Origin of the sequence: Rhodococcus sp. MS16 (genome assembly GCF_013277795.1) — a bacterium.
Taxonomy (GTDB): domain Bacteria; phylum Actinomycetota; class Actinomycetes; order Mycobacteriales; family Mycobacteriaceae; genus Rhodococcus_F; species Rhodococcus_F globerula.
Window position 1 is genome coordinate 172,660 of record NZ_VBTM01000001.1, and the last position, 56,538, is coordinate 229,197.

Annotated in this window: 52 protein-coding genes (1 of these 52 only partly in view); 22 read left to right on the top strand and 30 right to left on the bottom strand. The window is 62.1% G+C overall.

Going from position 1 to position 56,538, the window contains the following annotated elements; all coding sequences use genetic code 11:
* Positions 1–48: 48 nt before the first annotated feature.
* The 4 genes from FEZ60_RS00805 to gluA form a co-directional block, all read right to left on the bottom strand.
* Positions 49–945, bottom strand: a complete 897-nt coding sequence (locus tag FEZ60_RS00805) for an amino acid ABC transporter permease (protein ID WP_172935332.1) — start codon at positions 943–945, stop codon at positions 49–51.
* Positions 942–1,622 carry an amino acid ABC transporter permease gene (locus FEZ60_RS00810; protein ID WP_033234831.1) on the bottom strand — a complete coding sequence of 227 codons (681 nt, stop codon included), beginning with the start codon at positions 1,620–1,622 and terminating at the stop codon, positions 942–944. Before FEZ60_RS00810 ends, FEZ60_RS00805 begins: the two co-directional genes overlap by 4 nt.
* A gap of 100 nt (positions 1,623–1,722) precedes the next feature.
* Positions 1,723–2,559, bottom strand: a complete 837-nt coding sequence (locus FEZ60_RS00815) for a glutamate ABC transporter substrate-binding protein (protein WP_172935333.1) — start codon at positions 2,557–2,559, stop codon at positions 1,723–1,725.
* Positions 2,560–2,637: 78 nt separating this feature from the next.
* A complete protein-coding gene (gene gluA / locus FEZ60_RS00820) occupies positions 2,638–3,366 on the bottom strand; it encodes a glutamate ABC transporter ATP-binding protein GluA (RefSeq protein ID WP_080711761.1) in 729 nt (242 codons plus the stop codon).
* Between the two features lie 285 nt (positions 3,367–3,651).
* Between gluA and miaB the strand changes: the two genes are divergently transcribed.
* Both miaB and FEZ60_RS00830 read left to right on the top strand, forming a co-directional pair.
* Positions 3,652–5,154: a tRNA (N6-isopentenyl adenosine(37)-C2)-methylthiotransferase MiaB gene (gene miaB, locus FEZ60_RS00825; protein WP_346343325.1), complete on the top strand. Its 1,503-nt coding sequence runs from the start codon at positions 3,652–3,654 to the stop codon at positions 5,152–5,154.
* The gene (locus FEZ60_RS00830; protein WP_033234997.1) at positions 5,151–5,744 is read left to right on the top strand and encodes a hypothetical protein; all 594 of its coding nucleotides are present in this window, start codon (positions 5,151–5,153) and stop codon (positions 5,742–5,744) included. The genes miaB and FEZ60_RS00830 overlap by 4 nt, the downstream gene beginning before the upstream one ends.
* Before the next feature lie 62 nt (positions 5,745–5,806).
* Here the strand turns inward: FEZ60_RS00830 and FEZ60_RS00835 are convergent, their stop codons facing one another.
* Positions 5,807–7,207: a DUF349 domain-containing protein gene (locus FEZ60_RS00835; protein WP_172935335.1), complete on the bottom strand. Its 1,401-nt coding sequence runs from the start codon at positions 7,205–7,207 to the stop codon at positions 5,807–5,809.
* A 139-nt stretch (positions 7,208–7,346) separates the two neighbouring features.
* Between FEZ60_RS00835 and FEZ60_RS00840 the strand changes: the two genes are divergently transcribed.
* The 6 genes from FEZ60_RS00840 to FEZ60_RS00865 all read left to right on the top strand — a co-directional run bounded on the left by FEZ60_RS00840 (position 7,347) and on the right by FEZ60_RS00865 (position 13,298).
* Positions 7,347–8,078: a class III extradiol dioxygenase subunit B-like domain-containing protein gene (locus FEZ60_RS00840; RefSeq protein ID WP_033234827.1), complete on the top strand. Its 732-nt coding sequence runs from the start codon at positions 7,347–7,349 to the stop codon at positions 8,076–8,078.
* Positions 8,075–9,016, top strand: coding sequence for a tRNA (adenosine(37)-N6)-dimethylallyltransferase MiaA (gene miaA, locus FEZ60_RS00845; protein WP_172935336.1), 942 nt, complete (start codon positions 8,075–8,077; stop codon positions 9,014–9,016). The genes FEZ60_RS00840 and miaA overlap by 4 nt, the downstream gene beginning before the upstream one ends.
* Positions 9,017–9,066: 50 nt before the next feature.
* Entirely contained in the window at positions 9,067–9,783 is a 717-nt protein-coding gene (locus FEZ60_RS00850) for a class F sortase (protein ID WP_242484357.1), read from the top strand.
* Between the two features lie 31 nt (positions 9,784–9,814).
* Positions 9,815–10,684 carry a diaminopimelate epimerase gene (gene dapF, locus FEZ60_RS00855; protein WP_172935337.1) on the top strand — a complete coding sequence of 290 codons (870 nt, stop codon included), beginning with the start codon at positions 9,815–9,817 and terminating at the stop codon, positions 10,682–10,684.
* A 66-nt stretch (positions 10,685–10,750) separates the two neighbouring features.
* Complete coding sequence (hflX, locus tag FEZ60_RS00860; protein WP_045067393.1) at positions 10,751–12,274, top strand: GTPase HflX; 1,524 nt, start codon at positions 10,751–10,753, stop codon at positions 12,272–12,274.
* 19 nt (positions 12,275–12,293) lie between these two features.
* On the top strand, positions 12,294–13,298 hold the full coding sequence (locus FEZ60_RS00865; protein WP_346343313.1) for a hypothetical protein: 1,005 nt from the start codon (positions 12,294–12,296) through the stop codon (positions 13,296–13,298).
* Positions 13,299–13,364: 66 nt separating this feature from the next.
* Here the strand turns inward: FEZ60_RS00865 and FEZ60_RS00870 are convergent, their stop codons facing one another.
* The 4 genes from FEZ60_RS00870 to FEZ60_RS00885 are packed head-to-tail and all read right to left on the bottom strand — an operon-like array spanning position 13,365 to position 17,503.
* Positions 13,365–13,622 (bottom strand): HPr family phosphocarrier protein, encoded by a 258-nt coding sequence (locus FEZ60_RS00870; RefSeq protein ID WP_033234824.1) that lies wholly within the window; start codon positions 13,620–13,622, stop codon positions 13,365–13,367.
* Between the two features lie 36 nt (positions 13,623–13,658).
* Entirely contained in the window at positions 13,659–15,731 is a 2,073-nt protein-coding gene (locus FEZ60_RS00875; protein ID WP_172935338.1) for a fructose-specific PTS transporter subunit EIIC, read from the bottom strand.
* A gap of 18 nt (positions 15,732–15,749) precedes the next feature.
* Positions 15,750–16,739: a 1-phosphofructokinase gene (pfkB, locus tag FEZ60_RS00880; RefSeq protein ID WP_033234822.1), complete on the bottom strand. Its 990-nt coding sequence runs from the start codon at positions 16,737–16,739 to the stop codon at positions 15,750–15,752.
* Positions 16,736–17,503 carry a DeoR/GlpR family DNA-binding transcription regulator gene (locus FEZ60_RS00885; protein ID WP_045067396.1) on the bottom strand — a complete coding sequence of 256 codons (768 nt, stop codon included), beginning with the start codon at positions 17,501–17,503 and terminating at the stop codon, positions 16,736–16,738. Before FEZ60_RS00885 ends, pfkB begins: the two co-directional genes overlap by 4 nt.
* A gap of 205 nt (positions 17,504–17,708) precedes the next feature.
* Here FEZ60_RS00885 and FEZ60_RS00890 point away from each other — a divergent pair, with 205 nt between their 5' ends.
* From FEZ60_RS00890 to FEZ60_RS00900, 3 genes are all read left to right on the top strand, one after another.
* Positions 17,709–19,382, top strand: a complete 1,674-nt coding sequence (locus FEZ60_RS00890) for a putative PEP-binding protein (RefSeq protein ID WP_172935339.1) — start codon at positions 17,709–17,711, stop codon at positions 19,380–19,382.
* A gap of 45 nt (positions 19,383–19,427) precedes the next feature.
* On the top strand, positions 19,428–20,726 hold the full coding sequence (locus tag FEZ60_RS00895; protein WP_045067399.1) for a solute carrier family 23 protein: 1,299 nt from the start codon (positions 19,428–19,430) through the stop codon (positions 20,724–20,726).
* 134 nt (positions 20,727–20,860) lie between these two features.
* A complete protein-coding gene (locus FEZ60_RS00900) occupies positions 20,861–22,003 on the top strand; it encodes an acyl-CoA dehydrogenase family protein (RefSeq protein WP_033234819.1) in 1,143 nt (380 codons plus the stop codon).
* A 66-nt stretch (positions 22,004–22,069) separates the two neighbouring features.
* Here FEZ60_RS00900 and lexA read toward each other — a convergent pair whose 3' ends face one another.
* A complete protein-coding gene (gene lexA, locus FEZ60_RS00905) occupies positions 22,070–22,795 on the bottom strand; it encodes a transcriptional repressor LexA (protein WP_033234818.1) in 726 nt (241 codons plus the stop codon).
* A 389-nt stretch (positions 22,796–23,184) separates the two neighbouring features.
* Here lexA and FEZ60_RS00910 point away from each other — a divergent pair, with 389 nt between their 5' ends.
* Positions 23,185–23,808 (top strand): LysM peptidoglycan-binding domain-containing protein, encoded by a 624-nt coding sequence (locus FEZ60_RS00910; RefSeq protein WP_242484358.1) that lies wholly within the window; start codon positions 23,185–23,187, stop codon positions 23,806–23,808.
* 225 nt (positions 23,809–24,033) lie between these two features.
* A complete protein-coding gene (gene nrdR, locus FEZ60_RS00915; RefSeq protein WP_033234817.1) occupies positions 24,034–24,519 on the top strand; it encodes a transcriptional regulator NrdR in 486 nt (161 codons plus the stop codon).
* 285 nt (positions 24,520–24,804) lie between these two features.
* Here nrdR and hrpA read toward each other — a convergent pair whose 3' ends face one another.
* Positions 24,805–28,710, bottom strand: a complete 3,906-nt coding sequence (gene hrpA, locus FEZ60_RS00920) for an ATP-dependent RNA helicase HrpA (RefSeq protein WP_172935340.1) — start codon at positions 28,708–28,710, stop codon at positions 24,805–24,807.
* Positions 28,711–28,806: 96 nt separating this feature from the next.
* Here hrpA and FEZ60_RS00925 point away from each other — a divergent pair, with 96 nt between their 5' ends.
* On the top strand, positions 28,807–29,427 hold the full coding sequence (locus FEZ60_RS00925; RefSeq protein WP_033234815.1) for a Pr6Pr family membrane protein: 621 nt from the start codon (positions 28,807–28,809) through the stop codon (positions 29,425–29,427).
* 18 nt (positions 29,428–29,445) lie between these two features.
* On the opposite strand, the gene FEZ60_RS00930 is transcribed toward FEZ60_RS00925, so the two are convergent.
* Positions 29,446–29,763 carry a DUF2322 family protein gene (locus tag FEZ60_RS00930; protein WP_033234814.1) on the bottom strand — a complete coding sequence of 106 codons (318 nt, stop codon included), beginning with the start codon at positions 29,761–29,763 and terminating at the stop codon, positions 29,446–29,448.
* Positions 29,764–29,906: 143 nt separating this feature from the next.
* On the opposite strand from FEZ60_RS00930, the gene FEZ60_RS00935 reads away from it, so the two are divergent.
* A complete protein-coding gene (locus FEZ60_RS00935; RefSeq protein WP_172935341.1) occupies positions 29,907–31,130 on the top strand; it encodes an aminotransferase class III-fold pyridoxal phosphate-dependent enzyme in 1,224 nt (407 codons plus the stop codon).
* Positions 31,131–31,139: 9 nt separating this feature from the next.
* On the opposite strand, the gene FEZ60_RS00940 is transcribed toward FEZ60_RS00935, so the two are convergent.
* Positions 31,140–31,394 carry a hypothetical protein gene (locus FEZ60_RS00940; protein ID WP_045067403.1) on the bottom strand — a complete coding sequence of 85 codons (255 nt, stop codon included), beginning with the start codon at positions 31,392–31,394 and terminating at the stop codon, positions 31,140–31,142.
* 18 nt (positions 31,395–31,412) lie between these two features.
* Here FEZ60_RS00940 and FEZ60_RS00945 point away from each other — a divergent pair, with 18 nt between their 5' ends.
* Positions 31,413–32,111 (top strand): hypothetical protein, encoded by a 699-nt coding sequence (locus FEZ60_RS00945; RefSeq protein WP_033234811.1) that lies wholly within the window; start codon positions 31,413–31,415, stop codon positions 32,109–32,111.
* On the opposite strand, the gene FEZ60_RS00950 is transcribed toward FEZ60_RS00945, so the two are convergent.
* The 3 genes from FEZ60_RS00950 to FEZ60_RS00960 form a co-directional block, all read right to left on the bottom strand.
* A complete protein-coding gene (locus FEZ60_RS00950) occupies positions 32,097–32,777 on the bottom strand; it encodes a PhzF family phenazine biosynthesis protein (protein WP_172935342.1) in 681 nt (226 codons plus the stop codon). The two genes, FEZ60_RS00945 and FEZ60_RS00950, sit on opposite strands and share 15 nt — an antisense overlap.
* Before the next feature lie 89 nt (positions 32,778–32,866).
* Positions 32,867–33,406 (bottom strand): carboxymuconolactone decarboxylase family protein, encoded by a 540-nt coding sequence (locus FEZ60_RS00955; RefSeq protein ID WP_172935343.1) that lies wholly within the window; start codon positions 33,404–33,406, stop codon positions 32,867–32,869.
* Between the two features lie 2 nt (positions 33,407–33,408).
* On the bottom strand, positions 33,409–33,996 hold the full coding sequence (locus FEZ60_RS00960; protein ID WP_033234808.1) for a peroxiredoxin: 588 nt from the start codon (positions 33,994–33,996) through the stop codon (positions 33,409–33,411).
* A gap of 197 nt (positions 33,997–34,193) precedes the next feature.
* Here FEZ60_RS00960 and FEZ60_RS00965 point away from each other — a divergent pair, with 197 nt between their 5' ends.
* A complete protein-coding gene (locus FEZ60_RS00965) occupies positions 34,194–35,120 on the top strand; it encodes a LysR substrate-binding domain-containing protein (RefSeq protein WP_033234807.1) in 927 nt (308 codons plus the stop codon).
* A gap of 527 nt (positions 35,121–35,647) precedes the next feature.
* Here the strand turns inward: FEZ60_RS00965 and FEZ60_RS00970 are convergent.
* From FEZ60_RS00970 to FEZ60_RS01000, 7 genes are all read right to left on the bottom strand, one after another.
* Positions 35,648–35,893 carry a hypothetical protein gene (locus tag FEZ60_RS00970; protein ID WP_033234806.1) on the bottom strand — a complete coding sequence of 82 codons (246 nt, stop codon included), beginning with the start codon at positions 35,891–35,893 and terminating at the stop codon, positions 35,648–35,650.
* Between the two features lie 200 nt (positions 35,894–36,093).
* Positions 36,094–36,237: a hypothetical protein gene (locus FEZ60_RS00975; RefSeq protein WP_155276686.1), complete on the bottom strand. Its 144-nt coding sequence runs from the start codon at positions 36,235–36,237 to the stop codon at positions 36,094–36,096.
* A 410-nt stretch (positions 36,238–36,647) separates the two neighbouring features.
* Entirely contained in the window at positions 36,648–37,793 is a 1,146-nt protein-coding gene (locus FEZ60_RS32235) for a colicin E3/pyocin S6 family cytotoxin (protein ID WP_202025568.1), read from the bottom strand.
* On the bottom strand, positions 37,793–38,080 hold the full coding sequence (locus FEZ60_RS00985; RefSeq protein WP_033234803.1) for a WXG100 family type VII secretion target: 288 nt from the start codon (positions 38,078–38,080) through the stop codon (positions 37,793–37,795). Before FEZ60_RS00985 ends, FEZ60_RS32235 begins: the two co-directional genes overlap by 1 nt.
* The gene (locus FEZ60_RS00990) at positions 38,080–38,454 is read right to left on the bottom strand and encodes a WXG100 family type VII secretion target (RefSeq protein ID WP_307718109.1); all 375 of its coding nucleotides are present in this window, start codon (positions 38,452–38,454) and stop codon (positions 38,080–38,082) included. Before FEZ60_RS00990 ends, FEZ60_RS00985 begins: the two co-directional genes overlap by 1 nt.
* 166 nt (positions 38,455–38,620) lie before the next feature.
* On the bottom strand, positions 38,621–40,006 hold the full coding sequence (locus FEZ60_RS00995; protein WP_033234801.1) for an FAD-linked oxidase C-terminal domain-containing protein: 1,386 nt from the start codon (positions 40,004–40,006) through the stop codon (positions 38,621–38,623).
* A gap of 56 nt (positions 40,007–40,062) precedes the next feature.
* Positions 40,063–40,911, bottom strand: coding sequence for a LysR substrate-binding domain-containing protein (locus tag FEZ60_RS01000; RefSeq protein ID WP_033234800.1), 849 nt, complete (start codon positions 40,909–40,911; stop codon positions 40,063–40,065).
* 56 nt (positions 40,912–40,967) lie between these two features.
* On the opposite strand from FEZ60_RS01000, the gene FEZ60_RS01005 reads away from it, so the two are divergent.
* Positions 40,968–41,375, top strand: coding sequence for a DUF5997 family protein (locus FEZ60_RS01005; protein WP_033234799.1), 408 nt, complete (start codon positions 40,968–40,970; stop codon positions 41,373–41,375).
* Positions 41,376–41,428: 53 nt separating this feature from the next.
* Here FEZ60_RS01005 and FEZ60_RS01010 read toward each other — a convergent pair whose 3' ends face one another.
* The 3 genes from FEZ60_RS01010 to FEZ60_RS01020 all read right to left on the bottom strand — a co-directional run bounded on the left by FEZ60_RS01010 (position 41,429) and on the right by FEZ60_RS01020 (position 46,132).
* Positions 41,429–43,933 carry a DEAD/DEAH box helicase gene (locus FEZ60_RS01010; RefSeq protein ID WP_033234798.1) on the bottom strand — a complete coding sequence of 835 codons (2,505 nt, stop codon included), beginning with the start codon at positions 43,931–43,933 and terminating at the stop codon, positions 41,429–41,431.
* Between the two features lie 26 nt (positions 43,934–43,959).
* Positions 43,960–44,997, bottom strand: a complete 1,038-nt coding sequence (locus FEZ60_RS01015) for an alpha/beta hydrolase (RefSeq protein WP_033234797.1) — start codon at positions 44,995–44,997, stop codon at positions 43,960–43,962.
* A 175-nt stretch (positions 44,998–45,172) separates the two neighbouring features.
* Positions 45,173–46,132, bottom strand: coding sequence for a PAC2 family protein (locus FEZ60_RS01020; RefSeq protein WP_033234796.1), 960 nt, complete (start codon positions 46,130–46,132; stop codon positions 45,173–45,175).
* Between the two features lie 352 nt (positions 46,133–46,484).
* Between FEZ60_RS01020 and FEZ60_RS01025 the strand changes: the two genes are divergently transcribed.
* Together FEZ60_RS01025 and FEZ60_RS01030 are read left to right on the top strand one after the other, a co-directional pair.
* The gene (locus tag FEZ60_RS01025; RefSeq protein WP_172935344.1) at positions 46,485–47,252 is read left to right on the top strand and encodes a DUF5642 family protein; all 768 of its coding nucleotides are present in this window, start codon (positions 46,485–46,487) and stop codon (positions 47,250–47,252) included.
* Positions 47,253–47,408: 156 nt separating this feature from the next.
* Positions 47,409–48,530 (top strand): DUF4192 domain-containing protein, encoded by a 1,122-nt coding sequence (locus FEZ60_RS01030; protein WP_172935345.1) that lies wholly within the window; start codon positions 47,409–47,411, stop codon positions 48,528–48,530.
* 31 nt (positions 48,531–48,561) lie between these two features.
* Here FEZ60_RS01030 and galE read toward each other — a convergent pair whose 3' ends face one another.
* Both galE and FEZ60_RS01040 read right to left on the bottom strand, forming a co-directional pair.
* Entirely contained in the window at positions 48,562–49,545 is a 984-nt protein-coding gene (gene galE, locus FEZ60_RS01035; protein WP_045067413.1) for a UDP-glucose 4-epimerase GalE, read from the bottom strand.
* A gap of 8 nt (positions 49,546–49,553) precedes the next feature.
* Entirely contained in the window at positions 49,554–50,240 is a 687-nt protein-coding gene (locus FEZ60_RS01040) for a metal-dependent transcriptional regulator (protein WP_033234793.1), read from the bottom strand.
* A 198-nt stretch (positions 50,241–50,438) separates the two neighbouring features.
* Here FEZ60_RS01040 and FEZ60_RS01045 point away from each other — a divergent pair, with 198 nt between their 5' ends.
* Positions 50,439–51,710 (top strand): acetoin utilization protein AcuC, encoded by a 1,272-nt coding sequence (locus FEZ60_RS01045; RefSeq protein ID WP_045067415.1) that lies wholly within the window; start codon positions 50,439–50,441, stop codon positions 51,708–51,710.
* Positions 51,703–54,423, top strand: a complete 2,721-nt coding sequence (locus tag FEZ60_RS01050; RefSeq protein ID WP_033234791.1) for a bifunctional GNAT family N-acetyltransferase/acetate--CoA ligase family protein — start codon at positions 51,703–51,705, stop codon at positions 54,421–54,423. Before FEZ60_RS01045 ends, FEZ60_RS01050 begins: the two co-directional genes overlap by 8 nt.
* 102 nt (positions 54,424–54,525) lie before the next feature.
* On the opposite strand, the gene FEZ60_RS01055 is transcribed toward FEZ60_RS01050, so the two are convergent.
* On the bottom strand, positions 54,526–55,497 hold the full coding sequence (locus FEZ60_RS01055; protein WP_033234790.1) for a sigma-70 family RNA polymerase sigma factor: 972 nt from the start codon (positions 55,495–55,497) through the stop codon (positions 54,526–54,528).
* Between the two features lie 163 nt (positions 55,498–55,660).
* Positions 55,661–56,538, bottom strand: the 3' portion of a protein-coding gene (locus FEZ60_RS01060; protein WP_045067418.1) for a class I SAM-dependent methyltransferase. It continues 607 nt past the right edge of the window; only the last 878 of its 1,485 coding nucleotides appear in the window; the start codon falls outside the window, past its right edge; it ends in the stop codon at positions 55,661–55,663.

A 56,538-nucleotide genomic window follows, 5' to 3' on the forward strand; every position in this document is an offset into this window, starting at 1 on the left:
GGTGACACACCCCGCTTCTGGTGCCGGTGAAGCAATAGGTCGATCAGTTCACGGCTTGGTCAGATCCATTCCCGGAACCGACACCGCAACATCGGCGACCGGCGGAGCGATCGGGCCCTTGCCCTTTCGCTTTCCGGACCTCAGTCGTTTCTCGACCTTGGTTGCCAGGTAAGTCAGCGAAGAGTTCAAGATGATCATGATGACAGCAGCCACCATGAGCGCCGGCAGGTAGTTCTGGAACGCAGCACCCAGCTGGGTGGACTGTCGAACAAGTTCGGTGTAGCCGATGATGTAACCCAGAGCTGAATCCTTGAGCGCAACAACCATTTGCGATATCAGTGCGGGGAGCATGGTTGTGACTGCTTGGGGTAGCAAGATTGTCACCATGATTTGAGATTTGCGCATACCGAGAGCTTTGGCGGCTTCACTTTGTCCGCGGGGGAGTGAGTTGATTCCCGAGCGAACGATTTCCGCGATCACCGATCCGTTGTAGAGCGTCAAGCTCACCACGACGGCCGTAAGCGCCAAGTAGTCGAGTTTCACGATCTTGTATTCGGCAAGAACGGCGTACATGAAGATGATCAGCAGAAGCACGGGAATCGCTCGGAACAATTCCACGATGACACCACTGATAATTCGCACAACGCGGTGATCGGACAATCTGCCGATTCCGAGAATTGCGCCGAGGATCAGTGCAAGCACGATGGACAGTGCTGCCGCAATCAAGGTGCCCTTGATGCCGGGAAGCAGATACGTCGTCCAGACGTCCGCCTGCACGAACGGATCCCATTTGGCGGAGGTCAGCTGCCCCTTGTCGTCGAGCGCGCGGTACACGACATACGCGATGGCGAGGGCGAGGACGGCTACGACAACCGAAGCGAATCGGTACAGTGCCCGTGCCTTCGGACCGGGTGCGTCGTAGAGAACCGTTGCTTGCTTAGTCATCGTGCGACCTCGAATTTCTTGGCGAGCTTACCGAAGAGCAATCCTGTCGGCAGGGTCAAGATGACAAAGCCGACTGCAAAGATTCCTGCGGTCACGAAGAGTGCGGCTTCGTTTTCGAGAATCTCCTTCATCAATTTCGATGCCTCGGACACGCCGATGACGGCGGCGACGGTGGAGTTCTTGGTCAGAGCGATCAGGACGCTACCGAGCGGTGCGATCACAGCGCGGAAAGCCTGCGGAAGAACGATGAGTCGGAGGTTCTGCAGGAAGGTCAACCCGAGGGACCGTCCTGCTTCTGCCTGTCCGGCATGGACGGTGTTGATTCCGGCGCGGATCGACTCGCACACAAACGACGCGGTGTAGACGCTCAGTCCGAGGACGGCCAAGCGGAAGTTGTTGTCGATCACGAAGGTTGACGAACTGGTCGATGCGAGGCTGATGTCGAGAGTTTGGTACAGACCGAACACACAAAAGAGCAGGATCAGGGTGAGCGGCGTATTGCGGAAGACGGTGACATAGGCGGCGCCGAGGAATCGGGCGACAGGTACGGGAGATACCCGCATCGCGGCAACAATCACTCCGAGTATCAATGCGCCGATTGCCGAGAAGATCGTGAGCTGGATCGTGGTCCAGAACGCTTCGAGGATCTGGCTTCCGTAATCGTCGAGTATTTTCACTTACGGTCTCCCCAGTTCATGGGTCGTTGTTGAAAGTGCTTACCCAGGTGGGGTTTCCGGAAATGGAAACCCCACCTGGAATGGCTACTGCTCAGCTGGATCAGTAACGGTTGACAGTGGGCGGAGCGGGCATCGTGTAACCGGACGGGCCGACCGTCTCGGTGAATGCTTCTGCCCACGCTCCGGAAGAGATCATCTTCTCGATGGCATCGTTGATCTTGCCGCGGCCTTCGGAATCGTCCTTGGCCAAGCCGATTCCGTAATTTTCGGTCGTGAACGGCTCACCGGCGATACGGAATGCACCGGGGGACTGTGCTGCGTAGCCGGCGAGAATGATGTCGTCGGTCGTGACTGCGTCGACCTTGCCGTTGCGCAGCGCTTCGACGCACGCCGAGTAGGTGTCGAATTCCTGGAGCTGGACGTCCTTGGCGTAGGTGTCCTTCACCTTCTGGGCGGGGGTGGACCCAGCCACCGAGCACAGGATCTTGCCACCGTTCAGTGATTCGGGACCGGTGATGTCGGTGTTGTCCGCATTGACGAGCAGCGACTGGCCGGCGACGAAGTACGGTCCGGCGAAGCCGACCTTTTCCTTACGTGCGTCGGTGATGGAGTACGTCGCGACGATGTAGTCGACCTCGCCGTTCTGGATCAACGTCTCACGCTGGGCGGACGGTGACTCCTTGAACGTGATGTTCTCGGGCTTGACGCCCAATTCGTTTGCAACGTACTTCGCGACCTCGACGTCGAAACCGGTGTACGTGCCGTCTGCGTTGCGCAGGCCGAGTCCTGGCTGGTCGAACTTGATGCCGATGGTGAGCTTGCCGTCAGCGGCGTTCTCGCTGACCGTCTTGCTCTCCTCGCCGCCGCCGCAGGCGGTTGCTGCGAATGCAATGGCCATGATTCCGATTCCGAAACGGACGGAACGATTGATCTTCATGGAGATCCTCTCAATTGTGTCGACATTCGAACTGTGCAGTCGAGACGGGTGTCTTGTGGACGTCGGTGCAGGACTTGATCAGTGCGTGAGGATCTTTCCGAGGAAGTCCTTGGCCCGATCCGACTTGGGGTGGGTGAAGAACTCTGTCGGGTTGGTGTCTTCGACGATCTGGCCGTCGGCCATGAACAGCACCCGATCGCCGGCCTTGCGGGCGAATCCCATCTCGTGGGTGACCACAAGCATGGTCATGCCTTCCTTGGCGAGGGAGGTCATGACGTCGAGGACCTCGTTGACCATCTCGGGGTCGAGAGCGGAGGTCGGCTCGTCGAACAGCATCACCTTCGGCTGCATCGCGAGCGCGCGAGCGATGGCGACACGCTGCTGCTGACCACCGGAAAGTTGTGCCGGGTACTTGTCGGCCTGATTGGCGATGCCGACCCGTTCGAGCAACTGCAGTGCCGTCTTCTTGGCGTCTTCCTTCTTCGCCTTGCGGACCTTCATCGGTGCGAGCATGACGTTCTCGAGAATCGTCTTGTGCGCGAACAGGTTGAAGGACTGAAAGACCATGCCGACGTCGGCGCGAAGTGCGGCAAGGGCTTTGCCCTCCTCGGGGAGGGTTTTGCCGTCGACGGCGATGGTGCCTGAATCGATGGGTTCGAGCCGGTTGATGGTTCGGCACAGTGTCGACTTACCGGAGCCCGACGGACCGAGGACGATCACTACTTGGCCCTTGGGTACCTCGAGATTGACCTCTTGCAGGACGTGAAGTTCCCCGAAGTGTTTGTTCACCGAGGTCATCGAAATCATGGATGTGGAATCGCCGGAGGTAGTCGGCGTCGTCGCATCGTCGGCTTGGGTCATAACCGAGAACCTTAGGCGTAGTTTCCGTCTGTGCCCCGCATTTCGTCAGGGTTCCGCGTAACGGTAGTGAAAATTTTACGCCGTTGACGTTTATGTGGCGCTTTGTCGGTTTACCTGGGCGTTATTACACGCCGTAGTGGACGTGAGCTAGGCTGAAGCGTGTCACTGATCGACGAAAAGACCTCTACCGCGCCTGCGGCCACCACCGCTGAAGCCTCGGCAACCACCGCAGTGCCCCCTGCCCGCACGTATGAAGTGCGGACTCACGGATGCCAGATGAACGTTCACGATTCCGAACGTCTGTCGGGACTTCTCGAAGATGCGGGTTATCGCAAGGTGGAGTCCGGTGTCGATCCCGATCTGGTGGTCTTCAACACCTGTGCCGTCCGCGAGAATGCCGACAACAAACTGTACGGAACACTCGGTATGTTGGCGCAGAACAAGAAGGCCAAGCCCGACATGCAGATTGCTGTCGGTGGATGCCTTGCGCAGAAGGATCGCGAGACCGTCGTCAAGCGGGCGCCGATTGTCGACGTGGTCTTCGGAACACACAATATCGGTTCGCTGCCCGCGCTACTCGATCGTGCGCGTCACAATCAACGGGCCGAGGTCGAGATCCTCGACGCGCTGGAGGCATTTCCGTCGACGCTGCCCGCGAAGCGTGAATCTGCCTATGCCGGTTGGGTTTCCATCTCGGTTGGCTGCAACAACACCTGTACCTTCTGTATCGTCCCGGCGCTGCGCGGCAAGGAAGTAGATCGTCGTCCGGGCGACATCCTGGCCGAGGTGCAGGCCCTCGTGAACGAAGGCGTGTCCGAGGTGACTCTGCTCGGTCAGAACGTCAACGCCTACGGCGTGTCGTTTGCCGACCCCGAGCAACCGCGTGATCGCGGGGCTTTTGCGTCCCTGCTGAAGGCCTGCGGAAACATCGAGGGACTCGAGCGCGTCCGATTCACGTCGCCGCACCCCGCCGAATTCACCGACGACGTCATCGACGCTATGGCGACCACTGCCAATGTGTGCCCGCAGTTGCACATGCCGTTGCAGTCCGGGGCCGACAAGGTCCTCAAGGCGATGAAGCGTTCCTACCGCAAGTCCAAGTACCTCGGAATCATCGAGAAGGTGCGTGCCGCGATGCCGCACGCCGCGATCACCACCGACATCATCGTGGGCTTCCCCGGCGAAACCGAAGAGGATTTCCAGGAAACCCTCGATGTCGTACGCAAGGCGCGGTTCTCGAATGCGTACACGTTCCAGTACTCCATCCGCCCGGGCACGCCCGCGGCTGAGATGGAAGACCAGATCCCCAAGGACGTGGTCCAGGAACGCTACGTGAGGCTTCTGGCGGTGCAGGAAGAAGTCAACATCGAAGAGAACCGCAAACTCGTGGGCACCGAAGTGGAGCTCCTTGTTGCGGCAGGTGAGGGCCGTAAGAATGCGGCGACGCACCGAATGAGCGGTCGCGCACGTGATGGGCGTTTGGTGCATTTCCGGCCCGAAGGCAACGTGAACACCTCGATTCGCCCCGGCGACGTCGTGACGGTGGTCATCACGCACGGCGCGCCGCACCACCTCGTTGCCGACGACGGAGTGCTCACCCATCGGCGCACGCGCGCCGGAGATTCTTTCGACCAGGGCATCACGCCCAAGACCGCACCGATCGGTGTCGGTCTCGGACTGCCGAAGATCGGTGCCCCAGCCCCACAACCCGTTCAGATGGGATGCAATTCATGAGTTCAGCACACGACAACAGAACGTCGCCTTCCGGTGACGATGCCTCGTTCGAGGAATACCGTTCCGATCTCGACGCCGTCGAGCGAAAGATTGCCGGCGAAATCGATCCGGGTGTTCGAGCGATGGTTGTTGCGATTGCCGTTCTGGTGCTCGTCGGAACGCTTGCGCTTCCGCACGCCGGGGCAGCCAACGGCTGGGACGTCTTGGCGTTCAACCAGGACGCGGTTTCCGAACGAATCGCACTGTTCTCGCGACTGTATGTCTGGTTTGTTGTGATCTTCGGCATCGGATTCTCGATGCTCGCCTTGGTCACGCGTCGTTGGTCGGTGGCGTGGATCGCGCTGGCCGGTAGTGCCGTCGCAAGTGCGCTCGGCATGATGGCAATTTGGTCGCGTCAGACAATTCCCGAAGCGTTCCACGTAGCCGGACCGTCGATCGGACTTGTCATCGGCTGGTTCACCGTCATATTCCTGACGTTCCACTGGCTCAAGGTCGTCTGGGCGCGCACGACAATCCAGTTGGCTGCCGAGGAACAGCGCCGGATCGCTGCTGCGGAAGCTGAGAAGAATCAGGAGTGGAACGCCGGCTGACCCCGCGTACCGGGGCCGGCCGACGGTAAATCCGCTCAGTCGTTAACTGCGCCTTCGGCTGCTCAGTCGTTCACTGCGCCTTCGGCTGCGTCTGCCCACTCTTGCCACTGCTTGGCCTGAGCGCGCGCCTTCTCCGCATCCTTGGTCTTGCCGGCAGCTTCAGCCTTGGCAGCCTGCTCCTCGAACTGCGTGACCCGTTCCTTGAACTGGGCTACGCGGGCGAGGGCCTCCGGGTCGGTACGACGCCACTGTGCGTCGACGGCGTCACGGACCTTGCTCTCGAGAGCGCGAAGCCGTGCCTCGAGGTCCTGCATGCGATCACGCGGGACCTTGCCGATGGCGTCCCACTTTTCCTGTAGGTCACGCAGTGACGCGCGGGCACTGTCGAGGCCGTGCTCGGGATCGATGTTGGCGTGCGAGGCCAACAGCGCTTCCTTGGCTTTTGCGTTCTCCTCGAACTCTGCGTCACGTTCCGCGGCCGCTGCATTACGCGCTGCAAAGAAGACGTCCTGCGCAGTCTTGAACCGGTCCCACAGAGTGTCGTCAGCCTCGCGAGGGGCGCGGCCTGCGGCTTTCCACTCGGTCAGAAGATCGCGGAACTGCCCCGCTGTCGGTCCCCATTCGGTGGACGTCGACAGCTTTTCGGCGCGCTCGACCAATTCTTCCTTGGTGGAGCGGGCGCTGGCCCGGTCGCGGTCCAATTCAGCGAAGTGGGCGCCGCGTCGTCGATTGAAGGATTCGCGGGCCTTGGAGTATCTCTTCCACAGGGCGTCGTCGACCTTACGATCGATACCCCGGATGGTCTTCCACTCGTCGAGAATTTCGCGGAGACGATCGCCCGCGGTCTTCCACTGGGTGGATTGTGTACCGATCTGCTCAGCCTCGGCGGCAAGGGCTTCCTTGCGTGCAGTATTGGTTGCCCGCGACTGCTCCTTCTCCTCCTTGGCGTGAGCTGCGGCTTCGTCCGACCCGGCAACAATGTGATCGAGGCGTGTGGCAAGAGCGTCGAGATCGCCGATCACGGCTGCCGTGGGAAGGGTTTCCAGGAGCGCAACGGCTGCGGCCTTGGTTTTCTTCGCATCACCGGCACCCGAGGTCAGTCGCACCTCGAGCAGAGTGACCTCGGTGGCGAGGTCGTCGTAGCGGCGACCGAAGTGGGCCAGCCCCTCGGCGGCGTCACCGGCCTGCCAGGATCCGATCTGGCGTTCTCCGTCGGCAGTCTTCACCCAGGCGGTGCCGTCTTCCTCGACGCGGCCGAACTTGCTCGGGTCGCTTGCCGGGGTAGTCGGTACTGCCGGCCGACTGGCAGCCGGTCCTGGCCGTGGCGCGCCTGGTCGCGGTCCACCTGGTTTCGGAGCGCCCGGTTTGGGCGTCGACGCGCTCGGCTTGGCAGCACCGGGGGTTGGTGTGCCGGGTGCCGAGCTGGTCTCTGTTCCGGTGGTGGGTTCGCTGTTCTCGGTCATCGGTCCTCGTCTCTGCCGCGCGTCACGGCTGCCTGATCGCATTCCTGGTTCCATTGAACCCGGTACTCACGTTCTACGACTATTGAATCAGGTAACAGGGTGTCAGGTTGTCACCTCGGGTTGGACTAGCGTGGCATCTGTGTTCACAGCTGCCGCACTGGTCCCGTCACCCCCACTTCTTGTTCCCCAATTGTCGGGCGACTCGGCTCCGGCCGGCGAGGTCAGGGCGGCTGTGCTCCAGGTAGTTCAGGAACTGGCAGCCACGGCGACGCGATGGATCGCCGTGGGCGCCGACACCGAGAAAGTCCTGGAAACGGCTGGAACAGCAGGCGTGGGACGGGGAGAAGTCGGGACCTTTGCCGGCTTCGGAGCTGACGTTCGCACCCGACTCGACGGCGATGCCCGCGGGCCGGTCAATCCGGAGCTGCCGTTGACTGCTCTGGTCGCGGGCTGGCTCCGCGAGCAGGCCGGGCCGGACGTGTCCGTCGATGTACACCTGATTTCAACTAACGCGTCGGTGGACGAATGCCGCACACTCGGCGCGCGGCTGCGTGAACTCCTGGACGCCGGAGACGAGCCGGTCGGCCTGCTGGTCCTCGCTGATGGAGCGTCGACCTTGACCCCCAAGGCGCCGGGCAGCTTCGACGAGCGAGCCGCGCCAGTTCAGGCAGTGATCGACGCTGCGCTCGAGCAGGGTGATCGGGCGGCGCTTCTGGACCTGGATCCTGCGCTGTGCGACGAGATAGGTGCGTCGGGCCGGGCCGCGTGGCAGGTCTTGGCGTCGGTCTTCACCGAGCAACCCGACGCGGTGGTGCACTACAGCAGTGCACCGCTTGGCGTCGGCTATCACGTCGGGATGTGGCGCCGGTGAGCAAAACCGCGGATTCCAAAACTGGAGATTGTCGACCCATCGCCGTGGTCGGTCCTACGGCTGCGGGCAAGTCCGATCTTGCGCTCGATCTGGCGCAGGAGTTCGGCGGCGAGATCATCAACATCGACGCGATGCAGCTCTATCGCGGCATGGACATCGGAACTGCAAAACTCCCGCCCGGTGAACGTCGGGGGATTCCGCATCACCTGCTCGACGTGCTCGATGTCACCGAGACGGCCACTGTGGCGCGGTACCAACAAGACGCCATGACAATCGCGGAGCGGCTGATGGCGGAGGGCAAAGTACCCGTCATCGTCGGTGGTTCCATGATGTACGTGCAGTCACTTCTCGACGAGTGGGCCTTCCCGGCTACGGACCCTGTTGTGCGTGCGCGGTGGGAGGCTGTTCTTGCCGACGAGGGGATTGCGGCGGTGCATGCCGCGCTGGTGGCGGCGGATCCCACCGCGGCTGCGTCGATCCTTCCGACCGACGGTCGCCGCATGGTGCGAGCGCTGGAGGTGGTGGAGTTGACCGGTCAGCCCTTCGCGGCATCAGCTCCGCAGATCGGTGAACCTCGTTGGGGCACAAGGATATTAGGTGTCGATCGGGAGACGGAACAGTTGGATGCGCGTATTCGACTGCGGACGGAGTTGATGTTCGACACCGGTTTGGTCGGTGAGGTAGAGGCGTTGATCGAGCAGGGTCTTCGCGACGGCGTGACCGCGCCGCGAGCGATCGGCTATGCGCAGGTGCTGGCGCATCTCGACGGTGAGTACAACCTCGCTGAGGCGCTCGAACGTACCTTCATCGGGACTCGACGATACGTTCGGCGTCAGCGGTCGTGGTTCCGTCGCGATCCGCGAGTGCACTGGCTCGACGGCGGCGCTGACGATTTGCTGGACGCCGCGCGCGCAGCTGTAGAGGGGGAAATGCGCTAGTTGCACGGCCCGGTGTGTAACGAATCCCCGAATTCAGCTATCTTACAGTTATGGTTATTGGTCATGGTGACCGGCTGACGAAGGGTGAAGAGAACATGGTGCAGACGGCGGCGCACGCTCGAACGCCCCGCAGGCGCAAGACAACTCTGCCCCTGGTTCTTCTCCTCGTCGTGTTTCTCGCGGCGGGTGGCATCCTTGTCTACCTGGCTGTCAGTGCCGCGGGAAAACCGATCAGCGCACCATTGCCCGATGCTCCGTTCGAGGTCGGAACAGCGCCGGACCCCGGCATGATCTGGGCTGCGGCACCGACCGATCTGCCTCCGAACACACTCGCGATCCCGGACCTCGACGTGCGGGCCGACATCGTGACCAGTGGTCTGGGCGCCAATCGCGGCATGATCCTTCCGCACCCCGACAAGGTCTCGCACTTCCTCAACGACGTACATTTCGGTGAGCCGGACGGCACCAATCTTGTTGCCGGGCACGTCGACGACGGCGACCGCACCCACGGCGCGCTCTGGCCGTTGCACCAGATCAAACCGGGAACGCCGATCTACGCCACCGACGACGCGGGCACCATGTACACGTACACCGCGGCGAGTCTGAAGCTCTACGAGAAGGTGGCGTTGCCGGCCGAGTTCTTCGAGGACGCGGGTGCACCGAGGCTGGTTCTGGTTACCTGCGGCGGCCCGACGGTTCCTGATCCGTCGATGCCCTCCGGATTCACTTATGAGCACAACCTGGTGGTCACGGCCTCACCGGCGTAACGGTCTGGTAGGTCCGGATAGGATGGCGCCCATGGATTTCAGCAAGGGCCACGGCACTCAGAACGACTTTGTCGTGCTTCCCGATCTCGATGTCGCGATCGATCTCGAGCCGGCGCGCGTCACAGCGCTCTGTGACCGTCGTCAGGGATTGGGCGCCGACGGGATTCTGCGTGTCGCGCGGGCCGGTGCACTCGCCGATGCCGGTGTCCTGACCGAGATTCCGACGGGAATTGCCGCCGACGACTGGTTCATGGACTACCGCAACGGCGACGGCTCGATCGCCGAGATGTGTGGCAACGGTGTTCGGGTGTTCGCGCATTACCTGACTGCGTCCGGCCTCGAGAACCGTCGCGAGTTCGTGGTCGGCAGCCGGGCCGGAGCGAGGCCGGTGGTAGTTCACGCCACAGGCGCCACCGCGGGTGATGTGACCGTAGGCATGGGAACCGTCACCGAGCTGGGGACCAGCAGCGCCAGCATCGAGGGCAGGGCCTTCACCGGGCTGGGAATCGACGTCGGCAATCCGCACCTGGCCTGCGTCGAGAAAGATCTGCACGCCGAGCAGTTGGCGGCCCTCGATCTGTCTATCGCACCGGCATTCGATCCGGCGTTCTTCCCGCATGGCGTGAACGTTGAATTCGTGACGCCACTCGAACACGGCGGCGTCAGCATGCGGGTGTACGAGCGCGGTGTCGGCGAGACTCGCTCGTGTGGCACCGGAACTGTTGCCGCAGCCGCTGCGGCGCTGCGCCACGACGGTCGCAGCGACGGCACCGTCACCGTCAAGGTTCTCGGCGGCGCGGTTCAGGTTGCGATCGACAAGGGTGTTGCCGAGCTTCGCGGACCGTCGGTTCTGCTCGCAGCCGGATCGATCAGCGATGACTGGTGGCGATCACTTGCGTGAGCTGCGTATGCCGTGCGCGAAAAGCGGATGCGCCGCTGTGAGGTTTCGTGGGAACATGGATCTTGTATGACGAAATCACATGACAATCAAGAATCCACTGCAGACGAGTCTGCAGAATCGTTTGCTGCCGACTCTTCACCGGCAGGCGAGCAGGCCGAGTACACAGCCGACGAGTCCGACTACGCAGCGTCTTCCGGTTCCGGAACGCCGTCGGTTGGTGAAATGCAGCTTTCCGAGCGTGGTGCATTGCGCCGCGTTGCGGGACTGTCCACCGAGTTGGAAGACGTCACCGAGGTCGAGTACCGCCAGCTGCGCCTCGAGCGTGTTGTCCTGGTCGGTGTCTGGACCCAGGGAACTGCTGAGCAGGCAGAGTCCAGCATGGCCGAGTTGGCTGCACTGGCGGACACGGCCGGATCAGAGGTTCTCGACAGCTTGGTACAGCGCCGCGACAAACCCGATACGGCTACGTACATCGGTTCCGGCAAGGCCCAGGAACTACGTGAAATCGTGCTCTCGACCGGCGCCGACACGGTCGTCTGCGACGGTGAATTGACACCTGCGCAGCTCACCGCGCTGGAGAAGATCGTCAAGGTCAAGGTCATCGACCGCACGGCCCTGATTCTCGATATCTTTGCTCAGCACGCCACGTCCCGCGAAGGTAAAGCTCAGGTCGCTTTCGCTCAGATGGAGTACATGCTTCCTCGCCTGCGTGGTTGGGGCGAGTCGATGTCGCGCCAGGCTGGTGGCCGTGCCGGCAGCAACGGCGGTGTGGGCCTGCGTGGTCCCGGTGAGACCAAGATCGAAACCGACCGTCGACGCATTCGTGAGCGCATGGCAAAACTGCGGCGCGAGATCAAGGCCATGAAGGCGGCCCGTGACACCAAGCGGACGCGTCGACTGCGCAGCGACATCCCCGCTGTTGCCATCGTCGGCTACACCAACGCCGGTAAGTCGAGCTTGCTCAATTCGCTCACCGGGGCAGGCGTACTGGTGGAAAACGCACTGTTCGCCACCCTGGATCCGACTACTCGTCGGGCGTCGCTCGAAGACGGCCGCGAGTACGTACTGACCGACACCGTCGGTTTTGTTCGGCACCTTCCTACCCAGTTGATCGAGGCATTCCGCTCGACCCTCGAAGAGGTTGCCGACGCGAATCTGCTGATGCACGTCGTGGACGGTTCCGATGCATTGCCCACCGAACAGATCAAAGCCGTTCGGGAAGTGATCACGGACGTTCTGCGCGAGACCAATTCGCCTGCGCCGCCGGAGTTGATCGTGGTGAACAAGATCGACGCCGCAGATCCGGTGACGCTCACGCAATTGCGTGCGTTGCTTCCCGGCGCTGTGTTCGTCTCCGCCAAGACGGGCGAGGGAATTGCGGAATTGCGGGCCCACCTGGCCGAGGTTCTGGTGCGCCCCGACGTGGAAGTCGACGTTCTGGTTCCGTACCACCGCGGCGATCTGATGGCCAAGATCCATTCCGACGGAACAATTCTGGAGTCGGCTCACGAGGAATCGGGAACCCGGGTTCACGCGCGCGTTCCACAGATGTTGGCGTCGGCTCTGGTCGAGTACGCACCGAGTGCGTAGTTGGTCGAGTACGCACCGAGTGCGTAGTTCTTACTTCGCAACTGCCGCTGCTACCGGCGCACTGGTAGTCCTGCTGTCCGGAAGTGCTGGAGCGCAATCGAATACACCCGTCCCGGAGACGGGTGTATTCGAGCCACTCTGCACACCGACCGATCCCGGACTCGAGGAACTCTCCGGCATGGTGGCCGTCGGCAACCGGATCTACGGGGTCGGCGACAGTGGAAACGACGAAGTTGTCCTGGAACTGGACACCGATTGTGTTGTGCGAAACTGGATTCCCGTGCCGATCGACCCGTACGACATCGAGGATCTCGCGTGGTACGACGGATCGCTGATTCTCGCGGACATCGGCGACAACCTCAGGACCCGCGAGACCGTCGCGTTCATCACGCTCGACCCCGCGTCGGGTAGCGCGTCGTTGCATCGCGCGACCTACCCAGACGGACCGCACGACGCCGAAGCAGTGCTGGTCGATCGAAGTGGCCGCGTATTCGTCGTCACGAAGGAACTTTTCGGAACGAGCAGTATCTACACACCAGCACAGGGCCAGAGTATTTCCGCGCTGGCCGAACCCGGGCCGACACCGCTGACGCGAGTCGGAACACTCAGCACAGGGGACGGGACTGCCGCTTCGATGTTCACCGGCGGCGCGGTGTCCGCAGACGGTTCGGTGGTGGCCCTGCGGAATTATTCGGATGTCTATCTCTACCGGGTCGGCGAGAAGGGGATCGGCGCCGCACTCACCGAGGGGCGGCCGCTACGCATCCCGACGCCGTATCAACCTCAAGGTGAGTCCGTCACCTTCACGGAAGCCGGCGATCTGGTGATCGGTTCCGAGTCGAAGGGTGAAGCGCTTCCGCCTCTGTACGTCTTGCGCGGCGCAGTCGAGATGGCACTCGCGTCGCAAAACGGAGAGTCAGCGGGCGAAGAGTCGAGCAACGCAGCGGTGTGGGGCATTGCCGGCGGTGTTGTTGTGATCGCCATCGGTGGTGGTCTGCTCGTCCGCTTCCGAAGGCGCAGATAGAAACACAGCAGATAGAAACACCAAAGCCGGACACTCATACGAGCGTCCGGCTCTGGTGACGGATATTCAGGCGTCGAGATCGGCAGCAACCAACTCGGCAACCTTCTCGAGGGCGTCGATGTCGTCGGATTCGATGGTGACTTCGGCACCCTTGGCGGCGCCGAGCGTCATGATCATCAGCGCCGAGCCTGCGTCCACGGGTTCTTCGCCGGCAACGGCGAGAGTCACGGTGGCTCCGGAGGCGCCCACCGCTTCGGCGATGAGGGCAGCGGGGCGCGCGTGGAGGCCAACTGCGGAACCTACGGCAACTGTCTTACTTGGCATGAGAACTCCTCAGGGTGGTGGTGGGTGTGATGTCGATCATGCCGCAGCGGGCACGATTTCGGGGTCCAACTCGGCGTCTGTCGGGCCACTGCGGATGAACTGTTTTGCGCCGATGACCGCCAGCGCAGCTACGACGGTTCCGGCGGCGAGAGAAACCAGGAACCAGCCGATTCCGCCGACTGCGAAGAATACGAAGATTCCGCCGTGCGGAGCGCTCAGTGTGACGTCGAATGCCATGATCAGACCGCCGGTGATGGCGCCGCCGGCCATCATCGAGGGAATGACACGCAACGGGTCGGCAGCGGCAAAGGGGATGGCGCCTTCGGAGATGAAGGCAGCGCCGAGCAACCAGGCAGCTTTTCCGTTTTCACGTTCTGCTTCACTGAACAACTGGGGGCGCAGGACGGTGGATGCAAGTGCCATCGCGAGCGGCGGGACCATGCCGGCCGCCATGACGGCGGCCATGATGCGCAGCGATGCGGGGTCGTCGACGTTCAGACCGGCTACGGCGAAGGCGTAAGCAGCTTTGTTGACCGGTCCGCCCAGGTCGAAGCACATCATCAGGCCGAGGATGATGCCGAGGAAGATGGCGGAGCTACCCGAGAGTCCGTTGAGCCAGTCGGTGAGTCCGGTGGTGATCGCGGCCAAGGGGCGACCGAGGACCAGGAACATCAGTGCGCCGACGATCATGGTGGCGAACAGCGGAATGATCACGACGGGCATCAATCCGCGGAGCCACTGCGGTACGGAGATCCGGCCGATGTACAGCGCGACCACACCGGCGATCAGACCGCCGACGAGGCCGCCGATGAATCCGGCACCGACAAAGACGGCTACCGCGCCGGCCGTGAAACCGGGGGCGATACCTGGCCTGTCGGCGATGGCAAAGGCTATGTAACCCGCGAGCGCCGGCACGAGGAAGCTGAAGGCCAGCGAACCGATCTGGAAGAGTACGGCGCCGAGGTAGGTGGCGAGGCCGCCGTCAGGCAGGTTTGTCAGTGAGTTGTTGAGAACGATGTCCCCGGCGGGACCGGAGATTTCGTAACCGCCGAGGAGGAAGCCGAGTGCGATGAGCAACCCACCGGCGGCGACAAACGGAATCATGTAGCTGACACCGGTCAGAAGGACCTGCCGCAGGTGCGTGCCGAACCCGACGTCGCCGGTCTCGCCGTCATCCGCGCCGGCAGCGACAGTCCCGTCCACCGTTGCCGCTGAGGGATTGTCAGCGGCGCGGAGTGCTTCGGCCAGCATCTTGTCCGGTTCGTTGATCGCCCGTTTCACTCCGGACGCCACGACGGGTTTACCGGCGAACCGCTCGCGGCCCTTCACCCCGACATCGGTGGCAAAGATGACGGCCGCGGCACTTGCGATCAGCGACGGAGAGAGCGGTGTGCTGCCGCTCGAACCCTGTGTTTCCACGTGGACCGTGACACCGGCGCGTTCACCGGCGGCAACAAGCGAGTCAGCGGCCATGTACGTGTGGGCGATTCCGGTGGGGCAGGCCGTGACGGCAACGACGTGACGCTCGGCAGCGGCAGGCGGGGCCGGTTCCGGCGGCGTCGGCTCGGCTGAGTGTTTCGCTGTGGAAACAGCGGCAGCTGCCGGCTCAGGAGTTGTCGGCTTTGCCGGTGCCGGATTGAGCACCTCGTCGACCAACCGCACGATCTCATCCGGCGTCGGGGCTTCCCGAAGGGACGTGACAAATGCGGGCCGCACCAGGGCGCGAGCCAGCGACGACAGGAGCTTCATGTGTTCTGCGCCGGCGCCCTCGGGGGCGGCGATCAGGAACACCAGGTCGGCAGGACCGTCCGGGGCTCCGAAGTCGACCTTCGGATCGAGGCGCGCAAACCCCAGCGACGCCGACGTCACGGCCTCGGCGCGGCAATGCGGAATCGCGATTCCGCCGGGTAGGCCGGTGGCGGACTGCGCTTCGCGGGCCAGGGCGGCGTCGACCAGACCGTCGGCGTTGTCGGCGCGTCCCGCCGCGGTCAGTCGCGCGGCCAGCGCACGGATGACGTCCTCTTTCGAGGCGCCGAGGTTGGTGTCGAGTGAGATCAGTTCTGGGCTGATGATCGGGGAGCCGGAACTGCGTGCGGTGGGTTCGGACATGTCGATTTCCTTACGGCGTCAGGCGAGTTCGGTGGGCAGGGCGGGTGCGGATGTGGCAGACGAGATCGTGACGCCTGCAAGATCGACTTGATCTGGAGTCGGGAGGGTAGTGCCGGGGAGGGAGGCGGCAGCGCTTCCGTAGGCGACAGCGTGGCGAAGGCATTCACCTGGATCAGCCCCGGCGGTCGCGGCGAGGATGTATCCGGCAAGTGAGGAATCGCCCGCGCCGACGGTACTGACCGCGACGATCGGGGGAGCGGTGGCAATCCAGGTGCCTTCGGCGGTGACCAATACGGCTCCCGCTGCTCCGAGAGTTGCGAGCACCGCGCCGACACCGCGTTCGACCAGAAGTGTGGCCGCAGCGATCGCCGGCCCCGGATCGCCTTCTTGTGCAGCATTTTCCAGGGCATTGCCGTCGACGCCGGTGAGTTGCGCCAACTCCTCGCCGTTGGGCTTGAGGAGATCCGGCGCCGTGAGCGGAAAGTTCTCGGCAAGAGCGGACAGTGGCGCGTCGGAGGTGTCGACCGCGACCTTGCAGGGGTGATCGCGCAGTGCCGCAACAAGTTCGCCGTACCAGCCGGGATCGACGCCAGGTGGAATGGAACCGGACAGCACAATCCAGCTGGCTACATCTGCTCGTGAAACGAGTTCGCGTGCCAGGTTGTCGAGTGTCGTGCCGGAGAGGGCCGCGCCAGGTTCGTTGATCTTTGTTGTGGTTCCGTCCGGTTCGGCGACGGTGATGTTGGTGCGCGCGAGGCCCTCGGTTGCGACGCCGAGGTGGGGGATTGCGCCATCTGCAAGTGTGCTGAGGAGCGGGTCGCCCGGGTTTCCGGGAAGAATCGCGAGGACCTCGAGTTTCGCCGCGCTCAGGACGCGTGCCACGTTCACCCCCTTGCCGCCCGGATCGCTGCGCGTGGAGTGGGCTCGCAGGACTGAGCCACGCTGGAGTGGTTGCTCCAGTTGCACCGTTCGGTCGATGCTCGGGTTGGCTGTCAGGGTGACGATCATGCGATGACTACCTCGATTCCCTGGTCGTGGAACTCGGACGTGTCGGTCGGGGTGATGTCCTCGTCGGTGATGAGGACGTCAATGCTGCTCAACGGCGCGAAGCTGATGAGATGCTCGCGGCCCACCTTGCTTGAATCTGCCAGTACCACTACGTGATTGGCGGCCTTGACCATTGCTCGTTTGACTGCTGCCTCCTCGCTGTCCGGGGTGGACAGTCCGTGTCCGAGGCTGATGGCATTTGTGCCGATGAAGGCGACATCGACACGCAAGGTACCGAGCAGTCGTAGTGCGTCCTCGCCGACCGCTGCTTGGGTGACTCCGCGAACGCGGCCGCCGACGAGGATGAGCGATACCGAGTTCATCGACGCGAGTCGCGCTCCGATCGGAACGGAATTGGTGATCGCAGTGAAGTCGAGATCGGTCGGAATTTCGGTGATCATCCGACCGGTGGTGGTGCCGGCGTCGAAGAGTGCGCTACCGCCGTTCGGCGGCAGGTACGACAGCGCGCAACGGGCGATGCGGTCTTTCTGTTCCGCGCGGGTTTGATCACGTTCTGCCATGCCGGGTTCGGTGACGTGCAGTGAGGCGGTGGGTACTGCGCCGCCGTGGACGCGTCGTACCTGCCCGATTCGTTCGAGGAAGGCCAGATCGCGTCTGACGGTTTCGGTGGTGACGCCGAAGGTCTCGGACAGTGCCGCCACGGACATGCGTCCTCGCTGCGACACCATCGTGCCTATCGCTTGTTGGCGTTCTTCCGCGTACACAGTCTCTCCGTTGCTGGTGCCGGTCGTGATTCGCGGGTGCGGTGCGAGTCACAGTCAATGTTGCTTTATGTTGTTTTACGCCCGAGTGTGTTGACATGTCAAGAGTTGCGAGTAATCTTCGTCACAACAAAGCTGAACAGGAAGTCGGCGCGGCGTGGGACCTACGGTTGGTGGCCAGTCGGGCAAATCGTTTCTAGGAGGACCGATGACCGAACAGATCGATATCGCGAGTGTGCATGGAACACCGGTTGTTCCCGGAGTCGCTTACGGCCCGGCAATCTGGCCTTCCCGGCGCCCCGAGTTGATCGCAGAAGCCCCACCGCTGGACGAGTCGGTTCGGGCAGCCGCCCAGGACGATTTCATCGCCGCGGCCAAGACAGTCGAAGGTCGACTGCTCGCCCGAGCGGCCTCTGCCACTGGCGCTGCCGCAGAGGTGCTGACGGCAAATGCGGCTATGGCAGCTGACCGGGGCTGGATCGGGATAGCGAAGAAATCCATCGCTGCCGGGGTGCCTCCGGTTCAGGCCACCATCGCAGCGACCGAACAGTTCGTGACGATGTTCACGAAACTCGGCGGGGTGATGGCAGAGCGTGTGACGGACCTCAAGGACATTCGCGATCGGGTGATCGCCGAGCTGTCCGGACTGCCGGAACCCGGAATTCCCGCCCCCGAGACGCCGTCCGTTCTGTGCGCCGACGATCTTGCGCCGGCTGACACGGCTGGTCTCGACGCGACCAAGATCATCGGGCTCGTCACGGTTCTTGGTGGTCCCACCAGCCACACCGCGATCATCGCGCGCCAACTGGGGATTCCGTGCATCGTGGCAGTCAAGGATCTCGAGACGGTGCAAGCCGGTACTCCCGTACTGATCGACGGGACCACCGGTGAGGTGATCAGCAATCCCGATGCAGACAAGGCAAAGGCGCTGGTCGAGCAGTCCAGACTCGAGCGTGAGCGGGTCAGCACCTGGGTGGGCCCAGGGCGCACAGCCGACGGTCGGCCCGTCGACGTACTGGCCAATGTCCAGGACGGCGCAGGTGCCCGGGCGGCGGCGCTCACCGCAGCTGACGGTATCGGACTGTTCCGCACCGAACTGTGTTTCCTCGGACGTGAAACCGAGCCGACCGTGGACGAGCAGGCGGCAATCTATACCGAAGTTCTGGAAGCGTTTGCGGGCAAGAAGATCATCGTCCGCACCCTCGATGCCGGGTCGGACAAGCCATTGAAGTTCGCCAATCATCAGGAGGAGGCGAATCCCGCTCTCGGTGTTCGAGGCGTCCGAATTGCCTGGCAGGACATGGGAATTCTCGATCGGCAACTCGACGCGATCGCCGCTGCAGCAGCTCGTACGGGCTCGTCGCCGTGGGTCATGGCGCCGATGATCGCGACCCCGGCGGAAGCCAAGCGCTTTGCCGAGGCCGTCCGAATCCGTGGCCTCGTTCCCGGCGTCATGGTCGAGGTCCCGGCCGCGGCGTTGCTCGCTGATCAGATCCTCGAGCACGTCGAGTTTCTCTCCATCGGCACCAATGACTTGGCTCAGTACACGATGGCCGCCGATCGGATGTCGTCCGAACTCGCGGAGCTCACCGATCCGTGGCAACCGGCGGTGCTCGCATTGGTTGCTCGTACCGCGCAGGCCGGTCAGGCAGTCGGCAAGCGCGTCGGTGTGTGCGGCGAGGCGGCGGCGGACCCGTTGTTGGCGTGCGTTCTTGCCGGACTCGGTGTTTCGTCACTCTCGTGTGCTGCCGCGTCCGTTGCGGGCGTCGGGGCCAAGGTCGGTTCCGTCACCATGGAGCAGTGTGTCGCTGCGGCTGCCGCAGTACTTGCCACTGGCGATCCGGCGTCGGCACGAAAGGCTGCTGCACTCGCCCTGAGTTGAACCGAATGAGGTCGCAGTACCAGCACTGACCTAGTATTTCGGGCTGTGACTAAACGAGAAACGACGACCGGGGCCAGCGGAATCGGTTGGACTGTCCACGGCGACGGTAAACGAATTGCCGACGGCGCCGTGGTGCGCCCGGACGAACGGCTCAGTTGGCCCCGAACCGTCGGCATCGGGATGCAGCACGTCATCGCGATGTTCGGCGCGACACTGCTCGTGCCGACGATTACCGGCTTTCCGGTCACGACCACTCTGCTGTTCTCGGGTATCGGTACCGCGCTGTTCTTGATCATCACCAAGGGACGGATTCCGAGTTACCTCGGTTCGTCGTTTGCGTTCATCGCGCCGCTGACGGCGTCGGCTGGGTCCGGCCCGGCCGCGCAGCTCGGTGCGGTCATGGCGGTCGGTATCGTGCTGATGCTCATCGGTGTAGCCGTGCGCGTGATCGGCGGACGGGTGATCGACGCGGTCATGCCCCCTGTGGTGACCGGTGCTGTCGTGGCGTTGATCGGTCTGAACTTGGCGCCGACCGCAGCCGCGTCGTATCAGTCGCAGCCCCTGATCGCGACAGTGACGTTGTTCTCGATTCTTCTGGTCACCGTGGTCGGACCGGGCTTGCTCGGCCGGCTCGGAATCCTTGTCGGCGTCGTGATCGGCTGGGTTTTTGCCGCAATCTACGGTGGCCTCGACAGCGAGCGTGTTACTGCACTGCGCGAGGCCGACTGGTTCGGTGTCCCGAGCCTGCACGGCCCGTCGTTCGACTGGTCTGTCATCGTATTGGCGCTGCCTGTCGTGATCGTTCTGGTGGCCGAGAACGTCGGACACGTCAAGGCTGTGTCGGCGATGACCGGAAAGTCGTTGGACGACCTCGCCGGAAACGCACTCTTTGCCGACGGTCTGGCAACTACGTTGGCCGGCGCGGGCGGAGGATCAGGAACTACGACGTATGCCGAGAACATCGGCGTGATGGCGGCTACCCGCGTCTACTCGACTGCGGCGTACTGGGTCGCGGCGGCCACGGCGGTCGTCCTGGCTTTCTCGCCCAAGTTCGGCGCGCTGGTGTTCACGGTTCCGAACGGCGTCATCGGTGGCGCGACCATGGTGCTGTACGGCCTCATCGGCATTCTCGGTGTTCGGATCTGGATGGAAGCGAAGGTCGATTTCACCGATCCGGTGAATCTCACCGTGGCCGCTGCCGCGCTGGTCGCCGGTATCGGCAACCTGACACTCACCATCGGCTCGGTGGAACTCGGCGGCATCGCCTGGGGCTCGATCGGCATCCTCGTCGCCTACCCGGTCATGCGCTATCTAGCTAAATTCCGTACTTCGAGTAACAGGTAACCGGTACAGTCACGAATCGTGATCGTTCGAGTCATCGACGCGTGCTCGCAGGAGTTCTACCGTCAGAACGACAGTCAGGTGGGACGAGTGGACATCCGTTCGCCCCGTGATGCATCGAAGCAGTAGGAGCTGGCGTGGAACGTACCCTGTTCGAACCGGAGCATGACCTTTTCCGGGAGTCCTTCCAGAAGTTCTTGGCACAGCATGTTGCACCCTTCCACGATCAGTGGGAGGAGCAGAACATCGTCGATCGTGGCGTGTGGGTCGAAGCCGGAAAGCAGGGCTTTCTGGGAATGGCCGTTCCCGAGGAATTCGGTGGCGGCGGTGTAAAGGACTTCCGCTACAACGCGATCATCACCGAGGAAGCCACCAAGGGTGGGTACAGCGGGCTCGGCTTCACCCTTCACAACGACGTTGTGGCGCCGTACCTACTCGATCTGTGCAACGACGAACAGAAGCAGCGCTGGCTACCGGGATTTGCATCGGGCGAGCTGATCTCCGCGATCGCGATGACCGAACCCGGCACGGGCAGTGACCTGCAGGGCATCAAGACCAAGGCAGTTCGCGACGGTGACCACTGGATCCTCAACGGGTCCAAGACGTTTATCACCAACGGCATCAACGCCGATCTCGTCATCGTGGTGGCATGTACCGATCCAGACAAGGGCGCACAAGGCTTCAGCCTGTTTGTGGTCGAGCGCGACATGCCGGGCTTCGATCGCGGACGCAACCTCGACAAGATCGGCATGAAGGCACAGGACACCGCCGAACTCAGCTTCACCGACGTTCGGGTTCCCGCTGCCAACTTGCTCGGTGAAGAGGGAATGGGCTTCCTCTACCTGATGAAGAACCTTCCGCAAGAACGTCTTTCCATCGCAGTGGTAGCTGCCGCGGCCATGGAATCCGTTCTCGAGAAGACCATCCAGTACTGCCGAGACCGCAAGGCATTCGGCAAGTCGATCGGCAGCTTCCAGAACACCCGATTCGTGCTGGCCGAATTGGCGACGGAGACCACCGCCGTCCGTGTTCTCGTCGACAAGTTCATCGAGCAGCTCAACGCCGAGAAACTGACGGTTCAGGAAGCCGCAATGGCCAAGTGGTGGACCACCGAGGCCCAGGTCAAGCTGATCGACCGTTGCCTCCAGCTTCACGGCGGCTACGGATACATGAAGGAATACCCGGTTGCCAAGGCGTACATGGATTCCCGCGTGCAGACCATTTACGGCGGCACGACTGAAATCATGAAGGAAATCATCGGACGGTCCCTGAACCTCTGATCGAAGCAGCGACAACTATGGCCCCGGCATCAGCCGGGGCCATAGTTGGTTTTTGATCTGTACGCGTCAGATCTTGCGCATCACGGTGACTACCTTGCCGAGAATGACGGCGTTGTTACCGGAGATGGGTTCGAACAGGGGATTGTGCGGCATCAGCCACACGTCCTTCTTGACCCGCTTGAATGTCTTGACCGTCGCCTCGCCGTCGATCATCGCAGCAACGATGTCGCCGTTCTCGGCGACATTCTGCTGACGCACGACTACCCAGTCACCGTCGCAGATCGCAGCTTCGACCATGGATTCACCGACAACCTTGAGCATGAACAGCGATCCCTGCCCGACCAATTCGCGGGGGAGTGGGAACACGTCTTCGACGGCTTCTTCCGCAAGAATCGGCCCGCCGGCAGCGATGCGACCCAGGACCGGCACAAATGCAGGCTCAGGAAGCGGATCGCCCGCGGCGCTACGAATCTCCGACGCATGCCTCGTCACCGAAGCGATAGCGGTGTCGGCGGCAACCTCGTCCAGTCCTCGGACATCCACCGCTCGAGGGCGATTGGGGTCGCGGCGAATGAAGCCCTTGCGCTCGAGTGTGCGGAGTTGATGCGCGACCGACGACGTCGACGTCAGTCCCACCGCATCGCCGATCTCCCGGATGCTGGGCGGGTATCCACGCTCGCTCACCGAATCCCGGATCACTTCGAGAACGCGGCGCTGCCGCTGGGTGAGAGCTTCGGCTGACGTCGCGGCAACGCCTGCCGTTGCGGCACTTGTGGAGCGATCGTCCTTCATGGCGTTGAGCCTTCCGTGTTTGCGGTGATTGCGGTGATTGCGTGTTTGCGGTGATTGCTTGTCTACGAGCAGTGGATATCAGGATTATCGGCGGTGCAGTGACTATTCGGTCGAACTTTGTTGTCTCGGTCGAGCTTTGTTGTCGGTGGTGCGTGGTTCTCTGTGCGTACACGTCGCCCCGGGAGTCCCAGTTCGGAATTCCCATTGTGTGACCTGACACGAATCTAGTCGCATTTGCTCGCGGTTTCAAACATCTGTTCGACCTGTGTCGCTCGAATAGAAGACTTTGTCAGTCAGACGTGGTAGAAATTCGAACATGCGTTCCATCGAACGCAGGTTCGAACCGCTAACGAGTTCGAATGAGCCGGTGTAGATCCGCGGAGGTCAAGATGGGCAACGCAGCACTGAAGTACGACGCAGCTTTCGAGTACGACCCAGCTTCTGATCAGGCACTTCCGGATCCTCGGGTGGCGCCGAAGTACCACGCGTCGTTCTACGATGCCGCGCCATACGACGAGGCCGTCGGGGCGATGGCTTACCGCGTCCGCCGCGAGACGCCGGAATTTCGCGGACGTCGTGACTCCGTTCGTGAGCCGGCTGGTGATCGCCGATTCGATCGAGATTCGGATTCTTCACGGCCACATAGCGGGAACTTCGAACACCGCAATCGAGTGGGAGTGTCGCGGGCGCCTCATATTGTCCATGTCGATCGTGTCGGTTCCGACGGGGTTGGTTGGCTGAGCATGGCCACGGGAGTGCTGTTGACGGCCGTGGCGGTGCTCGGTTTGGTAGGGCTCGCGGCTGTGTCCACAAGTGGTGCTTCGGATCCGGTCGGTGCTACCTCCGTTGTGCGCGTCGCAGCGGGTGAATCGTTGAGCGACATCGCAGCCGATATTGCTCCCGGTCAATCGGTGGGGGTCGTCATCGAACGGATCATGGATCTCAATGCAATGAATGATTCCAGGCTGAAGATAGGTCAGACGCTGATTGTTCCTGCCGCGCAAGGGCGTTGACGTAAGCGCAGTGCAAGTCGAGGTCTCGGAGTGCGCGGGTGATCGGCACTCGATGGCCGGAGAAGGACCGAGCATGCGTTCGGGTGGTGTCGAACGAGTAAGCTGTGAGCTTGACAGTCACACCACCTCGGGTGGTCGCGCATCTGCTCTGTGGATCCTCCGAAGATTTGCAGTTGGTGGGAATCTTCAATTGCGGCCATTCCTGGCAACGAAGAAGGAACCGCGATGCATTGCCCGTTCTGCCGGCACCCTGACTCCCGAGTGGTCGACTCGCGTGAGGCGGATGAAGGTCAGGCAATTCGCCGTCGTCGTTCGTGTCCCGAATGTGGTCGTCGCTTCACGACTGTCGAGACAGCGGTGCTGTCAGTTGTCAAGCGCAGTGGTGTCACCGAGCCCTTCAGCCGCGAGAAAGTCGTGAAGGGTGTGCGCCGCGCGTGCCAGGGTCGTCATGTCGACAACGATTCGTTGAATTTATTGGCTCAGCAGGTCGAGGATGCCGTGCGTGCTTCCGGTTCGGCCGAGATTCCGAGCAACGAAGTGGGATTGGCGATCTTGGACCCCTTACGCAACCTCGACGAGGTGGCATATCTCCGGTTTGCGTCGGTCTACAAATCCTTCAGCTCCGCAGAAGATTTCGAGCGAGAAATCACCGATATGCGTCATCGCGTGGATGCCAAGGCGTCCGGTGAAGAAGCCGTCGCCGTCGACTGAGTCACGTCGAGGGATCGTCCTTAGATAACGCTCCGAGAACAAATAGGGCTTTTGTCCCTATTTTTCGGCGACAGACGCCTACGCTCGACGAGTACGTTCAGCGGTCCGAGTCGGAATCGCAGCATTCGGGCCGAAAGTCCGCATCTGTCGTTACGGAGGCGTTATGCCCTTGAACGGAATTCTCGCAGTAGTCAACAGCCTGGTCACGTTAGGTCTGGCCAACACCGTCGCAACAATTGGTGGCTCGGTCGCCAATGTGAACATTGTGCAGTGAACCCCTGACGGTCAGCGTTTGATCGCCTCGATTGCTTTGAGCACCCGCTTCTCCGAGACTGGAGTTGGGGTTCCCAGAGACTGTGCGAACAGTCCCACCCGAAGTTCTTCGATCATCCACGAGATGGCGTCGACATCTTTGGCGGTACGACGCTCTTCCGGCAGCGAATTCAGCAATCTGTCGTACGCGGCGTACACCCGATCGAGAACGTCCATGGCTTGGTGGTCGCGATGAGCGCTGGCAGGAAGCGCTTCGAGCCGGAATGTCGCGGCCGCCAGGTACCGGGGTAGCTCGCGTAGTCTCGCCGAACCCAATTCTGCGACAAAGCCGGGGAAGAGGAGCGATTTCAGTTGCTCGCGAACGTCTTCGGCGGCTTCTCCGCGCGATCGCTGGAGGACGACATTCAAGTGGTGTGATTGTTCGAGGATCGGAACGATCATGCGCAGTATCGCGGACACGCGCCCGGCCAACTCCGATCGGGCTGCTTTGACGAGTGCCTCGAAAGCCTCCGGTGTCCGTACCGGTCCACCTTTGGCAGCGATGATCTCGTTGGCTGCGGCTACACGGCAGTCCTCGACCAACGCTTCCAGGCTTCCGTCCGGATTCTGTCCCAGCATGAGTCGGTGTGTATTCGACAGCCCCGACGTGACTGCCTTGAGTTGAGTTGGCACCGCCGCGAGAAGAAGAGCCCGAGTGCCCTCCCGCATTGCCTGTGCCTGCGCTGCAGGGGTACTGAGAACCCGTACTGCCACACCGCCGTTTTCCGGCACCAGCGCCGGGTATCCGGTGACCTGCTGGCCGCCGATGCTCCTGGTGATGGTCGGCTCCAGTGCGCCCAGCGTCTCGGAGGTCCACACCGTCGAGGCTGCCCGTTCGGTGCCGGTCGCTGCTTTGGCAACTTCCTTCTGAACTCGCGGGGCGAGTGTGCGTCGTAGCTGAGCCAGATCCTTGCCTTTGGCCAGAACTTTTCCGGATTCGTCCTCGACCACAAACGTCATTCGAAGGTGATCAGGAAGGGCGCTCGGATCAAAATCCTTCGCGTCGATGTGCGTTGCGCCCAGACGCGACAGCTCGCGCGCCATTGCCGTGAGCAGTGGTTCGGATCGTGGTTTCACGGAAGCCAGTGCTGCGCTTGCATAGTCAGGCGCCGGAACAACCTGCCGCCGGATGGTCTTGGGCAGCGTCTTGATCAATGCCGACACCAATTCGACACGCATGCCCGGTACCAGCCAGTCGAACCCGACGGGTTGGAGTTGTGCGAGAAGACCGACGGGAATGTGCGCGGTGACGCCGTCGTCGTCCTTGCCTGGTTCGAATTGATAGGTCAGTGGCAACAGCATGTCGCCCTGACGCCAGGCATCGGGGTATTCGCCGCCCAGAACCGTTGCGGCATCGGAATTCACGACGGTTTCGGGCGTGAACGTCAACAGGTTCGGGTCTTGCCGGCGTGCTGTCTTCCACCACTTGTCGAAGTGTCGCGCGGACACAGCTTCGGCGCCGACGCGTGAGTCGTAGAACTCGTACAGCGTCTCGTCGTCGACCAGGATGTCGCGTCGGCGGGCCCGGTTCTCGAGTTCTTCGACGTTGTCGAGCAGTGCGCGATTTTCGTGGAAGAACTTGTGCTGTGTAGTCCATTCGCCCTGCACCAGCGCATGGCGAATGAACAATTCGCGCGAGGTTTCCGGATCGATCGACGAGTAGGTGACAGCGCGTCCGGTGACCAGGGGTACGCCGTAGAGCGTCACGCGCTCGTACGCCATGGCCGAACCACGCTTGGAGGACCAATGCGGCTCGGAGTAGGTTCGTTTGACCAGGTGTGGTGCCAGTTTTTCGGCCCATTCCGGTTCGATGCGCGCGGACATGCGGGCCCAGAGCCTGGTTGTCTCCACCAGTTCGGCGGCCATGACCCAGCGGGGTGGCTTCTTGAACAGGCCGGAGCCTGGGAAGATCGCAAAACGGCTTCCGCGAGCACCGAGGTAGTCGCGCTTTTCGCCTTCGCGAAGTCCGATGTGGGAGAGCAGGCCGGCCAGCAAGGATTGGTGGACCGAATTCTCGGATGCGGGCAGTTCGTTGACCGACCAGCCGAGTCCGCGAGTGATCTGACGCAACTGCCCGTGCAGATCCTGCCATTCGCGGATGCGTAGCCAATGCAGGAACTCGTTGCGGCACATCTTGCGGAATTGGCTCGAGGACAGATCGTTTCGCTGCTCGCGGAGGTAGTCCCACAACTTCAGATAGGCGAGGAAGTCGGAGTTCTCCACCGTGAAGCGGGCGTGCTTCTCGTCGGCGGCCTGCTGGAACTCGGCGGGCCGCTCTCGTACGTCCTGAATGGACAGTGCAGCGACGATGACGAGCGTCTCGTGCAGCGCTCCGTTTGTCTTGGCTTCCACCAACATTCGAGCCATGCGAGGGTCGACGGGAATCTGCGCCAGTTCGCGGCCGATCGGAGTCAGTTCCGGATGCGACGCGTCGGATCCTCGTGCGATAGCGCCCAGTTCTTCGAGTAGTCCGATGCCGTCTTTGATGGCTCGCGAATCCGGGGGCTCCACAAACGGGAATGCGGCAATATCGCCGAGACCCAGCGCCGTCATCTGCAGGATCACAGACGCGAGGTTGGTGCGCAGGATCTCCGGTTCGGTGAACGCCGGCCGGGCTTCGAAGTCCTCTTCGGAATACAGCCGGATGCAGATACCCTCGGCGACACGGCCACAGCGACCGGACCGCTGACGCGCTGATGCCTGGGAAATCGGTTCGATCGGCAGCCTTTGCACCTTGGTGCGGACGGAATATCGCGAGATGCGCGCTGTTCCGGGATCGACGACGTAGCGAATGCCGGGAACCGTCAGAGATGTTTCGGCGACGTTGGTGGCCAGGACAACTCGTCGGCCGGTGTGCGGAGAGAACACTTTGTGCTGTTCGGCTGCCGACAGGCGTGCATACAGTGGAACGATTTCGGTGTTGCGAAGCCTGCGGTCGCGCAATGCATCTGCGGTGTCACGAATCTCGCGTTCACCAGACAGGAAGACGAGGATGTCACCCTCGCCCTCTGCGCTGAGTTCGTCAACAGCTTCGCAGACGGCGTCGACCGGATCTCGGTCGTAGCTGATATCTCCGGATTCGACAGTCAATGGGCGGTAACGCATTTCCACCGGGAAGGTTCGCCCGGACACCTCGACGATCGGCGCGGGCTTCCCGTCGACGGCAAAGTGCTGAGCGAACCGCTCGGGGTCGATGGTCGCCGAGGTGATGATGACCTTGAGGTCGGGTCGGCGGGGGAGTAGCTGCGCCAGATACCCGAGGATGAAGTCGATGTTGAGGCTGCGTTCGTGAGCCTCGTCGATGATGAGAGTGTCGTAGCGGCGCAACATCTTGTCGCGCTGAATCTCCGCAAGCAGAATGCCGTCGGTCATCAACTTCACGTACGTGCGGTCGGAAACTTGATCGGTGAATCGCACTGTGTAGCCCACGGCGTCGCCGAGTTCGGTGTCGAGTTCTTCGGCTATTCGCTCGGCGACCGTTCGCGCGGCAAGGCGCCGGGGCTGAGTATGGCCGATCAGTCCGCGAACTCCGCGTCCCAGTTCGAGGCAGATCTTCGGGATCTGAGTGGTCTTGCCAGAACCTGTCTCGCCGGCGACGATCACCACCTGGTTTTCGGAAATCGCGCGGGCAATGTCGTCTTTGCGTTGACTGACCGGCAGTGCCTCGGGGTAGGACACTGCGGGCACGTTCGCCGCGCGTTCGGCCAGCCGGATGCGCGCGGATTCGATCTCCTGGGCCAGTGTTGCCAGGTTCTCCGGCGTGCGGGCGCGGTCGAGTTTGCGCCGCAGACGGTTCTCATCACGGAATGAGACTTCGGACAGGGCGCGTTTCAGGTCGCTTCGTCGTGGTGAGAGCGGGGCCGGTGGTGTTGTAGACATGCTGACGGACAGCTTATCGAACGCCGGGAAATCTCACTCCCGCAGCGTGCGTTGTGACACGATCGGGCAGTGACGACATTTGCGACATCCACTCCGATGGCGGTACGCATTCTCCGCCTTGCGTTTGCGGTCTACGGGCTGACCGCCTTGTTATGGATCCCGCTACGCAACGCCGAGGGATTCTCCCTGGTGAACTATCTCAGCTATTTCACTATCGAGAGCAATATCGCCGCAGCCGTCGTACTGATTGTCGGAGGGCTGCGGGATCCGCAGTCGCGCACCTGGCAGACAGTTCGAGGCGCCGTGACGCTCTACATGGTGATCACGGGCATCGTCTACGCGGTGCTGCTCTCGGATGTCGATGTGACGCTGAACGACACCTGGATCAATGTCGCCCTGCATCAAGTACTGCCGTTGGTGATGCTTGCCGACTGGGTGTTTTCGCCCTCGCGCCACCGCATCTCCGAAGGGTCGGCCTTGACGTGGCTCGCCTTTCCCGCCCTGTATGCCGTGTATTCGCTGGTTCGCGGAGCGATCGTCGACTGGTACCCGTATCCCTTCCTCGATCCGCGAGCCCACGGTTACGTAGCCCTGGTGATCGGGCTTGTTGTGCTTGCCGTGGCAATGGCGCTGATGGCGCTGGCGGTCAACGCCGTCGGCAAGCTAGGGGCGCGGTGGCGGTACGGCGACGCCGACCGGGACTCTGTCGCGATGTGAGATGTGGACCGCGGGCTGCTACTCCGCCGGAACTTCCTGCAGCCCGAGAGTGTTGCCGCTGGCAAGAACCTGATCGAGACGGTCGATGTTGGGGTGCTTGCCGCGGTTCGCGCGGGCATCGTCTGTGTGCTCGGCAAAAATCGCCAGCGCAGCCGTTGCGGCCTCAGGAGTGATTGCGCCGTAGACCTGGGCGAGGTGGTTGTAGACCTTGACCGAACCAGATTTGCCCGGCTTGTTCTCCACGGTGTCGATGACGGTGCCGTCGGTGTCGAGCACGTTGATGGCGGCGAGGTGATCGATCGAGGGGAGGGCAGCAAGATTCTCGGCAAAAGTCATGGTGATGAGATTACGTGCCCAGGGCGGCGATCCCCACGCAGGGCAGCATCACGCGGGAGACGATTTGTGGTGTCGATATAGTTGCTGCACATCGTGTGCACACCAGCATCGTTGGTATTCGTTTGGACTCGAAGGGGAAAAAGATGGCTTCGGCACTGTGGCACGGGTTCGCGGATATGGGCGCGGTCGAGAAGAACGGCGCATTTGTCGTCTCTCGCGGTGAAGGCGCGTACATCTGGGACTCGCAGGACAATCGGTACCTCGACGCAACTGCCGGGCTCTGGTTCACGAACGTGGGCCACGGCCGGACCGAGATCGCCGACGCCGTTGCCGCTCAGCTGTCGAAGATCGCTCACTTCTCCAACTTCGGCGATTTTGTCCCCGAAACCACGCAGGCACTGGCTGAGCGGCTCGCGAAGATCGCGCCGGTTGCAGGCAGCAAGATCTTCTTCACCTCCGGTGGTTCCGATTCCGTCGACACCGCAGCGAAGTTGGCGCGTCGGTACTGGCATGAGGTCGGCCAGCCCGACAAGAACATCATCGTCGGACGCCAGAAGGCCTACCACGGAATGCATGTTGCGGGAACAGCTCTCGCCGGTATCCCCGTCAATCGCGAGGGGTACGGCGAGCTGATGGCCGATGCTGCCACCGTCGGCTGGGACGACGCCAAGAGCCTCCTCGAACTGATCGAGAAGGTCGGCGCGAACAAGATCGCCGCATTCTTCGCCGAGCCCATCATCGGCGCCGGCGGGGTGTACCTTCCGCCCGAGGGATACCTGGCCGAGGTCCGAGACATCTGCCGTGAACACGACATACTGTTTGTCGTCGACGAGGTTGTCACCGGTTTCGGTCGTATCGGTGGCGAGTGGTTTGCATCCACTCGCTTCGATCTGCAGCCCGACATGATGACCACAGCAAAGGGTTTGACCTCCGGATACGTTCCGATGGGTGCCGTGTTCATCGCACCTCGCGTCGCCGAGCCGTTCTACAACGGTGCTTGGTGGCGTCACGGCTACACCTACGGCGGGCACGCCGGAGCGGCAGCTGCAGCCATGGCAAACCTCGACATTCTCGAGCGTGAGAACCTCCTCGACGAGTCCAAGCGGCTCGAAGCGTCGTTGCACACGCACTTGCAGCCGCTGGCCGAGCATCCGCGGGTTTCCGAGGTCCGCAGTGGGCTCGGGGCCGTCGCCGCCGTTCAGCTGGCAGACCCGGCCGAGGCACTGCCGTTCGTGAAGACGCTGCGCGAGCACGGAATTTCAGGTCGCGCGGCAGGTCAGGGAGCTATGCAGATTTCCCCGACCTTCGTGATGACGGACGATCAGGTGGCCGAGATGGCTGCGGGAATCCTCGCCGCTCTCGGATAGATTTGCGAACTAGCTGCGGCGTCGGAAGAGCTTCTTCATCCGGCGCCGCAGTGTGCTCGGTACCGGCTCCAGTTCGATAGTGTCCTGCTCCGACGCCCTGGCATACGCCTGTGTGTATCGCTCGTGGAGGACGGAGCGAATCTCTTCGGGGGAGTACGCCCGACGCGCACGCTCGTTCCGCACAGCGAGGACTCCGGTGGCCGCGACCCCCATAGCGCCGGCGAGGCCCACGAGCTTCCATATGTGCGAGGCACGAAGTGTCATGCCTCTAGGCTAAAGGTTATGGACCGACGATCACGCTCTCAGGTGACCCTCGACGAGGCAGCCAGTGTCACCCGCACTGGCGATATCTGGATCTTCCGCGGAGATTCCACGGCCGACAAGGCAATTCAGACGCTCACTAACAGTCCGGTCAACCACGTCGGCATGTCGGTGGTGATCGACGATCTGCCACCGCTCATGTGGCATGCAGAGCTCGGTCATTCGTTGCAAGACATGTGGACCGGTCGTTTCCAGCGTGGCGTTCAGCTCCATGATCTGAAGGCCGCCGTGCAGGTGTGGGGAGCCAAGTACGGGCAGCAGGGTTGGCTTCGGCAGCTCGACACCCCGGTGACCCGTGAACAAGAGGATGCGCTGCTGCGCACCATAGCCCGCCTGGACGGCACGCCGTTTCCCTCCACCGCCAAGCTCGCGTCACGATGGTTCGGCGGGCGCGTCCCGAAGTTCCGGAAGAAGCCCGAATCGCCTGCGTCGGGCATCGAAAGTGCCTACTGCGCCGAGGTTGTCGCGCAGACGTACGAGGCAATGGGCCTGATGGTGGGAAACCGTCGCATCAACTGGTTCGATCCCGGCAAGTTCTGGAGCGGCGATCAACTGCCGCTTGCACCCGGCGTGGCACTCGGCGACGAAATTGCCGTGACGCTCAGCGCCGCAGACCTCGAGGCAGGACGGAATCCGGCAGGCCAGTCACAAAGTTCGTGACTGCTCGGCAACCACGCGTCCGCCCACTTCGAGCCATCCTTCGGGTGAGTAGGTGGTGTGCAGGATCGATCCCCGTCCCTGGGTGATCCGAAGCGATTTTCGCAGGTGATCAGTGATGCGCAGGGCTGCCGAGCCGGTAGCTTCGTCCTCGGGGATTCCCGTTTCCGGAGCGAACATCCGTGAGCGGATGGACGATTCGAGTTTGTCCTGCCACGCCCACAGGTAGGAGTGATCGGTTTCGTAGTCCGACGGAACCGCGTCGATTACGTCATCCACCGTTTCCAAGGGGTAGAGAGCAAACTCCGGTGCCCATTCGGCGCGGGCGCGAACCCACGTGAGGTTACTGCTGCGGCGTACGTCGAGTTCGCCGGCGGGGACACCGAGTGTGGTCACCGGCCGTGCCTGATCGTGCAGCCACCAGGTGAGACCGACCGTGGGATGACCGGCAAAGGGGAGTTCTGCTGCCGGAGTGAAGATCTGGGCACTCGCCCGAGTGGCGCCCACTTCGGGGAGATCGACAAAAATCGTTTCGCTGTACCCGAGCGTCGCGGCGACTTCTTGCCGTTCGGATAGTTCGACCAGTGATGCGTCGACAATCCCGAGTGGGTTGCCGTGCTTTCCGTTCTCGTCCGTGAAGACCCGGACCACACTCACTTCGATGCCCATCGGTCCACAGTAGCGCGCCGGAAAAACGAATAAACCCTCCCCACCGTGGAAGGCGGGGAGGGTCTTTCGTCTACTGCGTCGGTCTGGGATCAGACCTGTGCGGCAGCGAGGATTTCATTGGCGTCGACAGCCTGCGCGACACCCATGACGATGGAACCGGCACGGATCGCTTCGAAGATGACCTCGCGGGAAACGCCTTCCTGACGGAGGGTGTTCTCGTGAGCTTCGAGGCAATGGTTGCAGCCGTTGATCGCGGAAACCGCGAGCGACCACAATTCGAAGTCGGCCTTGTCGACGCCCGGGTTGCCGATGATGTTCATCCGCAGGCCCGCACGAAGGTCGTCGTACTTACCGTCAAGGTAGCCCTTGGTGCGGTAGAAGACGTTGTTCATGCCCATGATCGCCGCTGCGCCGAGCGCTGCGTTGTACGCCTCAGCGGACAGGTTGTCTGCCGCCTCGGCTGCGATTTCCTTGAGCGTGGTCGCCGACTTGGTTGCAGCGGCCGTTGCGAGGAGGGTGCCCCACAGCTGCTGCTCGTTCAGAACCGTGGTGCGCGCAATGGAACTCAGGTTGAGCTTGAGATCCTTGGCGTACTCGGGAAGCGAATCTTTCAGGTTGTCGACGCTCATGATCAGACGCTCGCGTTCAGCAGCTCGCCGGCGTTGATCGTCGGGTCGCCCTTCTTCCAGTTGCAGGCGCACAGCTCGTCGCTCTGCAGAGCGTCGAGAACGCGGAGAACCTCGTCGACGTTACGGCCGACGGAACCGGCTGTGACGGAGACGAACTGGATCTCGTTGTTGGGGTCGACGATGAACGTCGCGCGGTCTGCAACGCCGTCAGCGTTGAGGACGCCGGTGGCCTCGGCAAGCTCGCGCTTGAGGTCCGAGAGCATCGGGAAGGGGAGGGTCTTGAGCTCGTCGTGCTGTGCACGCCACTGGAAGTGAACGAACTCGTTGTCGACGGAAGCGCCGAGAACCTGTGCGTCGCGGTCTGCGAACTCGTCGTTCAGCTTGCCGAATGCTGCGATCTCCGTGGGGCACACGAACGTGAAGTCCTTGGGCCAGAAGAAGACGATGCGCCACTTGCCTGCGTAGTCGTCGCTCGTGATCTGAGTGAAGTAGTCGTCGGGCTGCTGAGCGTCGACCTTGGAGAGGTCGCCGCCGATAACGGCCTTCAGGTTGTATGCCGGGAACTGGTCGCCGATTGTCAGCAGAGCCATATGTCTCGTCCTCCTACTTGTCTTGTGAACAGGTTTTTCTCACACGCACGATCACGAATGTTTGTGATCGAAAGTTCTCGATACCGTCGAAGCGGGTCTCACCGTCATGGTGCGCGACCGGCGCTTTTTGGTATGAGTCCATTCTGCATCAAAGTGGTCAAAAGGTAAAGGTGATAGGTGGCACTACACTGATAGCCATGGCTGATCAGACTTATCAACCTTCCTTGTCACAGCTGCGTGCCTTCGTATCGGTGGCCGAACATCGGCACTTCGGCACCGCCGCAGCACGTTTGAGTGTGAGCCAACCCACACTCTCGCAGGCGTTGGCCGCACTCGAATCGGGCCTCGGCGTGCAATTGATCGAACGCAGCACCCGGCGTGTCCTCGTCACAGGCGACGGTCAGCGGCTTCTCAGCCAAGCGAAACTGATTCTCGAGGCTGCCGACGGATTTGTCGCGAGCGCCGCCGGAATGGGGGATCGATTGGCCGGCCCACTTCGGATCGGGCTGATTCCCACTGTCGCGCCGTACATCCTGCCGTCACTGCTGCCGGCATTGCGGACGTCCATGCCAACGGTTGCACCTCACGTCATCGAGGACCAAACCGCACGACTGCTCGACTCGCTCCGCTCCGGTGCCCTCGATCTGGCCTTGCTCGCCCTGCCGGCTGGTGCGCCTGGGTTGATCGAGATACCGCTCTACGACGAGGATTTTGTTCTGGTCGTCCCAGCAGACCACGCGCTGGCAGGACGCAGCGATCTCACCGCTGACGTCCTCGACGAACTGCCCTTGCTGCTTCTCGATGACGGGCATTGCCTGCGGGACCAGACACTGGATCTGTGCCGTTCCGTCGACGCCCACCCGCTCTCCGGGGATACGCGGGCAACATCCTTGGCGACGATCGTGCAGTGTGTCGCCGGCGGGCTCGGTGTGACCTTGGTCCCCGAATCGGCTGTGCCGGTGGAGAGTCGGCGGGGTGAACTCGCCACGGCGACATTCACGGCACCTGCCCCTGGCCGGACAATCGGACTGGTATTCCGCTCGTCCAGCGGCCGCGCCGAAGGGTTCAGGCAGTTGGCGGAGCTGGTGAAATCCGTTGCGCCGGGGCGGACGATCCCTCAATGACCCCTGTCGTTGTGACCGGAACCAGTACTGCTCGATTCCTTCAGATCGATATTTGACGGGTTTGGCATCCGGAAACCCCGGAAGAAACTCCGGAGCCTTGTGGAAATTCCACATCTCTCCGGGTTCAATGGTCTTGGCGTCGAATGTAGCCGGATTGGCCTCGAGGATTGGCCGACGAGGTGCAGTGTTGCTGTTCAGTCGGCGAATAGGCCTATTTCGTATTCGCGGTTCTCTGTTATCTCGATGGGTTTACAAGTGTATTTCGCGAACTCGAGTACTTTGTCGAGGGGAACGCCACTCTGACGGGAAATTTGGAGTCGTGTCGTCGATCCCGAGGATTTCCTTCACGATCTCAACAGCCATATCATGCAGAGCGTAATCTTTGACTAATCGATTATTTCCATTGTCGAAAGCTTCGAGATGCCACATGTTTCACTTTCCATGTCTGCGGCTGGCGTCGGCGGGTTTAGTCGGGCGATCCGGCATTGGAGTCGAAATCGCCTAGATGCGTGCCGTTCTTACAGTACTCAGTCAGCGAATAGTCCAACGAAATATTCGCAGTTTTCGATTACGTCGATAGGTTCGTGGGTGTACTTCGCGAACTTGAGAACTTTGTCGAGTTGAACGCAACTGAAACGTGCGACGACGGGTAGATCGAAGTTGTTGTCGTCGATGCCGAGGATTTCCTTCACGATCTCGGCAGTCATGTCGTGCAAGAGGTATTTTTCGGTGCGAAATTCGGTCTCGTTGTCGAAAGCTTCGAGGTACCACATGTTTCACTTTCCTGCTCGACGACTTGGTGCGGCGCGGATGGTCTGGCCGCATCAATTGAACTTGTCGGGTTCGAGCTGACAATCGAGGCCCAGGCTCGGTTCAATCCGTTAGATCTGAGACTTCAAACTCACTATTTCGGTCTATCTTGAAGGGTTCGTTACTGTATTTAGTGAACTCGGGCACTTTGTCGAGGGGTACGTCATTCTAGGATCCAGACGGGTAAGTCGAAGCCGCTGTCGTCAACGCCGAGAATATCTTTCACGATTTCGGCAATCATATCGTGCAAAAGGTAGATCTCGGTTTGTAATTCGGCGTCGTTGTCGTAGGCCTGGAGATGCCACATAAACTTCTCTCCTGGTTTGCGGGTGGAGTGGCGGGTCCGGAGTCGTGAAGTCGATCTGATGAACCGTCGGGCTCGACTGGTATTCGAACTCTCGATGGTTGTTACTCAGTTAAGAATGCTACTTCGTATTCACAATTTTGGTCTATCTTGAAGGGTTCGTTAATGTATTTAGCGAACTCGGGAACTTTCTCAAGAGGTACGTCATTTTGACGTATCCCAACGGGTAATTCGAAGTCGCTGTCGTCGATATCGAGAATTTCTTTCACGATCTCAACGGACATTTCGCGTAAGAGGTACTCCCCGGCTAATAATTCAGTATCGTTGTCGAAAGCTTCTAAATACCACATGTCTCACCTTTCTGTTCGGCGGCTTGGGTCGGCGGGTTTGGTCTGTGTGCCTGTATTCGCATCTTATTCTCCTAGATGCGTGCCGTTCTTGTTGTATTTCTCGACGGCACCGTGCTGATAGTCCCATTCGTAGATGTTGCCTTTGTCATCTTTCCAGCGCTTTCGCTCGTTCATTCTCTTGACTAGTTTGGCATTCGGGAATCCGGGGAGGTGCCGCGGTGCGGGATAGTAACCGAGCGTGTTTCCTCCGCCGCCGGTGTTGGCATTGAAGGTAGTCGGGTTGGCTTCGAGCAGTGGTTGCAGCTCGTTGACCGCACCCACAGCAGCAGCCCCCGCCGCGGCGACGCCACCGACCACCGTTACGGCGACCGCGTCCACGGCGCCGAGTACCCCAACGACGCTGGCAGCGATCACACTTCCCGTCGCTCCGGCCGCGGCGACGGTACCAGCACCGAGGGTAAAGAGTGCGGTGACTGCGCCGGCCAAAGCCCCGACGATGATGGCTTTGCCGACGATGTCGAAGATCTTGCGGTGAGCCTCCTCGATTGTCTGTGCCCACTCGTCGCAGGCGGCGGCCAGTGTGTCGTACTGATCGGCGACGGCGTTGGTAGTGACGAAGACATTGTCGAGTTGAGCCAGGACCTGCGGCATCTCGTCGGAGTCGAGTTCCTCGAGGGCGACCCACGCTGTACCCGTTGCATCGTTTGCATCGCGCAACCCCTCGGCGGCTGTGCGCCACGCTCGCCCGAGTGCTTTCAATTTGTCGGGGTTCCCGTTGGGCCACATGTGTCCCTGCAGCCACGCAGTAATCAACTCCCACCCGAGCGGCGGGTCGGTATCGCCGCCGAGCGCCCCGTAAAACGCCGGCGCCGACACGGTCGGAAGCTGCGACGCCGGCCCCTCCGGGGGCTCCGGCGGGTTGGTATTCGATCGCTCGGTGTTGGCGTGGTTGACACCGGTCGCCGCGAGTAGATCGTGCAGTTTGCTGAACGCGTTGACAATGTTTGTTCCGGCGGCGACGGCATCAAATGCGGCGGGGTCATAGCTCGCGGCCCACCCGGCTCCCGCGTTGTCGGTTCCGGCGCACCCCCAGTTGGTTTGGAGCGTTTCACCGAGCAGACGGATCACACTGTCAGTGCTGTTGCTGACCGTTTTGTACTGTGTGGCAGCGTCGATGAGGACTGCGGGGTCCATTGTGATCGGCGCCATCAGGGCCACATCCCACTGTTGTGTCGCGCGTTGGCGAGATAGCGATCGTGCGCGCCCTGGGCCATCGATTCGAGTTCGGACAGTGCAGTGCGCATGTCTTTCAGTTCGCGGTGCAAGGTTTCGTGTTTGGTGCGGTGGGCATCGGCGGCGTCGCCGTCCCAGTCGACGTTGAGGGCCACGACTTCCCGTTCGACGTCGGTGATGCGGGCTTCGACGCGCATGCCGATCTGCTTCGCCCTGCCGACGAGACCGAGGATTTGCTCGGTGTCGGCAGAGTACCGGCCCATCAGAAGTCCATGTTCAGTCGAGTACCCGAAATGCTGCCGGCATTCTGGTCGTCGGTCCTTCTGTACTCGGTAGCTGCTTGATGCAGCAGTCCGGCGTCCTCGGTGAGTGCGCCCGCGACCTGGCGGGCGGAGTCGACCCACTCGGCCCACAGTGCGGCGTGGGTTCGGGACGCGTCCCCGGTCCATTCGGCTGTCATCAAGGATTCGGCATCGCGGCGCAACGTTTCCACGTCGTCCCAGAATTCGTCGGCGAGGTCTGAAATTCGAGTCGCTGTTGCGTGCATCTGTTCGGGATCGCAGCGCATCATTGCCCGCCAATTGATTTCTGGTACAGGTATTTTGCCTTTTTTGCGCTGGTAATGCCCACGATGGATCTACGCATTTACTGGTCCCCCCGGGCAGTGTAAATCTCGATGGAGTCTAGACCAATGTCGTCGCATGTCACTAACGCGAGGTGTTTGTCCGGAGTGTGCGGGCAGAGGTTTGGGCATGCACATTTTCGCCGACGGGTGTCAGCGAAAGTGGACTCGAGATGTGTGACTACTTCGCAGCGATGACCGCTCCGGGATTGAGAATTCCTAGGGGATCAAGCGCATCTTTGATTTTCCGGTTCAACGCCATGACGTCCTCGCCTAGCTGAGCTGGCAACCAGTCGCGCTTGATCCGGCCCACACCGTGTTCGCCGGTAATGGTGCCGCCCAGCGCAATTGCGAGATCCATGACCCGTCCGAATGCGATCTGGGCGCGCTCTGTCATATCGGGATCAGACGGATCGAACACGATCAGTGGATGAGTGTTTCCGTCGCCGGCGTGCGCCACGGTGCAGATAAGGACATCCAGGTCCGCGGCGATGGCTTCCACCCCCGTGATCAATCGTGGCAGCGCTCGCATCGGAACGCCGACATCTTCGAGGAGCAGATTCCCCAACGCCTGAACGGCTGGAAACACCGCCCGTCGGGCCGCAGTGAACGCATCACCCTCGGCCTGGTCGTCTGTCGCGAAAACTTCGGTGGCCCCGTTGTTTTCGCACGCTGCGACAATGCTCTCGATCTCGAGTACACCAGCGGCGCCGTGGGCATCGGATTGGGCCAGAATCAGTGCGCGAGCCTTCCGGTTGAGCCCCATCCGCACAGAATCCTCGACAGCGTTGATGCTGGCGTGATCCATGAACTCGAGCATCGCCGGACGCATTTTGCCGGTGATCGCCAAGACTGCGTCGGCAGCTTCCTCGACGGAATCGAACGACGCGACGACAGTTGAAGCGGGCGGCTGCGCCGGAATCAGACGCAAGGTGATCTCGGTGATGATGCCGAGAGTGCCTTCGCTGCCGACAAACAGTTTGGTAAGTGAGAGTCCTGCAACATCTTTCAGGAGCGGGCCGCCCAGTGACACTGCAGTGCCGTCGGCGAGCACTACCTTCAGGCCGAGCACATAGTCGGTGGTGACGCCGTATTTCACACAACAGAGTCCACCGGCGTTGGTAGCGGCATTGCCGCCGATGGAACAGATCTCGAACGACGACGGGTCGGGCGGGTACCACAGCCCATGCTCTGCGGCAGCTTTCTTGACCTCGGCGTTCATCAAGCCGGGCTGAGTTACGGCCACCCGAGCTACCGGGTCGATGGTGATCTCGCGCATTCGCTCGGTGCTGACCATGATGCAACCGTCGACGGCGCTGGATCCACCGGAGAGTCCTGATCCGGCACCGCGCGGAACCACGGGAATGCGATGTTCGGTGGCCCAGCGCATCACGGCCTGGATATCTTCGGTGCAGGTGGCCCGGACAACGGCCAGCGGGTTGCCTGCATTCGGATCGGCTGCCCAGTCTTGGCGGTAACCGGCCGTAAGGTCCGGATCGCGCAGGAGCGCACCATCCGGCAGCGCAGCGATCAGTTCTGCCAGGACCGTCGAATCAACCGAAGTCATAACTCCATCATGCGCGCAGAACTTGGGGATGCGAGGTGAGTTGGCTGAACTGCCCGCTAGCGGCCCTTCGGTTTGCCCGTGAACCGGCCACCCGAACTCTTGGTGCCGCCCGACTTGCCGCTACCCGCTTTGCCGCCGGCCTTGGCTTTGCCGCCGCTGGTATTGCGGCCCGAGACGCTCTTTGCCGTTCCGGCACTCTTGGCTTTGTGATCGGCTTTCGCGGCCTCGGCACGACGTTCCTTCGCTGCCTGCTTGGCCTTGACCGAACCCTTGATCTTCTCGGCCGGCTGACCATTGCGTCCGCGTGAACTCTGAGCGGTACGTCCTCGCACGATGCCGATGAGTTCTTCGACCAATTCTGTGGTCTTGGACTCCAGCCAAGCCAAAGCAATAGGGGACTCGGGAGCACCGGCAACAGGACGGAAAGTCAGATCCTTGCGGTGGTGCAACCGCGCCACCGAATGCGGAACAACAACAACGCCGATGCCGGCCGCAACCAACTCGATTGCGTCGGCGATCGTTTCCGGCCGCTCGGCTGCTGCCTTACCTGGACGCGTCGGCCACTCGAGGGTGTCTTCGAGAGGGTTGAGCACAATCTCGTCGCTCAGATCGGCGACGGAAATCTGGTCTACAGCGGTGAACACGTGATCTTTGGGGATCACCACGACCGGCGTCTCCGCATATAAGGAGATCGCGCTGAGCTCGGTGCGATCGATCGGCAATCGAACCAGGCCGGCGTCGGCTTCGCCCGCCCGTAGCGCTGCCACAACCTCGAGAACCGGAAACTGGACCAACTCGAGACGGACGTCCGGAAGCCGCTCGTGCCACACTCGAATCCACTTGGTCGGCGTTACCCCGGGGGCATACGCGAGTCGAAAAATTGCCGGACTATCCGCGTTGCTCACCCGGCAAGGTTACCGCCTTGGTAAAACGCGACGCGATGGCTGGCTACTCTTGTTGCATGACGTCGAACAAAACGCCCCAGACGATGAAGCCGACGACGGCTGCCAAGAAGCTGGGTGTGTACCTGGAAGCAACACCGAAAGAGTTCCAGGAAGGCGACGTGACCCGTGAAGAACTGACCGCGCTTCAGACCGAAGCTCCGGAGTGGCTGCTGGAACTGCGCCGCACCGGCCCGCACCCGAAGCAGGTCATCGCCGCAAAGCTGGGCATCTCCATCGCCGGCCTTGCTCGCGGCGGTGTCGAAGAGGCGCTCACCACGGATCAAGTTGCTGCCCTGCTGGAAGAAAAGCCCGAATGGCTGGAGAAAGAACGCGCACTGCAAGCGGAGGTGCGCGCCGAGAACCTCCGTATCAAGGAGAAGCGCGCTTCGCGCCGCAATCAGCCGCGCAAGGCTCGTAGGGGCTAAAGCCCCCGTGCGCCTTTTTGGTAGTGCCCACTACCAGAAAGGCGCACAGGGTGTCAGCCCTCGACGATGCTGAGCTCGTCGAACACGATTTCACCCAACGCGTCGGACTCCGGGATATCGACGACACCGAGCAGTGCCCAGCCGTGATCACCTTCCGGGTCCTCGAGCACCTGACGCACTCGCCAGAACTCGCCTTCCTCGACTACCTGGAACAACGCCGGCCCACGCGCCGACGGTCCCGTTCCGATCGAGCTGTACTCCTCGAAGTAGGGGAGCAGTTGCTCTTCCCACTCGGCGGCGTCGATACCGTCGTCGAGGTTTTCCAGTTCGTTCCACTGTCGCCGCGACGCGAGGTCGATCCGACGGAACATCGCGTTGCGCACCATGACGCGGAACGCGCGCGGGTTTGCCGAGATCGGGCGCGGAATGTCGGCGCCGAATGCAACCTCTTCGGTGTCGGCTTCGGCTCCGGGGTCGGTCAGCGACTCCCACTCGTCTAGCAGGCTCGAGTCGACTTGTCGGATCAACTCACCCAGCCACTCGATGATGTCTTCGAGTTCTTCGGTGCGCGCTTCGGTGGGCACGGTCTGGCGCAGGGCGCGGTAGGCGTCCGCGAGGTAACGCAGAACCAGTCCTTCGGAGCGGGTGAGCCCGTAGTGACTGATCAATTCGGCAAAGGTCATTGCGCGTTCGATCATGTCGCGTACGACGGATTTGGGGGAGAGCGCAAATTCGGTGATCCACGGATGGCCGCCGCGGTACATCTCGAAGGCGGGGAACAGTAACTCCGCCAACGGTTTCGGCCAGGTGACCTCTTCGAGGAGTTCCATACGCTCCTCGTACTCGATGCCGTCCGCTTTCATCTGGGCAACAGCCTCACCGCGGGCGAAGTGCTGCTGACCCATCAACACCTGACGGGGGTCGTCGAGCGTCGATTCGATGATGGACACGACATCGAGTGCGTACGTATCGGATTCGACGTCGAGGAGTTCGAACGCAGCGAGAGCAAACGGCGAGAGTGGCTGATTCAAGGCGAAGTCGCGCTGCAAGTCCATCGTCAACCGCGCCATCCGGCCGTGCTCGTCCGGTTCGTCGAGGCGTTCCACGATGCCGGCGCTGAGCAATCCGCGGTACAGCGAGATCGCCTTGAGGATGTGCTTGCGCTGCGCCGGACGTGATTCGTGGTTGTCCTCCAACAGATGTCGCATCGCGTCGAAGCAATTACCCGGTCGGGCAATGACATTGAGCAGCATGGAGTTGCTGACGGAGAACCGCGACACCAAGGGTTCCGGTGATGCCGCAACCAGGCGGTCGAATGTCGCTTCGCTCCACGAAACAAATCCTTCGGGAGCCTTCTTGCGTTGAATTTTCTTGATCTTCTTCGGATCGTCGCCCGCCTTGGCGACTGCTCGCAAATTGTCCACTTCGTGTTCCGGCGCCTGCACCACGACGGTACCCATCGTGTCGTAGCCGGCGCGGCCGGCACGACCTGCGATCTGATGGAACTCACGAGCCTTGAGGTGGCGGGTGCGGACGCCGTCGTACTTGGCCAGACCCGTCAGCAACACAGTGCGGATGGGGACGTTGATGCCGACGCCGAGTGTGTCGGTACCGCAGATGACCTTGAGCAGACCGTCCTGGGCAAGGACTTCGATGAGCCGTCGGTACTTGGGCAACATGCCGGCATGGTGAACGCCGATGCCGTGGCGAACCAACCGGGAGAGTGTCTTGCCGAATCCCGTCGTGAAGCGAAATCCGCCGAGCGCCTCGGCAATTGCTTCCTTCTCCGTCTTGGAGCAGAAGTTGACGCTCGTCAGCGCTTGCGCTCGTTCGAGAGCTGCGGCCTGCGTGAAGTGCACGATGTACACGGGCGCCTGGTTGGTGGTGACCAACTCTTCGATGGTCTCACCGACCGGCGTGGTGGCGTACGAGAACATCAGGGGGACAGGGCGTTCGGTACCAGACACGACGGTGGTGGGCTTGCCGGTGCGACGAGTGAGGTCCTCGGAAAAGAAGTCCACCTCGCCCAGAGTTGCGGACATCAGCAAGAACTGGGCGTGCGGTAGTTCGATCAGCGGGACCTGCCACGCCCACCCGCGATCCGGTTCGGAGTAGAAATGGAACTCGTCCATCACTACCTGGCCGATATCGGAATCGGGGCCCTCTCGCAGCGCGAGATTTGCGACGATCTCCGCTGTGGCACAGATGATGGGAGCCGACGAGTTGACGGCAGCGTCGCCGGTCATCATGCCGACGTTCTCCGCGCCGAACACCTCGCAGAGCGCAAAGAACTTCTCGCTCACCAACGCCTTGATGGGCGCGGTGTAGTACGTGCGCTTGCCCTGGGACATCGCGTAGAAGTGCGCGCCGATCGCCACCATCGACTTTCCGGAACCGGTTGGGGTCGCCAAAATGACGTTTGCACCCGAGACCAGTTCCATCACAGCCTCTTCCTGGGCAGGATAGAGCGTCAAACCACGCTCGATCGTCCAGGATAAGAAGGCGTCGAAAACGGAATCGGGATCCGCGTTGTCGGGGAGCAGTTCCGTCAGCAGCACTTGTACAGGTTAGCCGCTGGCGGTGATCAGGTTGCGCTGCGCTCGTCCGAGCCCATCGCATCGAGTACCGCCATGCGTGTCGACGACGAACCGGTGATGGTGTTTTCACCAACCCCGGCAATCAGCATGTGCCGCCAGTGCGCCTCGTCGAATACCAGTGGCGCGGTGCTCGCGAGGAACTCCTCGATCACCTGAAGGAAATGCATGGGGTCGTCGCGGAAGGGGAAGTGTCCGGATCCACGGAAAACTTCGAGTCGGGAGTTGGGCATCGCCGCATGGGCGAGGTGCGCGTGCGAGACGGGAATCACGGAATCCTCGTCACCCCAGATCAACTGAACCGGCAGATTCTCGGTCAGGTAACACCGATCGAGCATCGTGACGACCTGACCTCGCCAGTCGACTACCGCGCGCAACGTCCGCAGGTATGCCTCGTAGGCAGTGGGGTCTGGTAGTTCGGCGAGAACACGAATCAGGTCAGGAGTGTCGTGCAGCATGGTTCCCGGGCGCAGGTTCGATCCGTGAACGGCGCCGGCGAGACTACCGGCGAAACGCACGATCGGCATCGCTCCGGGAATGCGCAGAAGTTTGAGGACCTCGTTGACCACCGGCACCGACATCAACCGAAGAATCGGATGGACGTCTTTGGTGATGCCGCCGGTCGAGACCAACACGAGTCGATCGACCATGTCGGGGAACTGGTATGCAAATTGCATCGCCACGCCGCCGCCGAGTGAATGCCCGATGACACTGACGTGTTCGATGCCCAGAGTGGACAACAGATCGCGCATGCCGTTGGCGTAGGCCGCTACCGAGTAATCGGCACGAGGCTTGTCGGAGCGACCGTGCCCGAGAAGATCGGGGGCGATGACGGTGTAGTTCTTGGCCAGATGGGGGATGATCTCCGTCCACGTGGACGAGTTGTCGCCAATGCCGTGCAGGAGCAGAACTGCAGGGCCGTCGCCGGCAATGCGAAAAGCTCGACGGTAACCGTGAATCGTCCGAAACATCATCCGCGGTTCCTCGTCGGGAACTGGCCGGAGCTGCCGCGTTCGGGGTCTGCTCATGTCGCCTCCAGTATCAGCGCGTGACCGCTGTTGACTGAATCGCTCCGATTTGTTGAGCCGTCAACAAAAGTCACGCAGAATTTGAGGCTATCCGACAGATGTATCGAGAACAACATCTCAGGTAACGACGAGGTTGCGGAATGCGCACGATGTGCGCAATTCCGCAGCTCATATGTCAGTTTCGGTCGGATTCGCCGTCATCCGGCGTGTCGAACTCTCCATTGCCTGCCTGTTCGGCCAGGAACCGCTCGAATTCGGCACCGATCTCGTCTCCGCTGGGAAGGTCGGCCTCACCCGCGAGCAGTGACGCCTGCTGTTCCTGCGCTGTCACGAAGGTGTCGTACTGGCGCTCGAGAGCGTGGACCACGGTCTGAACTTCTTCGTTTCCGGCAATGTGCTCGTTAACCTGTTCGAGGACGCGCGCCGAAGCCTCACCCAGAGCGGCGAGTGGCAATTCGAGCCCGGACACCTCTGCGACATTCTCCAGCAAGGTCTCGGACGCAGCCGGGTAATCGGTCTGTGCCAGGTAATGGGGAACGTGAACGGAGAAACCGACGGCTTCGTGGCCGTGCTGGCTCATCCGGAATTCCAGCAGCGACGACGCACTGCCGGGAACCTGAAGTTCGCCGGACCAGCGCTGGTGGTCGCCGATCAGGTCCTTGTTCGTGGAATGAGCCGTCAAGCCCAACGGGCGGGTGTGCGGAATCGCCATCGGGATCGCATTGAGCCCGATGGTCTGGCGCACGCCCAGCTGTTCGGCGAGCAAGCGGACAGCGGTGGTGAATCGCTCCCACTTGAGATCGGGTTCCATACCGGCAAGCAGCAGGAAGGGCGTTCCCACCGTGTCACGAAGTGCGTAGAGGTTCAGAGAGGGGGCGTCGTAGTCCGAGAAGTGATCGGCCTTGAACGTCATCGTGGGGCGGCGTGATCGGTAGTCGATCAACTCGTCCACGGCAAACGACGCGACAAGTTCGGTTTCGAGGCTCTCGCGCAAGTGCTTCGTCGCAAGTTTCACGGCGTGACCCGCGTCGGAGTAGCCCTCGAGTCCGTGGATGAGAACCGGGCCCTGGCCGTCGGCAGCCGACAACTGGGGCGCCGGGAATTCCAGCTCGTACATTTTCGACTGGTCGTCCATCGCAGTCCCCTTCTTTCACGGTGCTTGTTTCCAGTGTCCACTATCGGCGGTTGCCGATTCGCAGTGGAGTCGGCAGTGGAGTCGTCTTTCGCCGAGGTTCCTTTGGTGGAACGTGTCCGACGGGCTCGGGCATTCCCGAATTCCGACGCGGATGCGTTCGCCAGGAGCGAAGCGTGCGGGTCAGGGTTCGACTTTTGGGGTTCGACTTTTGGGGTTCGTCGTTTGGGGTTCGACACCGTCGCGCAGCGGGCGGAGATCCACGATCCGGGAGATAGGACATGGCAGAGTGACGAACAGGTACTGCCGTGGTGGATTTCTCCCATTCGGCTGCAGCCGAATGGAGGCACACGTGATGGTCGGTCGGGGATCGGGCAGGTCGAGGCTCGCAGGCGTCGTGGCTGTGGTTGCTGCGCTCGGATTGGTATCGGGGTGTTCCTCGTCAATTTCCGGGGAAGCTCAGCCTGATGCCGGCGGACAGACACCCGCCGTAGCGGGGTCGAGCGCTCCCAGCGCGGCAGGGTCGACGCCACCAAGCACAACGGCTTCATCCAAGGCTGCGCCGCTAGCGGACCTGTTGCTGACTCCTGCAGAGTTTCCGCCGCCATTCGACGCGGTAGTACTTCCCGCGCAAGCTGTTCCGATGGCCGCGCCGGATCTGGTGGGTGTTCCGCGCGGAGCAACCGTCGACCCCGCAGACTGCGCCCCACCCGAACAGGACTACGGGCCGACGGGCACCGTCATGGCTGTTGGCACCGACAATGCGAGTAGGTCGACAATCTCGGTGGAGCTCACTCGGAGTGACACCAGCCTGACCTCGTTGGAAGCGCAGACCGAAGACTGCACCTCGATGAAGGTGACCGCAAACGGAGTGACGTCGACGGTCACGACGGTCATTTTGCCGCCTTCGCCGATCAATGCCGATCAGACGTTGTCCTTGCGGCGGACGGTATCCACACCATCCTCGGCCACCGGGGACCAAACGATGTTGACGCTGATGGCCCAGGTCGGTGATGTGCGCATTGCTGTCACGCTGATGACATTCGGTGCAACCGAGCCGTCCACCGCGCCGCTGGACGAGGCTTTCACCGCCGCTGTTCAGAAGGTTCGCGCGGGCAGCTGAGGATCATGCACGACGCACCGACACTCATCACGTAGTCGGTGCCTGTGTTCGTGATTCATCCACAACAAAATGGGTTCTGCACAGCTGAGCTTCATGAGCTTCGTTTTGCCAGGTCGAGCGCCGCAGGTCGGTGGCCGCTCTTGACATGGTCTACCCATGACAACATCACCGTTTTCCCGGGAATTCGAATCCTCCGACGACCAGGCGCAGAGTTGGGCGTCGCGCGAGTCCGAACATCTCTCCGAACCAGGCGAGCTGATCGCCGCGATCCCAGCGCTGATGGGGTTTCGGCCCGAAGATTCCGTCGTCGCGTTGTGCCTGATGGACACCACACCAAAAACACTCGGGCCGATCATGAGGCACGACTACTTTCCGAACATCGGCTCCGAGCTGGCTCCGGCGATGCGCTCGGCCCTCGAGCAAATTGTTCGAGTCTGTGCGACAGAAGGAACAGTCGCGGTGATCCTGGTAATGATCGGAGACCATCCGTTGGGGGAATTATTCGACATCGCAGCGGAATTCAACGACATGCTTACCGGCAACGGCGTCGAACTCGTCGATGTGTTCGCAGTACCGGTGATCGCGAGGGGTCGCGACTGGATGAGCATCCTCGCGCCGGATCGGTATGGGCGCCTGCCCGATCCCGGTTCGTCCTCTGTCGCGGCCGCCCAGGTCCTCGGCGGCCGTGTCATCCGAGCGTCGCGGAGCGAGTTGGTGCGCTCGGTTCGTGGGCAATCGAGTAACCACGCGACGATCGGGTCGTTGATCGACCGGGGGCGCGCGCAGATCGCGTCGGCGCGGTGCGAGGCGCACTGCTCGAACGATCCCTTCGCTCAGGTGCGCCGGGAGGTCGAGGAAGTTCTGGCGTTTGTCGGGCGGATGCGGCGCGGAGTATTTCCCGACCCCAGTGAATGTGCGCACCTGGCACTGGTGTTGTCGGACGTGCGCGTCCGGGACACTGTCATGGGTCTAGCGGCAACGGAGTACGCAGATTCCGCGGAAGCGTTGTGGATGATCTTGACGCACGAACTTCCGGTTCCCGAATGTTCTTATCCCGCTACACTTCTGGGATTCTTTGCCTATGCCCGCGGTGATGGCCCACTCGCCGGTATCGCGCTCGCATATGCACTGGAAGCGGACCCTGAATACAGTCTGGCCGGCTTGCTCGACAACTCGCTGCAGGCCGGCATGCGACCGGACGGAATTCGCAGGCTGGCGGAAGTCGGACTCGACCTCGCCCGGGACTTCGACGTGAGTGCGATGCCCGAGGCGAGGTGAGTTGGACCTGGAGGACTTAAGCGTCGCAGATCTACCGAGCGGAGTGCGATGCAGAACCGAGGTCTTGCAGGAACTGCCAGGCATCCGCGACGATCACGTCGAGATCGGTGCGCGTCGGGGTCCACCCGAGTTCGGCAATTGCCTTGTCGCTGGACGCGATCAAGACGGCCGGGTCGCCGAGACGGCGTGGAGCGTCCTCGACATTGATCGGAAGTCCGGTCACCCGAGCACACGAAGCAATGACCTCGCGGACGCTGAATCCGGCACCGCTACCGAGGTTGTAGATGCGATGCTCGGACGGCGTGGACTTCTCCAAGGCGAGGAGATGAGCCTCGGCGAGATCGAGCACGTGGATGTAGTCCCGCACGGCAGTTCCGTCGGGCGTGGGCCAATCGGTGCCGAAGACCGAGATCTTGTCCCGCTGCCCGAGTGCAACCTGCAGCACCAACGGGATCAAATGTGTTTCGACAACCCGGTTTTCACCGGCAGACTTGTACGCACCGGCGACATTGAAGTAGCGCAAGCTGGTGGCGGCAAGACCGTGTGCGACGGAGTACGACGTGATCGCGTGGTCGATGGCGAGCTTCGACGCTCCGTACGGATTGGTAGGCCGAGTCGGAGCAGTCTCCATGATCGGAGTCTGCTCCGGCTCGCCATACGTCGCCGCAGTCGACGAGAACACCAACCTCGGAGTCCGAGAGTCGCGGATGGCCTCGAGGAGCGCGAGGGTTGTTACTACATTGCCCTGCCAGTACTTTTCGGGATGCAACACCGATTCGCCGACGAGTGACTGCGCGGCAAAATGCAGAACACCGTCGAAAATCGGGGAGTTGCCGAGGACCTTCGCCGCCGTCTTGGCTACATCACCTTCGATGAAGTCGGCGCCGGCTGGGACGGCGTCGGCATTTCCGGTGGAGAGGTCGTCGATCACAACGACCTCGTGTCCGCGTTCGAGTAGTACTGTGCTGCAGACACTGCCGACGTAGCCGGCACCGCCGGTAACCAAAAGTTTCATGAAATTCCTCAGACCAGCTTTACCTGTACGGCGTGCGCCATTTCTTCTGCCAACTCCACACCGTCGTGGCCGGGCACGATGATCGTCACTGAACCCGGGCGGGTCTCGACGGTCACCCTGGCGTCCGGAACGACGCCGGCGTCTCGCAGTTGCGCGATCACATCGGGATCGGACTGCACGTGCTCGGCGAGCCTGCGCACAACCACAGCCGTCGGCTTGCCCGCCGGAACATCGGTGAGGCGCATCAAGGTTTCGGCGGGATTGCTCGGCCCGTCCAGGCCCAATTGATCCAGCCCGGGAATCGGATTACCGTACGGCGACGTGGTCGGGTTGTTCAGAACGACGACGAGTCGGCGCTCGACGTCCTCGCTCATCACATGCTCCCAGCGGCACGCCTCTGCATGCACGTCTTCCCACTTCAAGCCGATGATGTCCACCAACAGGCGTTCTGCCAAGCGGTGCTTGCGCATGACCGAAACGGCCAAGTCGCGGCCCTTGTCGGTGAGCTCCAGGTGTCGATCGCCGGCAACCATCAGCAATCCGTCGCGCTCCATGCGCGCAACGGTCTGGCTCACGGTGGGTCCGCTCTGCTCGAGCCGTTCGGCGATCCGCGCCCGGAGTGGGACAACGCCCTCTTCTTCCAAGTCGTAGATCGTCCGGAGATACATCTCCGTGGTGTCGACTAGATCCTTCACACTCAACCCCTTCGTCAACGGCCATTCTACCGTTCGGTTCCGGAAACTTGTGCCGCTCCATCAGCGGCGAGTCCGGCTGTTCGGCCGGTGGCGACATCCCTGGTGTGACGGGCTGGACACACTTTCGAGATCAGTGTGGTGCACGGCACCACACAGTGTGGTGCACGGCACCAGTCGAACACGAAGTAGCGTGTTCCCATGACCGCCTCGATCAGATCTGACGAGGACCCCACGATGCCTCGAGCGAATCGAGTTGTGGTGTGGAGTCCGGAGTACCTGAGTTATCGGTGGAGTAACGATCACCCGATGAATCCGACCCGCCTCGACCTGACGATGGAACTCTCGCGTGGCCTGGGACTGCTCGAGGGAATCGAGTTCCTCGAGCCGACACCTGCCAGTGACGTCGACCTCCTCCGCATACACACGCCCGCCTACCTCGCCGCCGTCAAATCAGCGGGCCACTCAGCATCCAACGGTGTTACCGGTGCGGATGTTCCCCACGGTCTCGGGACCGAGGACAACCCGGTCTTTCCGCAGATGCACGAGGCGAGCGCAATTCTTGCCGGTGGTTCCCTGGCCGCTGCCAAGGAAATCGCGTCGGGCCGCACACGTCGGGCGGTCAGTATCGGGGGCGGCATGCACCACGCGATGGCGGACTGGGCCTCGGGATTCTGTGTCTACAACGACGCGGCTGTCGCAATCTCCTGGCTGCTCGACAACGGGTACGACCGCATCGCGTACATCGACGTCGACGCACATCACGGTGACGGCGTGCAGCACGCTTTTCTCGGCGACCCACGAGTTTTGACGGTGTCTCTGCATCAGCATCCGGCAACGCTGTGGCCCAATACCGGTTGGTCCAGCGAAGTCGGGGACGGCGCGGCGGAGGGTACGGCTGTCAACATCCCGGTGTTGCCGGGAACCGTAGACGCATTGTGGCTGCGGGCATTTCACGCGGTGGTGCCCGGTGCGATCGCCGCGTTCCGGCCCCAGATCATCATCAGCCAGTGTGGTGTCGACTCGCATCGGGAAGACCCGCTCGCTGATCTGGCGTTGACCGTCGACGGTCAACGAGCAGCGTTCATCGCGATGCGTGATCTTGCCGACCGCTACTCCGAAGGACGATGGCTGGCGGTCGGTGGTGGTGGGTACGGGCTGGTGCGGATCGTTCCGCGGGCGTGGACGCATCTCATCGCGGCAGCGCTTGATCGTGACATCGATGTGAACACGCCACTTCCGGACGGTTGGAAGGAAAAGACCGGGGCGATGGCACCGGGCGTCGAACTTCCCGAGGTCATGGGGGACGGCGGCGACATCAACTTCTCGAAGTGGGACGGGCCGGGCGGTACGCCCGAAACCGGAGTGGCGTCGGTAGACAGAGCGCTCACCCGCATCGATTCCGCCATCATCGCGACGCGCCGCGCTGCGTTTCCCCTTCTCGGACTCGACCCGGAGGATCCCCGTGACTGAACAGTCCGACCCCAAGTCCGACCCTAAAAAATCCGACACCGAAGCCAAGACAGACGCTGCGGTCGACGCGGCACACAACTATCCGCACGAGTGGGTTGTCGACGTGCTCGCCTCGGACGGCGGCGCGGTTGCCCTGCGGCCGATCGTCCCCGAGGACGCGGACAAGCTTGTCGAATTCCACGGCAAGCTCTCCGAGCGCACGCGGTATCTGCGGTACTTCGGCCCTTACCCCACAATGTCAAAGCGCGACGTCACGAACTTCACGACGGTCGATCACCACAATCGGGTCGCGTTTGTCATGATGCTGGGCGACGAGATCATCGCCGTCGGCCGGTACGAGCGTCTCCTCGACGTCGGTGACGGCAAGTCGGCGGAAGTGGCATTTGTTGTCGCCGACGCTCATCAGGGTCGCGGCCTTGGCCCCATCCTGCTCGAGTACCTGGCAGCGGCAGCCGCGGAAAACGGGCTGACGATGTTCGTGGCGGAGGTCCTGTCCGAGAACCGCAACATGGTCACCGTCTTCCGCGAGGCCGGATATCAGGTCAGCCGAACGTTCGACGGGGGAGTGCTGCGCCTGGAGTTCGCGATCGACCCCACAGAAGCCCTTGTCTCCGTGCGTAATTCCCGTGAGCGGGCGGCTGAGGCCCGGAGTATGGGCAACGTGCTCAGTCCGCGGTCCGTTGCCGTGATCGGAGCGTCGGCCGACCCGGCGAAGGTCGGCAACGCCGTACTGACCAACCTTCTGCGTGGCGGGTTCACCGGCCCGGTCTATCCGGTCAATGCCGAACATCGTTCCGTACACGGAGTTCGGGCATACAAGACTGTCCGCGAGATTCCCGACGACGTCGATCTTGCGGTGGTTGCCGTCCCCGCCGAATCCATCAGTTCGGTTCTCGACGACTGCCTCGACAAGGGTGTCAAGGCGCTGGTTGTCGTGTCGTCGGGTTTCAGCGACAGCGGCCCGGACGGTCGCGCATCGGAGCGGAAACTTGTCCATGCGGCCCGCGCGCACGGGATGCGTCTCATCGGGCCCAATGCGCTGGGCGTGGCAAACAACGATCCAGCGATTTCCCTGAACGCGACGCTGGCGCCGGTTCTTCCGGCGGCAGGCAACGTCGGGTTCTTCTGCCAGTCTGGTGCTTTGGGAATCGCGATCCTCGACGAGGCCGCGCGCAGTCGAATCGGGTTGTCGGCCTTCGTCTCTGCCGGTAACCGTGCCGATGTGTCCGGCAACGACCTTCTGCAGTACTGGGATTCGGATCAGTCCACCGAAGTGGTGCTCCTGTACTTGGAGAGCTTCGGTAACCCGCGAAAGTTCTCCCGGATCGCAAGGCGCGTGGCGCGTAAGAAGCCGATCGTGGCAGTCAAGAGCGGACGCCACGCAGTGCCACCCGTGCTGGCGGCCACCGGAGTCGAGATCGACGATTCCATTGTCCGCGCGCTGTTCGAGCAGGCCGGTGTCATCCAGGTCGGGTCGATCTCCCAATTGTTCGACTGCGCACTGCTGTTCGGTTATCAACCGTTGCCGGCCGGCCCGCGTCTGGCAGTCATCGGTAACTCCACTGCTCTTGGTGTACTGGCCGCAGACGCAGCCCGTAGCGAAGGGCTCCAAGTCAGCGATCCGATCGACCTGGGCGCGCAGGCCAGTCCCGAGTTGTTTGCGTCAGCGGTGCGTGATGCCTTGGCGTCCTTCGACGTCGACGCCGTCATCGCGGTCTTCGTTCCACCGGTCGCCATCCCGGTCGAACCCTTCGCGAAAGCGCTCAAGGATGCGGTAGCGGGATCGGACAAGCCCATTCTCACGACGTTCCTGGCCGCGGAGGGAGTGCCGGAGGTGCTGACTGTCCGCGATGACGCCGGCAATCCGACTCGGGGATCGGTGCCGTCGTATCCGGGACCGGAGCGCGCGGCACTGGCGTTGGCGCGGGCCTGGCGATATGCCGAATGGCGAAGCAAGCCCGCGTCCAAGGTGGTGCGGCCAGCCGGCATCGACTCCGAGCGGGCTCGCCAGATGGTTGCCGCCTGGCTCGAAAACTCGCCCGGTCGTTGGCTTTCCGACTTCGAGGCATCGGAACTTCTGGCGTGCTACGGCGTCGACGTCGTCGAATTCCGCTCGGTCCTGAGCGAAGACGAAGCCGTAGAGGCAGCCGACGCACTCGGGTACCCCGTGGTGGTGAAGGCAACCGGCGAACTATGGCGCCATCGCCCGGATCTTGGTGGTGTTCGCCTCGACCTTGTCGGGCCGGATTCGGTTCGACTCGCGTACAGCGACCTTGCTGCCGCGTCGGGGGAGCCGCTCCTGCACGTGCAGAAGATGGCGCCAAAGGGCATCGGGTGTGTTGTGGCCGTGCAGGACGACCCGTCGTTCGGTTCACTGATCTCGTTCGGCCTGGCCGGCGTGATCTCGGATCTCCTCGGTGACCGGGCTTACCGAGTCCTGCCGCTGACCGAGGACGCCGCCACCGAATTGATCGACGCTCCCAAAGCCGCGCCGCTGCTCTCCGGCTACCGCAACGCCGTCCCCGTCAACAAGGGTGCGCTGGTGGATCTGGTGCAGCGGATCTCGACGTTGGCCGACGATATCCCCGAAGTTCGGGAGCTTGCCTGCGAGCCGGTACTGGCGTCCGCTGTCGGCGCCGAGATCACGGACGCCCGCGTGCGCATCGGACCGGAACCGAGCGCTGTGGATCTGGGACCCAGACGACTGCGCTGAACCCCCGCGTTCGACACCCAGCGTTCAATACGAAAAGCCGGCCACCGTACGTTCCCGATGGGAGAACATACGGTGGCCGGTGAGTGTCACACGGCGCCGCGATCAGCTGGCGTAGGAGCGCAACTTCTCGGCACGATCGCCGACACGGAGCTTGCCCATAACCTCGCGCTCGATCTGGCGCACCCGCTCGCGGGAGAGCCCGAAGAGCTTGCCGATCTGGTCGAGGGTGCGCGGCTGGCCGTCGTCGAGGCCGTAGCGCAGGCGGATAACCTGCTGCTCACGCTCGTCGAGGGTGCCGAGCACGCTGCGGACGTCGCTGTGCAGCAAACCGGCGATGACGGCGTTCTCGGCCGATGTTGCCTCGGCATCTTCGATGAAGTCACCCAAAGGTGCTTCTTCGTCGCTGCCGACGGGCATGTCCAGGCTTACCGGGTCGCGGCTGTGGTCGAGAAGATCCGCGATCTTGTGTGCCGGGATTCCCGACTCCTCCGCCAATTCGTCGTCGGTCGCTTCGCGCCCGAGCTGCTGATGGAGTTCGCGTTTGATGCGGGCCAGCTTGTTGACCTGCTCGACGAGGTGGACTGGCAGGCGGATGGTGCGGCTCTGATCAGCCATTCCGCGGGTGATGGCCTGGCGAATCCACCAGGTGGCGTACGTCGAGAACTTGAAGCCCTTTGCGTAGTCGAACTTCTCCATCGCGCGGATCAAGCCGAGGTTTCCCTCCTGAATCAGATCCAAGAGGGGCATGCCGCGTCCGGTGTACCGCTTGGCCAGCGATACGACGAGTCGCAGGTTCGCTTCCAGGAGGTGGCTGCGTGCCGACTCTCCCTCACGAACGATTGTTGCGAGATCCCTCTTCTTGGCAGCTGTCAGGCGCTTTCCCGTAGCCAGAACGTGGCTGGCGTACAGCCCCGCTTCGATTCGCTTCGCCAGTTCGACTTCGTCTGCTGCTGTCAGCAGTGCGGTGCGACCGATTCCGTTCAGATAGACACGGACCAGGTCTGCTGACGGGCTCTGGGCGTCCAGATCCGCAGCGCTCGGACGAATGCGAGTAGTGGTGCTGGGGCTTGTCATGACTTGCCTCCCTATCGGCGGTCTCTCACAAGGTTCAACGCGTGAGAGTTCCGAGATAGTTCCCGCAGCGATTTCGTCGAAATTGCTCTGACCTGCTGTGTTCCCCGGGCCGTCCTGAGAAGTTGCTGAGAACCCGAAAATCTGCAACCCAATCGGAACTCGACTACGTGACCGGCAACACCAATCCGTGACGTACGAGTGACACGAGCAGAGTGACGACGCCGGCACTGAGAACTTCGGGGTCTTCACCGTTTGCGGCGGCAAGAAGCTCGACCAATTCCTCGACCACAAGCCCGTCGGCCCGCAGGCCCGCCAGTAGTGCGGCACCGAGGTCGTCGATCTCATGCTGCCAGTGTGGTCCGTTGCCACGGTGAATCCGAGTGACAACCTGCTGCCACCCTTCTTCGCCGGGAAGATAGACGCGTTCGAGGGCGGTGTTCGGATCGACGACAAACCGCTCCTGCAGCACGTCGTGTTCACGCAGCCAGGCAACCCGGTCGAAGTACGCCAGCGCCTCGGGCCCGAGCGGGTCGGAGAAACCGTGCAGGAGATCTTCGGCCATCAAGTCCGTCGGCGAGTCCGTTCGGCGCAAGAAGACGAAGCCGAATCCCACACCTTCCACGTGCGATTCCTCGAGATGATCGAGCCACGCGTTGGCGCGTTCCTCGGTGGCGGGGTCCCGCGGGTCCTGACCGCCGTCCTTGAGCCACGTCCCGACGTACAGCGCGGGATCCGCGACGTCACGCTGCACCACCCAGGCGTCGACACCGTGTGCCGGCAGCCACGACGCGATCCGCGATCGCCAGTCTTCGCCCTCGACATGGACCCACGACGCCAGCAGCGCTGCGGTGCCACCGGGATTCAGATAGTCGACGGACCGCGAGATCATCAGTTCGCTGGCCCCGTCGAGATCGAGACCGGAATCTCGATAAGTGTGGTGAACGCGTGCCTCGCCGACGACAAAGGGGGGATTGGCGACAACCTGGTCGAAGGTTCGTCCCTCGATCGGTTCGAACCACGAACCCTGATGCAATTCGACGT

Bases quoted from the DNA above. Each gene is read 5' to 3' on its own strand.
- FEZ60_RS00805 (WP_172935332.1), bottom strand. From the start codon at position 945: ATGACTAAGCAAGCAACGGTTCTCTACGACGCACCCGGTCCGAAGGCA.
- FEZ60_RS00815 (WP_172935333.1), bottom strand. From the start codon at position 2,559: ATGAAGATCAATCGTTCCGTCCGTTTCGGAATCGGAATCATGGCCATT.
- gluA (WP_080711761.1), bottom strand. From the start codon at position 3,366: ATGATTTCGATGACCTCGGTGAACAAACACTTCGGGGAACTTCACGTC.
- FEZ60_RS00830 (WP_033234997.1), top strand. From the start codon at position 5,151: ATGAGTTCAGCACACGACAACAGAACGTCGCCTTCCGGTGACGATGCC.
- FEZ60_RS00835 (WP_172935335.1), bottom strand. From the start codon at position 7,207: ATGACCGAGAACAGCGAACCCACCACCGGAACAGAGACCAGCTCGGCA.
- FEZ60_RS00850 (WP_242484357.1), top strand. From the start codon at position 9,067: ATGGTTATTGGTCATGGTGACCGGCTGACGAAGGGTGAAGAGAACATG.
- dapF (WP_172935337.1), top strand. From the start codon at position 9,815: ATGGATTTCAGCAAGGGCCACGGCACTCAGAACGACTTTGTCGTGCTT.
- hflX (WP_045067393.1), top strand. From the start codon at position 10,751: ATGACGAAATCACATGACAATCAAGAATCCACTGCAGACGAGTCTGCA.
- FEZ60_RS00870 (WP_033234824.1), bottom strand. From the start codon at position 13,622: ATGCCAAGTAAGACAGTTGCCGTAGGTTCCGCAGTTGGCCTCCACGCG.
- FEZ60_RS00875 (WP_172935338.1), bottom strand. From the start codon at position 15,731: ATGTCCGAACCCACCGCACGCAGTTCCGGCTCCCCGATCATCAGCCCA.
- pfkB (WP_033234822.1), bottom strand. From the start codon at position 16,739: ATGATCGTCACCCTGACAGCCAACCCGAGCATCGACCGAACGGTGCAA.
- FEZ60_RS00890 (WP_172935339.1), top strand. From the start codon at position 17,709: ATGACCGAACAGATCGATATCGCGAGTGTGCATGGAACACCGGTTGTT.
- lexA (WP_033234818.1), bottom strand. From the start codon at position 22,795: ATGAAGGACGATCGCTCCACAAGTGCCGCAACGGCAGGCGTTGCCGCG.
- FEZ60_RS00910 (WP_242484358.1), top strand. From the start codon at position 23,185: ATGGGCAACGCAGCACTGAAGTACGACGCAGCTTTCGAGTACGACCCA.
- nrdR (WP_033234817.1), top strand. From the start codon at position 24,034: ATGCATTGCCCGTTCTGCCGGCACCCTGACTCCCGAGTGGTCGACTCG.
- hrpA (WP_172935340.1), bottom strand. From the start codon at position 28,710: ATGTCTACAACACCACCGGCCCCGCTCTCACCACGACGAAGCGACCTG.
- FEZ60_RS00925 (WP_033234815.1), top strand. From the start codon at position 28,807: ATGGCGGTACGCATTCTCCGCCTTGCGTTTGCGGTCTACGGGCTGACC.
- FEZ60_RS00930 (WP_033234814.1), bottom strand. From the start codon at position 29,763: ATGACTTTTGCCGAGAATCTTGCTGCCCTCCCCTCGATCGATCACCTC.
- FEZ60_RS00935 (WP_172935341.1), top strand. From the start codon at position 29,907: ATGGCTTCGGCACTGTGGCACGGGTTCGCGGATATGGGCGCGGTCGAG.
- FEZ60_RS00940 (WP_045067403.1), bottom strand. From the start codon at position 31,394: ATGACACTTCGTGCCTCGCACATATGGAAGCTCGTGGGCCTCGCCGGC.
- FEZ60_RS00945 (WP_033234811.1), top strand. From the start codon at position 31,413: ATGGACCGACGATCACGCTCTCAGGTGACCCTCGACGAGGCAGCCAGT.
- FEZ60_RS00950 (WP_172935342.1), bottom strand. From the start codon at position 32,777: ATGGGCATCGAAGTGAGTGTGGTCCGGGTCTTCACGGACGAGAACGGA.
- FEZ60_RS00955 (WP_172935343.1), bottom strand. From the start codon at position 33,406: ATGAGCGTCGACAACCTGAAAGATTCGCTTCCCGAGTACGCCAAGGAT.
- FEZ60_RS00960 (WP_033234808.1), bottom strand. From the start codon at position 33,996: ATGGCTCTGCTGACAATCGGCGACCAGTTCCCGGCATACAACCTGAAG.
- FEZ60_RS00965 (WP_033234807.1), top strand. From the start codon at position 34,194: ATGGCTGATCAGACTTATCAACCTTCCTTGTCACAGCTGCGTGCCTTC.
- FEZ60_RS00970 (WP_033234806.1), bottom strand. From the start codon at position 35,893: ATGTGGTACCTCGAAGCTTTCGACAACGAGACCGAATTTCGCACCGAA.
- FEZ60_RS00975 (WP_155276686.1), bottom strand. From the start codon at position 36,237: ATGTGGCATCTCCAGGCCTACGACAACGACGCCGAATTACAAACCGAG.
- FEZ60_RS32235 (WP_202025568.1), bottom strand. From the start codon at position 37,793: ATGGCGCCGATCACAATGGACCCCGCAGTCCTCATCGACGCTGCCACA.
- FEZ60_RS00985 (WP_033234803.1), bottom strand. From the start codon at position 38,080: ATGGGCCGGTACTCTGCCGACACCGAGCAAATCCTCGGTCTCGTCGGC.
- FEZ60_RS00995 (WP_033234801.1), bottom strand. From the start codon at position 40,006: ATGACTTCGGTTGATTCGACGGTCCTGGCAGAACTGATCGCTGCGCTG.
- FEZ60_RS01005 (WP_033234799.1), top strand. From the start codon at position 40,968: ATGACGTCGAACAAAACGCCCCAGACGATGAAGCCGACGACGGCTGCC.
- FEZ60_RS01015 (WP_033234797.1), bottom strand. From the start codon at position 44,997: ATGAGCAGACCCCGAACGCGGCAGCTCCGGCCAGTTCCCGACGAGGAA.
- FEZ60_RS01020 (WP_033234796.1), bottom strand. From the start codon at position 46,132: ATGGACGACCAGTCGAAAATGTACGAGCTGGAATTCCCGGCGCCCCAG.
- FEZ60_RS01025 (WP_172935344.1), top strand. From the start codon at position 46,485: ATGGTCGGTCGGGGATCGGGCAGGTCGAGGCTCGCAGGCGTCGTGGCT.
- FEZ60_RS01030 (WP_172935345.1), top strand. From the start codon at position 47,409: ATGACAACATCACCGTTTTCCCGGGAATTCGAATCCTCCGACGACCAG.
- galE (WP_045067413.1), bottom strand. From the start codon at position 49,545: ATGAAACTTTTGGTTACCGGCGGTGCCGGCTACGTCGGCAGTGTCTGC.
- FEZ60_RS01045 (WP_045067415.1), top strand. From the start codon at position 50,439: ATGACCGCCTCGATCAGATCTGACGAGGACCCCACGATGCCTCGAGCG.
- FEZ60_RS01055 (WP_033234790.1), bottom strand. From the start codon at position 55,497: ATGACAAGCCCCAGCACCACTACTCGCATTCGTCCGAGCGCTGCGGAT.